Raw genomic sequence first — 44,691 nt, 5'->3', positions numbered from 1 at the left:
TCAAGACCACAACATCTTTCCATAACAACTTTGTTTTTTAGTTCATTATAAAGTTAATAAAGATCGATGAAGTGGTCTTAATTTTTATTGAACGCGATTATAATTCCTCACTTTTTATGTAAGTTTGTAATGAGAAAGAAATGTCCGGAAGAACGGCAGATAATAAATGTCTGCTGCTCTAAAGGAAAGCTTTGGCCTTTTCTATGCTAAATGACTAATATTAATCATAGGAGTATTTCCGCTGCTGTCGGGTTTAAATAACGAAGTTGGGTGGTTCTTGGCGATTTGCAACCCTTCATAGTAGCAAAATCTTTCCTATCTAAACGGGATAGAAGTGATATCCTTTTTTGTTGCACTTTGACAGGCTCAGTGACAATAACAAAAAAGATTTAACGGATAGCCCGACTAACATTAACCATCGCTACTACCATTGCTTTTCGAAAAACAATTACAAAATTATGCCGTTCTACTTTTAAACAAAATAGTAACTTTGCGCATTAATTTTGAATGAGTGAATTTTGAATGAATGAATTCGTAAAGCGTAATAAAACATTCAATCATTCTCTAATTCAATAATTCAATCATTTGAAGATATGAAGAAAGTAAATGTTGGCTTGGTACAAATGACTTGTACTAAAGATAAGCAGGAAAATTTAGATAAAGCGATTGCAAAAGTACGTGATGCAGCTGCAAAAGGCGCTCAGATAGTGTGTTTGCAAGAACTTTTTACATCGTTATATTTCTGCGATGTTGAAGATTATGCAAATTTCGATTTGGCTGAAGCTATTCCAGGTCCATCTACCGATGCTTTGCAGGCTGTGGCGAAGGAATTGGGCGTTGTAATTATTGCTTCTTTATTTGAGAAACGTACTGCTGGAATTTATCACAACACAACCGCGGTTTTAGATGCTGATGGTTCTTATTTGGGTAAATATCGCAAAATGCATATTCCTGACGACCCTGCTTTTTACGAGAAATTCTATTTCACACCAGGCGATTTAGGTTACAAGGTTTTCGATACGAAGTTTGCTAAAATCGGTATCTTAATTTGTTGGGATCAATGGTATCCTGAAGCTTCAAGAATTACGGCTTTAATGGGTGCTGAAATTATGTTTTATCCAACTGCAATTGGCTGGGATACTGCTCAAGATGAAGAAACCAATCAAGACCAATATAACGCTTGGCAAACCATTCAACGTTCACATTCGGTTGCAAATGGTGTTTCAGTTGTGAGTGTAAACCGTGTTGGTTTCGAGCAAGATGGCACAATGAAATTCTGGGGTGGAAGTTTCGCAACAAACGCACAAGGAAAATTACTGTATTTAGCTTCACATGATCAGGAAGAAACTGAAGTTGTGGAATTGGACTTAGACCAAAGCGACTTTATGCGTAAGCACTGGCCGTTTTTGAGAGATAGAAGGATTGATTCTTATCAGCCGATTACAAAAAGATTTATTGACGGGGACTAAGCTGAAAGGTTAAAGACCAAAGCTTAAAACTCCATTTGGGTGTCATATTGAGCTTGTCGAAGGACTAAACATTTCGACAAGCTCAATATGACACCTTTAAAATTATAAGACCGAACGAAATGTCAAATTTCCCTCCAAAAGAACGCTTAAATATAAATCAATTCGATTATTCTCCAAAACAACAAGGTTATGCTTTTCCTGCTGAGTGGGCAAAACACGAGGCAACCTGGTTAAGTTGGCCGCATAAAGAAGCAAGTTGGCCAGGTAAAATCGAAACGATTTATAAACCTTATTGTGAGTTTATAAAAATCGTTGCCGAAGGTGAAAAAGTTCGCATCAATATAAAAGACGAAGAAATGAAAGCTTTTGCTACTGGCGAATTGGAAAAAGTGGGTGCTGATTTAAGTCAGATTGAATTTTATTTCAACGAAACTAATGATGCCTGGTGCCGCGACCACGGACCTGCATTCGTTTTGAAAGGAAATGAAAAAGCAGTTATAGACTGGGGTTACAATGCCTGGGGTGGGAAATATCCGCCTTTTGATTTGGATGATGTAGTACCCACTAAAATTGCCAAGCATTTCGACTTACCTTTATTTACGCCTGATATTGTAATGGAAGGCGGTTCAGTAGAATTTAATGGTGCAGGGACGGTTTTAACCACAACAGCTTGTTTATTAAACGAAAACCGAAATCCACATTTAACAAAAGAGCAGATTGAAAATTATTTGCTTGAATATTACGGGCAAGAGCAGGTTTTATGGTTAGGCGATGGAATCGTAGGCGATGATACAGATGGACACATTGACGATATTACACGTTTCGTAAATGAAGATACTGTTTTAACGGTTGTGGAAAGTAATCCGCTGGATGAAAACCATATTTTATTGCAAGAAAATTTAGAGGCTTTAAAAGCCATGAAGCTGAAAGATGGCCGCTCAATTAAAATCGTTGAATTGCCGATGCCATCGCCAGTGATTTTTGATGATACCCGTTTACCTGCTTCTTATGCGAATTTTTATATTGCGAATGCAGCGGTTATTGTGCCTATTTTTGATGATGTAAATGACCAAAAAGCTTTAGATATTATTCAAGGCTGTTTCCCAGATCGAAAAGTTGTTGGGATTAATTCAGTTGATATTATCTGGGGATTGGGAAGTTTCCATTGTTTGAGTCAGCAGGAGCCAGCGATTTAAATTATACAATTATGCATCTAAGTAGAATCATTTTATTTGGTAAGAACATTAGTGCTCTGAAGGTATTTTATCAATCTATATTTAATTTGCCTTTAATAGAGGAAATTGAAGATGAATGGTTAGTATTTAATACTGGTGCAATCGAAATCGCGTTTCATAGAATTTCAGAATCATATAGAAATGAAATTTCTTTTAAAGCGGAAAGTAACACTAAATTGGTATTTAGTATTGATGAAGATATTCAAATTTTTAGAGAAAAACTTATAGAAAAAAGTGTTAAAATGATGGATGTTAAGTCTTTTGATGGTTTTGATTTTCTCTTTTGTGATGGTGAGGATATTGAAGGAAACATTTTTCAGCTTAGTCAGAAAAAAGCATAATCTTTTATTGCTTTATATTATAACTTTACACATTAAAATATTTCAACTTTACAACATTTCATAATGAAATTATTAGAAGGAAAAACAGCATTAATTACTGGCGCATCGAAGGGAATTGGTCGTAAAATAGCTGAAAAATTTGCTGAGCAAGGTGCTAATGTAGCATTTACATATTTATCATCGGTAGAAAAAGGTGAAGCTTTAGAGCAAGAATTACAAAGTTTTGGAACTAAAGTTAAAGGCTACCGTTCCGATGCCTCAAAATTTGATCAGGCTGAGCAATTGATAAATGATATTATTGCTGATTTTGGTACAATTGACATCGTTGTTAATAATGCTGGTATTACGAAAGATGGTTTGTTAATGCGCATGAGCGAAGAAAACTGGGATGATGTAATCAACATCAACTTAAAATCTATCTTCAATGTAACTAAAGCTGCATCTAAAGTGATGATGAAAGCCCGCAAAGGTGTCTTTATTAATATGAGTTCGGTTGTTGGTGTTACGGGTAACGCAGGTCAGGCAAATTATGCTGCATCTAAAGCTGGAATTATTGGTTTCACAAAATCTGTTGCTAAAGAATTAGGTTCTAGAAACATTCGTGCAAACGTTGTTGCTCCAGGTTTTATCCGTACCGAAATGACTGAGGTTTTAGACCCTGCCGTTGTTGCGGGTTGGGAAAAAGATATTCCACTTAAACGTGCTGGCGAAACAGAAGATATTGCTAATGTTTGTGTGTTCTTAGCATCAGATATGAGTGCTTATGTAACGGGACAAACACTTTCTGTTTGCGGCGGAATGCTGTAATTAGGGGTAAAAGGTAAGAGGTTTAAGGTGGAGGGCTTTCTTTCCATCGCCTTAAAATATTAAAGGCGTGAGGTGGATTTTAACCCTAAACCTTACGCCTTTTAGCTTTTACCTAACTAAGTAATTCCCCTTAACTTCTTTTATTTCAGCTAATTTTTTATTTTTCTCAAAAGCCAAGTATCCGGGTTGCAAGGTTTTCCAAAAGCTAAGCTGTGCAGGAAATTGAGTAACATATCTCTTCATATTTCCATCAGTCATTTTGAAAGGATAAATGTTAATAGGGATTTTATCCTGACCTGAATTTCTTGCCTCAACTCCTAAAACATAAACTTCTTTAATCTTTTCATCAGTTAATGGTATACAACCAACAGTTACACAATTGCCGTGAATGTAAATGTCACCTCCTGTTTTTCTATTTTTTCCTGTTCTGGCCAAGTCGACAGTATTTGGATAATTAACACCTAAAGATAGATGGAAATTACTCATCGGATTGAAAACATTAATGTAATAAAAACCTTCCGGAGTTTGTCCGTCGCCCTCTATCACTTTCGGACCAAGTGTGCCCGAGTGTGCACAGAAATCATAAGTTCTGAATAGCGAATAGTTTTTAGCTGTTTTAGATTTCAGCCAAATTTCTAATTTCCCCTCAGCTTTGTAAGCATTTATCAGCATCGAAAAATCATTACCATAACCGGCCGCCTTGATAAATTTCTGTAAAGTTTCCCATTTTTCAGCATAAGCTTTTTCTACTCGCTCGAATTTCATTTGAGTTGCCTTGAAATTATTTTGTGCATTCGCCATGATGCTAAGGGATAGTAAAAACGTTAAACAGATTAATTTCATAAAATTTGCTTTTGGTTAAAGCTAAATATTTAACAACAAAGAACACAGAGATTTTAAATTTATGCTAGGCACCGAGAACACTAAGTAAGGCTTTGAACATTCTCTGTGATACTATGTGTAGTTCTTCGTGTCCTTTGTGGTAAAAACCCTCAACTTTCTTTGCGGTTAAACACAAAATTAGCATCTTTATAAAATATGAACAGCTTTTTTGCCGGTACTTCTATATTGTATTTTTTGGGTTGCCTAGCTTTGGGTTTTTTATATGCATGGCTACTTTATTGCAATAATAAAAACCTCGATAAAAAACTACAATATGGTTTAACGGTTATCAGAATAATTGCTGTTACAGCCATTGCCTGGCTCATATTTGCCCCATTAATCAAAACGCTGAATTATACCTTAGATAAACCAATTATCATTATCGGCCAAGATAATTCCCTTTCAGTTGGTCAGGTTATAGCGACTGGTTTTGACCAGAAATTATACGAACAAAATCTTAAAATTATACAAGATAAACTTTCTGATAAGTACGAGGTAAAAACCTACAATTTTGGTGATTCCGTTGGTGATGGATTTGATTTTAAAAACCAAGGGAAATTAACCGATGCCGCTGCTTTTTTTCAAAAAGTAAGAGATGACTATACCAATAGAAACATTGGTGCAATCATTTTAGCAACCGATGGTATTTTCAATCACGGCGGAAACCCTCTGTACAGCATCAACCAAATCAATGCGCCAGTTTATGCCATTGCATTGGGCGACAGCATTCCAAAACGGGATGTTTTAATTTCAAATGTAAACTACAATAACATTGTTTACCTGGATGATGATTTTACCATTGAAGTTCAGGTTCAGGCCTTTCAAAGTGATCGAGAAAATGCGGCTTTAATTGTTAGTCAGAACGGTGCAAAAGTTGAGCAGCAAAACATTGCCATTGCAGGGAATTCATTTGTGAAAGCTATTCCGGTGAAATTACATGCAGGCAAAATCGGTGTTCAAAAATATACCGTCCAACTTAGTGTGTTGCCGAATGAAATTACCACGAAAAATAATTCACAGTCTTTTTATGTAGAGGTGATTGATGGCCGACAAAAAGTGTTGTTGGCAGCCGCTGCTCCGCATCCCGATTTAGGGGTTTTAAAAGAAGCAATTTCTTTGAATAAACATTATGAGGCTAAACTTGCATTGGCTGATGATTTAAACTCAACCGACCCGTCAAAATTTGATTTAATTGTTTTGTATCAGTTACCTGATGCACAAAATATCTCCACTTCATTTTTACAAAAAGTTTCAGTCTTAAAGAAACCCATTTGGTATATTTTGGGAGCGCAAAGTAACTTCGGAAGTTTCAATCGATTCCAGAATCAGGTAAATTTAAGTTCGGCCAATGGCTCTATTCAGGAAGTTTATCCCGATTTCGCCAACGGTTTTACTAGCTTTAATCTTTCAGAAGAAGATAAAAAGCAATTCTCTACATCCGACCCATTGCTCATGCCATTTGGAAGGTTAACTGTAAATGCCGGCGCCACACCAATTTTTAATCAACGTATTGGAAAGGTAAGCACCCAACAACCCTTGCTATTTTTTACAAATGAAAATGGTTTAAAAGCTGGCTATTTAATGGGAGAGGGCTTATGGCGGTGGAAGTTATCAGCCGCTGAAAATGAAAGTGAACAATCCGGTTTAAACGATTTAATTTCTAAAACGGTTCAATATCTTTCGGTTAAAGATGACAAAAGAAGATTTAAAGTTTTTACATTAAAATCCGCTTATGATGAAAATGAATCAATTCACTTCAATGGAACACTTTATAATGAGAGTTACCAACCTGTAAACGAATCGGAAGTAAAGTTGCAAGTTAAAAACGAGGCAGGAAAATTTTTCAACTATGTATTCTCGAAAACTGAAAACGGTTATCAGCTCGATGCTGGAGCAATGCCAGCGGGAAATTATTCTTATGTAGCAAATACTTCTTTAGGTGGCCAAAAATTTACAGCCAATGGTAGTTTCTATGTTAATGCGCTAATTGCAGAGTATCAACAAACAACTGCCAATCACCAATTGCTTAATACCATTTCAAAACAAAGCAATGGAAAATTATTTATGCCAGCCGATTTGCTTAAAATTGCTGATGAAATCCTGAAGAATGAAAATGTTAAAACCATTAGCTACGAAGACCGTAAATACGACGAGCTTATCAATATGAAATGGTTGTTCGGATTGATTTTGATTTTATTGGGCACAGAATGGTTTTTACGTAAACGCAATGGAGAATTATAATATTTCTACATCTGAAGTTATTGAGGTTTTAGGAACCATTGCCTTTGCAATTTCGGGAACTTTCACTGCAATGCAACGTAAGCTAGATCCATTTGGTGTGCTGATTATAGCATTTGTAACTGCAATTGGTGGCGGAACAGTTAGAGATTTACTAATTGGCGATACACCTGTTGCATGGATGCGAGACATGCAAATTTGTTTAATTGTTTTGTTTACTGCATTAGCAACCATGTTATTCAAAACACATGTGCAGAAATTTAAGATTACCTTATTCTTATTTGATAGTCTTGGATTGGGATTATTTACAATGGTTGGAATATTAAAAGGCATCGCCTTTGGTTTAAATCCTGGTATTTGTATAGCGTTAGGAACAATTACGGGTTGTTTCGGAGGGATTATTAGAGATACGTTACTTAATACGATTCCACTGGTATTTAGAAGAGAAATTTACGCCACTGCATGTATCTTGGGCGGATTACTTTACTATTTGCTCATTCAAATAAATATAGAAGCTGTTTTTGCAAAACTTGCTGTGGTTGCTTTTATTTTTGTGTTGAGAATAGTAGCGGTAAAGTTCAAGCTTTCTCTTCCCAAATTTGATTATTAAGGAAATATTGAGAGTTCTATCTTGAGTGTATCAATTCTGCCAAACTTAATTATTGGCATAGGCATGAATCAAAATTTTCGCTTGATCTTAAAATCCTTTAATCCTAAAAATCTGCTCCAATACCTGATTAATCTTTCTTCTCCTCACGAATAATCACAAAAACATCTTCATTGTCTTTTTTCATGAAATACTTTTCACGGGCGAATTTTTCAGCAGTACTTAGATTTGTATTGAGTTCGTTTAAATCATTTTTAACCTGGGCGGTTTCCTTCTCGAAATATTCCTTTTCTTCTTGCAATTTATTGGCCTGACTGCGGTATTCGTATTGCGACATCATATCATTTTTATCGAAAAACAGCATCCAAACAGCAAATGCGGCCGTTGCCAGGAAATATTTGTTGCGGAAAAGGTCTATTAAACGTTTCATAATTTTTTGAAAAATCGTCATTGCGAGGCAGGAAGCAATCTAATTGATGAGATTGCTTCCTGCCTCGCAATGACGTAAATGTATAAAAAAACATCCGAAGATTTAAAATCTCCGGATGTTCTCCAAATAAGTTTTTCAACTTCTTAACAATTCATTTTGATTGTCATGTTGAACCTTATCGAACATCTCTAGAAAGTTCCTCGATAAGCTCAGAATGACATACTGCTTATTTTTTAGCGTATTTGAATTTCGAACCGATAAAACGAGCGTTTTCACCCAATTCTTCTTCAATACGTAATAACTGATTGTATTTTGCAATCCTGTCTGAACGAGAAGCCGAACCAGTTTTAATCTGTCCACAGTTTAATGCAACAGCTAAATCAGCAATGGTAACATCTTCAGTTTCGCCAGAACGGTGACTCATTACCGAAGTATAGCCACTATTTTGAGCTAAAGTAACTGCATTAATGGTTTCCGTTAAAGAACCGATTTGATTTACTTTTACCAGGATTGAGTTTGCTGTATCTTCATCAATACCACGTTGTAAACGCGTAACATTGGTAACAAATAAATCATCACCAACCAATTGAACGTGATCGCCGATTTTATCTGTTAAGCTTTTCCAGCCCGTCCAGTCATTCTCATCCATACCATCTTCAATAGAGATAATTGGATATTTTGCAGAAAGATCAGCTAAATATTGAGCTTGTTCTTCGCTAGAACGGATTACGCCTGTAGCACCTTCAAATTTGGTATAATCATATTTACCATCTTTGTAGAACTCAGATGAAGCACAATCTAATGCCAAACAAATTTGAGAACCTGGTTTGTAACCAGCAGTTTCAATTGCTTTTAAAACGGTTTCAATTGCATCTTCTGTACCATCGAAAGTAGGAGCAAAGCCACCCTCATCACCTACAGCAGTAGATAAACCTCTATCGTGAAGAATTTTCTTTAGGCTATGGAAAACTTCAGTTCCCCAACGTAAAGCCTCAGAGAAAGAAGGTGCACCAACTGGCATAATCATAAACTCCTGGAATGCGATAGGCGCATCAGAGTGAGAACCACCGTTGATGATGTTCATCATTGGAATTGGCAAAGTATTCGCGTTAACGCCACCAATATAACGGTATAAAGGCTGACCGATTTCATCAGCAGCAGCTTTAGCAACAGCTAAAGAAACGCCTAAAATTGCATTGGCACCTAAATTACCTTTGTTTTCAGTACCATCAAGTTCCAACATTAATTTATCAATAGCGTTTTGCTCAAAAACATCTACACCTCTTAAAGCGGTAGCAATTTTAGTATTTACATTTTCAACAGCTTTTAAAACACCTTTACCTAAATAGGTAGATTTATCTCCGTCACGTAATTCAACAGCTTCATATTGCCCGGTAGATGCACCGCTTGGTACAGCTGCACGGCCAAAAGCGCCTGCTTCTGTAACTACTTCAACTTCTACTGTTGGATTGCCTCTCGAATCGAGGATTTGTCTGGCATGGACATTAACAATTATGCTCATTTCTATTTGATTTTTTGTTGATTTTTTAACCTGCTTAGTGTACAAAGTACAATTACTAAGCTTAAAATCAAAGTTAGTATATTTTTTAAATAAATAAAGCGTTTCAGGCGTTAATGTTACGATACCTTTTCAGGCGATTTCACCCTTAATATTTAAGGGTTCATACAAAAGAAAAAGCTCCAAAGAATGATACTTTGGAGCTTAAAAAATATGTTGGTGAATTAAAATTTATAAGAAAGCGTAGTTAAAAACTGACGTGGAGCAATTGGATTAACACTATAATTCTCATGAACAAAATAGTTCAACTCATTGGATATGTTTGAAACTTTGGCCAAAAGCGAGAATTTTTTCCAGGTATATCCAGCAGAGAAATCAAATGTGGTGAATGCACTTAAAGGAATTAACCTAAGCGTAGCTGCGTTTTTTGCATCATTCCAGCCACCATTACGTTTTCCGGTATAAAATGCCGATGTTCCTAATTTTAAACCTTTAACAGCGCCACTCTGAAAGGTGTAGAATAATGTGGCATTCGCTGTGTTTTTTGTTGTTCCAACTAAACGGACATCTTCAATCATTCCGGTTACATCAGCTGTGTTGGTGTAACGCATATAATTGTAGCTATATCCCATTAAGAAATTTAATCCTTTAGCCAAGTTACCTGTAATATCGGCTTCAAAACCATCACTTGTTGTTTCACCATTTAATTGTCTAAAAACAGAATTAGTCGTTCCATCAGGTAAAATGGCAGCTTGTGAAATATTTCCGTTAATGATTTTATAATAAGTTAAGTTAGCTGTTAGCTTGCCGCCGAAGAAATCATTTTTTACGCCAGCCTCATATTGATCAACCATTGATGGTGGTAGTGCCTGACTGTTTACATCAATACCAGAATTTGCAATAAAGTTATTGGCGTAACTTACATATAATGATGTAGTTTTTAAGGGCTGATAAATCAAACCAAATTTAGGTGAGAATGCATCATCAAATTTAGTAGCACCACCCACAACAACACCTGTTTCTAAATTTAAAGCTTGTGAACTTGCTGTTTTTTGATCAGTATAACGCACACCAGCTAATACTTTGAACTGATCTGTTACCTCAATTAAATCTTGTACGAAAGCGCCATATCTATAAACCGGAGCCAGCGTTTGGGTAATTGCAAATGCTTCTGGCATGATGCCTGAACCAAAATAAGTATTTGGATCGAATAGATTAACATTGCCATAATTAAGCGTGGTAATGTTTGTTCCGTTTGCATTTTTTCCATAAGCAAAAGCATTACTTGTAACTCTTGATTGATCAGCATCAACGCCTACTAAAAGGGTATGTTTAATTTTTCCTGTGTTGAAACTGCCGTTTAAATTAATTTGCTGGTTATAAGTATATTCCTGGCTGATGGCTCTCGCTAAATTTCTTGAAGCCACACCTGCAGCATTTGCCTGAATACGCTCTGAACCGTAATAATTTCTGTTGTAAGACTGGAATGAGCCTAATGCATTTAATTTCCAATTCTCACTAAATTTATGGGTAACATTTGCTTGTGCAGTTGCTGTATTGGTTTTATTGTAGGCCCAAGGCGTGTTAATGAACTTTTCTCTTCCATAATCAACAATTTGGCTATTAACTGATCCAACTCCAAAATCTGGTGTGTAATCACTTTTTAAATAATCACCCTGAACCAACACTTCAGTATTTTCGCTGATTTTATATAGTAGCGATGGATTAACATAGAAACGTTTTGATTTAACGAAATCTCTAAAACTTCCCGCATCTTCAAATGTACCAATTGCTCTGAAAGCTAACTTTTTCGAAATAGGACCATAAAGATCTACTGTTGGTTTGTATTGGCTGTAACTTCCAGTTCTCATTAATACTTCACCACCATATTCAAATTTTGGTTTTTTGGTAACCATATTTACCACGGCACCTCCACTTACACCACCATAAAGTAATGCAGCACTTCCTTTTAAAACCTCAACAGATTCTAATGTACTGGCTTCTGGGCTACCGCCGATTGTGGTTCTTGCACCGTTTTTAAAAACATTGTTCGATCCTAAACTATACCCTCTGGCATAAAAATTTTCACCAACGGAACCTCTATTGGCGCCTAATGCTACTCCATTAATATTTTTCATAACATCGCCCAGGCTATTCACTTGTTGATCTGCAATAACTTGCGTACCAATAATTTGAACAGCTTGAGGTAAATCCCTTGGTGCAATCGCAATTTTACCTAAGTTAATGGGTTTGGTATTTGGCGTTTTATATCCATTAATTGCTACCTCATCCAATTGTGATAATGATTCGGCAATTGAAAAATCAATTTTAGTAGACTGGCCTGCGGTAACAATAACTTGTTTTTCTTGTGAGGATACCCCAATTGACGAAACTTTTAAAATATAATTTCCTGGAGAAACATTTTTGATTTCGAAATTTCCTTTTTCGTCACTCTGAGTGGTCTTCGAGGTGTTTTTTAAGCCAACACTAACAAAAGGAGCTGGATTTCCATCACTTGTTTTCACCGATCCTGATACAGATCCGTTTTTTGATTGCGCTAATGCTGTTCCTGTTAAAACAAGAAAAAACATCACTACATTAAAAAAAAGAGTAAATTTTTTACACATCTTATTTAGATTAATTCTTAGTTGGCGCAAAAGAAAGAAATTAAAATGAGATTAGAAAATTATTTTTAATTATTCTAAATAAGAATTGATGATTTGGTTAGGATAGTTATTACACTTAACTCTAGAATTGTAATTAGCAGATTTTGGTAATGATGAACAGATTTACGCACAGTTTGATTTGGCTAACAATTGTGGAATGATGACTTTTCCGCAAACAATGTTTATGTATATCACATTAAAGAAAAGAGTATTAAGATTTTAAATTAAAGCTTATTTAAATTTTCTAAAACATATTTTGCTCTTAATAAAGTATTTGCTTTTGTATCTGCAGGCATTTTGTCCCAGGTTCTGTAAACCATAGATAATCGCTGGTTGTGTTGAAGTTTTTCCCTGTGGCGATCGTGGAAGTTCCAATAAAGACTATTGAAAGGACAGGAGTTGTCACCAATTTTATCTTTTCTGTCGTACTTACAATTATCACAGTAATTGCTCATTTTATGAATGTAATTCGCCGAAGCCGTGTAAGGCTTTGAACCTATAATTCCGCCATCAGCGTACTGACTCATTCCCCTCGTATTGGTAATTTCTACCCATTGAATAGCATCTATATAAATTCCCAAGTACCAAAAATCTACCTCGTCAGGGTTTATACCAGCCAATAGGGCAAAGTTCCCGGTTATCATTAGCCTTTGAATGTGATGCGCATAGGCAAAATTTAACGATTGTTCTATGGAATGCTTTAAGCAATTCATTTCCGTTTTACCCGTCCAATACCAATCTGGCAATTTCTCCCGATGATCAAAGAAATTTAACTGTTCAAATTCTGGCATTTCCATCCAATAAACACCCCTCATGTATTCTCTCCATCCAAGTATTTGCCTTACAAAACCCTCAACCTGATTAATCTGAATAGATTTTTTGTTACCTTCCCAATGTTGTATAGCAGCGTTAACTACTTCTGCCGGACTAATCATTTTAGTGTTAAGACTAAAAGATAATCGGGAATGATAAATAGACCATTCATTAGTATGCATCGCATCTTGAAAAGTTCCAAATAAAGGCAGGCAGTTTTCGCAAAAGAATTTTAGCAGTATTAATGATTGATCTCTATTAATTGGCCATTGTAAATATTGCGGATTTATATTGCCAATGGTTTTTACGTTTGCATTAATCAGTCTGTTATGATGTGGTCTTACATCATTATCAAACAATAAGGGATTTATTGGTTTATGTGTAGCTGGAAGTTTCTTCCTGTTTTCTGCATCAAAATTCCATTTGTTTCCTTCGGGATCATTATCGTGAGTGAGGATATGATGTTTCACTCGCATGGCCCGATAAAATGTTTCCATTAATAACCCTTTCTTATTGGCAAAAAATTCTGAAAGTTCGTTTCTGGTGGTGTAGAAATGTTCCGTATCGATCACACTCCATTTGATTTCGAGTATAGAACAAAAATTTTTTAATTCTTGATCTAGCCTATATTCATCAGGCAATTGATACTGAAATTCTTTTATGTTGAACTTTTTAATTAATTGGAGGATGTTATCGGAAAAACTTTGTTGGTTATGTTCATCGTCAAGTCGGATATGGAGAACAGAAAAACCATCTTTATTTAATGTTTCTGCAAAATTTTCCATTGCTGCAAAAAAGGCACAAGCTTTTTGAATGTGATGCCAAACATAATCTGTTTCGGAAGCCACTTCCATAATTACATACAAAATGGATGGATCTTTTTTTGAAAACCACGAATGCTGGATATTAAGCTGATCGCCAAGAATTAATCTAAGGGTTTTATAGCTTTGTTTCATGTTTACTGGTTTTGCATTTTAAGCTACAATAAACAACACTATCCCAATTATTTTTCCATTTCTTTCTCCACACAAATGGACGCATGCATGTAGGGCAAATTTTTTCAGGGAAGTTTTCTTTTTTCAAAGGATGCATATATTTCTATATCAAACGCTCACTGATGTCTTTTGTTTAGCTGTTTAATTAATGTTCAACTTTCTAACTAAAATTTTTCTATGGTCAATTGGTCTTTGAGAATAGAAAGACCAAAAAATGACAATTAAACATCTGATGTTTAATAACAACATCGTATGTTTGTGAATGAATTCCGCAGCAGTAAAAAAAGAAAAGCTATTTGAAACCATTAAACAAGCTTTAATAAAGGATATAAAAGATGGCAATTTTCCAATTGGCGAAAAAATACCTGCTGAACCTGAGTTGATGTCGAGGTTTGAGGTTGGACGATCTACAATTCGGGAAGCAATTAAATCCTTAACAGAATCGGGCATCTTAACTGTGAGACAAGGTTATGGTACCGTAGTCAATAAGATATCAGATACTTCAATAGAGTCGCGGTTAAGAAATAGTGATTTTGCAGAAATTAACCAAGTGAGGGGAATTCTCGAAAAAGAAATAGTTGGTTTAGCAGTCATTAATCACACAGTAGATGATATAAACACCATTGAGCATGCCTTGGCTGATAGGCTCTCGGCAATCGAGATTGGTAATATTGATGCTTGCATTGATGCGGATATCAAATTTCACATGGCTGTCGCGATGGCTGCAGGTAATAGCGTACTTACTGATCTATACGAAAATTTTACCCGAATTATTCGAGATTTCTTTTCGAGAAGAGAGCCCAACGGCGTAACTAAATTTGCCATGAGCCATTATTTGCATGAGCAATTGGCCGCTAATATTAAAGAAAAGAATTTGGAAGATGCCCAGTTAACCATTGCCAAAATATTAAATAATAACCATTAATTTTTAATCATGTCAATTTTAACATTTACAATAATTTTAATCCTCGGCGCCTACGTTGCTGGCTTGGTTGGTTCGTTAACCGGCTTGGGTGGAGGCGTTGTAGTTATTCCTTTGCTCACACTTGTTTTCAATGTAGATATTAGGTATGCAATTGGTGCAGCACTTTTGGCTTCCATTGCAAATTCATCAGGAGCTGCAAGCGCTTACATAAAAGAAGGAATTACCAATATCAGGCTGGGAATGTTTTTGGAAATCGCTACAACTGTAGGTGCGGTTTTGGGGGCACTTATTGCGGTTTATACGCCTACAAACACCATAGCAATTTTATTTGGTGTTGTACTCCTTTTCTCTGCAGCGATGACTTTAAGGAAAAAAAATCAAGAGGTACTCACTCAGGGAAGCAAATTAGCAGAAGTATTGAAACTCAATAATAGTTATCCAACTGCGAATGGAATAGTGGAATATAAATTAAAAAACGTAGGTGGAGGATTTTCGATTATGACGATTGCTGGAGTAATGTCGGGCTTGTTGGGAATTGGTTCTGGGGCATTAAAAGTTTTAGCTATGGATACGGCTATGAAAATCCCATTTAAGGTGAGTACTACTACCAGTAATTTTATGATCGGTGTTACTGCCGCAGCCAGTGCTGTAGTTTATCTTCAACGAGGTTATATGGATCCAGGGATTGCTTTTCCCGTTGTTTTGGGGGTATTGGGAGGTGCATTTACAGGCGCAAAACTATTAACGCGAATTAATCCTACAACCCTGCGATGGATTTTCTGTATTGCCATCACATTTGTGGCATTAGAAATGATTTATAATGGCTATCAACATAAATTTTAATAAATGAAAAAGGAAATAAATGCTTCGTTAGAACAGGATAGAGACGTAGAAAAAACCGTAGGTAAATTGCTAAGGGCAGGTGTGATTTTAGCAAGTCTGGTTGTATTTATCGGTGGTTTAAGCTATGTATTTAGCTTTGGTTCATTAGTTCGGCCAGACTATCATTCTTTTAAGGGCGAAGAATCAAATCTGATCACCTTCGCTGGGATCTTTAAAGGTTTCTTCTCTGGAGAAGCTAAGGGAATTATACAATTTGGTGTTCTGTTATTAATTCTTACGCCAATTCTAAGAATAATATTTTCGCTCTTCGCTTTTGCAATAGAAAGGGATAAGTTATATGTTTTTATCACATTGATTGTTCTGGGAATAATTCTCGCAAGTACTTTTGGAGGATTAAATATTTAGAAGGATTAATTGATAGTTTAAAAGAAGCTCAGCAATAAGGCTATTTAATTTAAGGGCAAAGAGGAGATGAGCTCTTGAATTGCGATGATTTTTTTAAGCATTAAATTAACATGCAAAGAGCTTGTAGTATTGTAAATGAAAAAAGCCTGAAAATTTTAAATTTTCAGGCTTTTTAAGTTGTATTAATGTGTGCGGAGAGCGAGGGATTCGAACCCCCGGACCTGTTACAGTCAACAGTTTTCAAGACTGCCGCATTCGACCACTCTGCCAGCTCTCCGCCGCAAAAGTACGAACTTGGCGCTAATCTGCAAATGATTTTTTCTTTAATATTCAATTTTAAATATTACCTATTGCTAATCATTTAGTTAGCTCTGATTTTATTTTTTAACGATTGTACAAATTCTCTTATCCAATCGCCTTTTCACGCTCAACCGACAATATTCCGTTGCCTTCGATGATGAAACAAACCAATCCAATTAATACTATAAATGAAAACCAGAATTCTGAATACGGTTTGAAGATTCCTCCAGGTATATTCACGAATAAAACTGCACCGATTAGAATTGGTAGATTAAGTAAACAGAATAACCTGGTGTGTGTTCCAAGTGCAATAGCAATGCCACCTAATATGTGGATCACAATAATAAGGTGTGCCAATATACTGATGCTAACAGCCGTTCCTAACACGGCACCTCGCATCAGATGACTAAATGCATCCATATCTGTGTAGAAGGATATGCCCTTCCATACCAATATTAACCCCAGCAATATTCTAAAATAATCTAACCATTTTGGATGATGCTGATCACCCCAAATTTGAATTTTCTTAAGCAAGTTCATAACTTCTATATTTTGGTTAATACAATTTACAGAAAATATAACAGTGCTGCAAAAATTTAACATTAGCTAAACTGCATGAGGATATTTCATTCGAAATAGGGGAAGAAGCGATTATTAAATTTTGGAATGCATAAAAAAAGCCACTGGGATTGTGGCTCTAAAAAAGCAATGTATATTATTTATTTTTTGATGATAATATCTTCCATTACCAACATATCCATTTTGGTTCTTAGAAAACAATCTAAAGCTTCTTCTGGAGTATTCACTATTGGTTCGTTCTCGTTAAAGGATGTATTTAATAATATCGGAGTTCCAGTTGCCTTATAGAAAGAATTGATGAGCGAATAGAAACGCTCGTCTGTTTTTTTATGAACTGTTTGCAATCTTCCCGTTCCATCAAGGTGAGTAACTGCTGGAATCTCATCTCGCTTTTCAGGTTTAATTTTGAAAACCTTTTCCATAAAAGGAACATCATCAATCTGTTCAAAATATTCAGCAGCGAATTCAGAAAGAATAGATGGTGCAAATGGACGGAAAGATTCTCTACGTTTTATTTTGGTGTTAAGAATTTCCTTTGCATTTGAGTTTCTGGGATCAGCAAGGATAGAACGATGTCCAAGTGCCCTAGGACCAAATTCTGCTCGACCTTGAAACCAGCCAACCACGCCTTCACTAGCCAAACAATTGGTAATCTCTTGATAGAAATCAGTTTGGTTTGGTCTAGAATATTTGATGTTTCTAGCCCTTAATAAATTTTCGATATAGCTATTGTCAAACTTACTTCCGAAATAGCCATGTAGCATTGGTGCCGTTCGCGGTGCTCTCTGTATTTGGTTGTAAACCCATAATGCAGCGCCAATAGCGGTTCCCGCATCGTGACCAGCAGGAGGAATATAGATTTTTGTGAAAGGTGTGTTAAGCTTAATTTTTCCGTTGGCAACAGAATTTTGGGCAACACCGCCAGCAATGCATATTGCCTCTAATCCAGTTTTTTTTTGCAATGATTTCAGAATGTAAAAGATAACCTCTTCAGTTACCTGTTGCACTGAAGCTGCTAAATCGTGATGGTATGTTGTCAAATCATCGTTAGGATTTCTCGGATTTCCTAACAACTTAATCAGCTCTTCAGTATAAAGGCTGGACATACTTGGAATTCCACCTTCCCAAACCATATTGACACCACTTTTAGTATGGTTAAAATATTTAAGATTCAGCTCGAAAAGTCCATCAGACTTAATCGTAATAAGCTCCCTTACTTGCTCTACATAATTTGCAGTTCCATAAGGTGCTAAACCCATTACTTTATATTCATCTCCATAATGTGGGAAACCCAAGAATTGAGTAAGTGTGGTATAAAAAACTCCTAAAGAGTGCGGATAGGATACCGTATCCAACACTTCAATGTGGTTTCCCTTTCCTTTGGCAATCATGGTGCTGCTAAAATCTCCAAAACCATCAATGGAAAGAATGGCCGCTTCGTCAAAGGGAGATGCAAAAAAGGCACTTGCCAAATGACTTCGATGATGTTCTACATAAACAAATTTGGCTTTTAATGATCCTTTTTGCAAATTGAAATGCTGATAAATTTCATCTTCAATACTATTTGCTTTTTTTAAGTTTTGTGCCCTATTGATGATGTTTTTTATACTTAATCTATTTTTAATGGCTTGAAAAACCTTTTTAGTAAAGTTTGCTTTTGGATCTCGGGAAACTGCAATATAATGAACATCCTCAATCGTTATTTCGGCTTCACTCAAACAAAATTCGATAGCCATGGTAGGGAAACCAGCCCAATGTTTAATTCTGCGGAAACGTTCTTCTTCAGATGCCGCAATAATTTCTCCATCTTTATAAATGCAGGCGGATGAATCCCCATGGTAAGCATTTAATCCTAAAATATACATGTACTAATTTTACGTTTATGAGATTGCGGTTGGATTTTCATTTATTGTTTCACCTTGTTTCGTCTCAGGCTTAACATTTTTCTCAACCTCATTATTAACCCTCGTATTTCTCCTGATCCAAATATAAAGCATGATGAAAATAACAATGTATACCAGAACATTAAATATTTCATGATGGTATTCAAAATAGTTTCGCTGGCTTTGGAAAAAGCCGAAGAGTAAACCGAGTCCTGCAATTCTGGCTATATTTAAAAGATAAATCGATATAAGTCCAATAATGAGCATTTTAAATGTCGATTTCCAGGATGCAGGAAAAGCCAATACAAAGGCCGCAAGAAAACTCATTACACCCAAGCCTAGGCAGGAATAATTAATCCGTAGATAAGGACCATTTACAACCATGACATCCATTTCGTTATGAATGGCGTAAAAACCGAAAAGCTTGATTATCCAAACAGCAGGTTTGATCAAGGCTGTTTTCAATCCTTGGATGTAATCAAAATGATCTGCAATATTAGGGTTGTAAAAACGACCAGTTGGCGTCATTACACTATTCATGAAAATATTCCCCTGACTAAAAAATATATAAAGTACAAATAATGCAACTACAAATTTAATTGCTTTTTTATCTCCTTGTTTCTTGGCTGTTCTAATCTGTATTTCGTCCATAAATAAAATGTGATTGGGTTAAAAATGAGGTTGAGGTTAAGGTTGATGTTGGGAATAAGGTTGGTGGTTTAATTCAAAGTTAAATATTAATGATTGGTGTTAGTACTAGTCTTGATATCAGCTTTTATCTTATCCTTAATTTTGCGATCAACTAGTTTTCTAAACCATAACCCCTGCAGATAATGAAAATGACGGGCCGTTTTATTATCTAAAAATCCAAATTGAAAAATCATTCGGTAGCCGTAATATAGATATGGTCTGATTCCTAAAGGCAACTTCCACCATAAGCGTTTGAGCCATGCTTTTTTTTCATCAGGATTTCCAAGAAGGTTTGGTTTTAGCGATTGAACCCTCAGATTTTGCATCCTTTCTAGCTCTTCCTGAGCAGTTAAATCGCTATAGCGTTCATGCTTTTTAAGCCAGAAATCAATTTCGTTTTCTTTAAGATTTTCTTCTAAAATATGGCCTGTTTTCCAAACAACAGTTTTCCCAGAAACAATGAAACGATGGTCCATATTTTCATTGAGATCACAATAACCAATGCCAGTGCGAAACAATTTTAAAAGATATATAGGGTAGTAGCCGCCATAGCGAATCCAATTCCCTTGAAAGAAATTCTTTCGATTAAAGTATATGCCATTAATGTTCTTATATCTCTGATCGTCGAAACTTTCGAGCATTTGATAAAGTTCTGGTGTTACGATTTGATCAGCATCCAAACCAATTGTCCAGGGAGTTTTAACCTCAAAATTTTTAAGTGCAAAATCCCATTGTTGTGGGTGATTAATAAACTGATTTATCTTAACCTCAGCATTGTATTGATTGGCTATGGAAATGGTTTTATCAATGCTACCGCTATCCAATATATAGATTGGCGCATTTAATCCCTTAATCGATTCCAATAATCTGGGTAAATGAATTTCTTCGTTGAAAGTAAGGATGATGAAGCTGAAGTTTTTATTCACCATTTTTGTTTAAAACATTTTCATACAAATCCAAGTATTTTTTGACCAATGCATCATCGATAAAGTCTTTCCTAATAGTTGATGGTGCTGAATTTCTAATGCTCTGCCTTTTTTGAGAATCTTCAAATGCTTTCAGTAAATTATTTTGAATACTTTCAGAAGTTAAGCTACAAATCCAACCAAGCTCATTATTATTTACATAATCAGCAAGGCCAACTTTATTAGAAACCAACACAGCAGTACCAACACTTAAACTTTCAATAATCACATTCGCAAAATTCTCATTGTAAGAAGTCAGTACAAGCAAATCATGATTAGCAATTAAATTAAATTTATCTTCATTGCTAACTTGTCCAACCCAATTAATGCGATCACCAAGCTTCAGACTTGCTGCCTTTTGCTTTAAGCTTCTTACATAGCTTTCTTCGCCACTACCTGCAATCGTTAGCATCAAAGGGATTTCAATCAAAGCTAAAGACTCAAACAACAGCTCCAATCCTTTCTTTTCTTCAATGCGAGACAAGAAGATTAACTTAAAAAAATCTGCTTCGTTTGGCGCTTTTAGCACTCTGCCACCTGCAACATTTACCAAATTCGGAATCACAGAAATACTTTTAGGCTTAACAATTTCCAAAATCTCCTTCTGCTCCTGATTACTCGTGGCATGGATGTGGCAGTATCGCAGCAGTCGTTTTCCAATTAATTTATGAATGATTTTTTTAGCAATGGAATTTCTATTTGTTTGAGTATAAGAAGTTAACATACCTCTTGGAGATAATACCACAGGAACATTATACCATTTTGCCACTAAACAACTTATAATTGATACTAAATTCCACCAGGCATGGATGTGAATGATTAGTTTTTCAGGCAAAACATCCTGTCCTTCGGGGAGAATTAAGTTAGCTGTTGCAACAGCAGATGGAAGATTTTTAAATCGCCGGATTTCTTCTCTTAAGTGCCATAACAATTCTGATGAAAAATGACTATGATCTTTAGTCCAACGTGTAAAATAGGTTACAGGTACACCATCAACAATTTCCGGTATTCCACTTTCTACATTTAATTCCTCCTCACCGTTTGCTGTTGTGGTAAAAACTTGGGTAATGTCTTTGTTCTTTGCTCCTTTCTCCTTACATTTTGCTCTTTGCTCATTATACTCGCAAATTGCTTCGCAAAGAAGTCCAATTGATTGTGTAGTACCACCGTAAATATATGCAGGTTTGTAGGAAGGGGTGATGTGGAGGATTTTCAATTTTATAAATATGAATTTGGCTCAATTATATTTAGCCGTTTGAAAATATGTCCTGTAATGTAAATCAATATGAATCCATAGAAAGTAGTATTAAATAAATTTTCGAAACAGCCGCCCTTACTTAGAACAGAAAATAGGCTATAAAATAATATTGATACACCTAGATCATAACCAAATTTTTTTTCTAATAAGAAATAGAAATAATGAACTAAGTAACCATAAACCAGAAAGGTTAGAAATATTGAAATATATCCAAAACTCATGTAAGCATCAGCTATGGTTTGTGGCTTAGCTGAGGTAAAGTCATTCGGCGAATTTAGTACCAATGCACCATTTTCTATTGCACGTTGCTGGGCAGTAACATCCGGACTTTGCTTTGAAGGCCATAAAAACCTTGGTACTAGGCTTTGTATGCCATACTTATAAATCTCAAATCCATAATAAGGTCTTCTTATTGGAACAGATTCGATATAGCGATTTAGCATAGAGATTTCTGAAAGCCTTGTTGTTAAAAAAGCCCAGTTATTGCTTTTAATTCTATCAGTTTCATAAATTTTTGCGTCTTTTAACTCATCTAAAATGTCTACCGCTCCTTTGTTTTCATACCATGCTGCATTTCTAACAACGCCATTAATAGTCGGAATGAAATAAAAATAGGCTAAAATTATTGGTATAAATACTAAGCTTGTTCTTTTTACCCCATATTTGTCATAAAGAATTACACCCAGATAGATTAGTGGAAATAATGTGCTTTCTTTCATGCCGGACAAGAAACCTATGACCATTATCGACAAGAAATAAAGAAAAGCCTTATAAAACACTCGCCGGTTTTCAAGAGAATAGCCTAAATATTTTACAGCACAAATGGTGGAAAAAATATTGAGATAACTACTTAATTGCGCAAATGGTGTTTTTAAAAATATTAGCGCAAAAATTGTGGCACCTAATGATAGTTTTAGATAAGTGTTTGTTCCAATACTCAGTTTATATTCCTGACTTGTAATTTCCTTTTTCTGAAATAGAAAATATCCGAATAAATAGCAAGCGTGTGAAAAAACAATATACTTTTGAGTATTTGCAAGCGCTTCAATCTCAAAATTATTGGGATAGGAAAATTTTTCAAAGAACTGATAACCTTGTTGGTCAATGAAATAAAAAATAGATGTGATCGCCGTATACCCATAAAATAATCCTTGGGATAGAATTAATGGATTAAAAAATCTGAGTTTGCTATTTTTACTGTCTAAATATATACTGAAAACTATTAAATAAATGCTGCCAAACCAGGATATTAAATATGATGTGGTCGGATCTTTGGTTATATAGGTGATTACAAAGGGTAAGAAAAAGAGTAAAAAATGCATTTAGCTTAAAATGTAAGGTAATAATTTTGAAAAATATCTTTCAAAATTTAGTTCATTCTGGAAATCATCCTTCGCAACTGCACTAATTTGATCTCTATTCAAATAAATGTAATTCAACAATTCATCAAGTGATTGATTTGTCAGGTTTGTGAAAAATGCCCACCCCTTTGTGCCCAAAATTTTTTCATATGTGGAGTTGTTAATCATAATTACAGGCAAACCACAAGATATATATTCATAAATTTTATTAGAGGAAGTTGCAGCTGTTTTAAAAGCTATATTTATCGGTTGGTGAATAGCTAAACCAATATCATGCTCAGCAGTAAATTTCATTAATTCACTGTGATTTACTGGCGCTAGTATTTCAACAAACTCTCCTAGGTCAAGGCTTGAGATTAAATCATAAAGTTGTTTAATATACTCCTCAGATGAAAAACCAATAATATTTAATTTAAGGTCTAACCCCGTTTTTTGAACTTTTAAATAATTAATAATTTCGACCAAACCATGCCCTTCTCCGATATGTCCCTGATAAATTAACTTTATAGTTTTATCTTTTTTTGGTACTGAAGGTATAATATTTTTTTTAACAGGGTAATTAGGTAAAAAAAAGAATTTCCCATTCAAAATATTCATTGGGAAGTGTTTCTGTCTTTCTAAAGATGGAAGCGTAAATACTTCTAATTTGTTAAAATTCTTTTGTTCATTTCTGTAAGCGAACCAAGAGATTGAATATTTTTTTAAACGATTCTTCTCCAATACATCGTGATTATGATACCAAATTTTTGGCCTTTTTCTGATGAAATAGGTGACTATTTTGAAGGAAAGTAATGGAATAGGATCATATGCAATAAACCACTTGGGTTTTGAGCTTTTAAGCATCTTGTAAAGTGCATAGCTGAATATGAAAAACGATTTAAGTTTCAGTAAATAAGATGCTTGTTCAGTTTCACGTATTGATTTAAAAGACCCGCTTAGACGTATAGATATATTTTTATTATATACTCCAACATTTTTAGGCTTAACATTTCTGGCTAAAACAATAACTTCATCAACATGCTGAGATAAACTATTAATTGCATTAATGGTTGGAGGGTAGTAATCAGGATGGCTATAAACCGCTGCTAGAATTTTCAATCAATATTTGTTTTATAAATTCAACATTTCTTTTACCAAAATCGTCCCAAGTAAATCCATCTTCGGTAATTCCTCTGCTATATCTTCCCATTTGAGTAATTTTGTCCTTATTTTTGGAGAACCAATTAATAGCATTTTCTAATGCTATATTGTCCATAGCAGATATTAGAATGCCATTTTCGAAGCCTTTTATTAGATCAGCTCCTCCTGAATTTCTAGTGGAAATTAATGGGCAGCCACTTGACATTGCCTGCAGTTGAACCATTGCCATGCCTTCCTGAACACTATTAATGACAAAAACATCAATTTTCTGATACACTTGATATAATTGGCTTTGGTCAACTTTACCAAAGTAGGTTATAAATTCCTCATTTAATAAATTTTTATCGAAAGTACTTTCTTCAATTGGTCCAGCTAAGACTAATTTATATATAGGTGTTTTCTTATTTAATTTTTTTATAACATTTATTACATCTTCTACATTCTTTTGCTTACTTAACGTACCAACGTTACCAAAAGTTATCGCCTTTTCTGGAATGCGCTTTTCAAAGAAAGGAAATTGTTCTAGACTTACACCAAGAAGATTTAGAAATAATTTTTCTTTTCTTATGCCACAAGAAATGAAACTCTCCATAGCAAAAGTGCTTGGAACACTGATGTAATCTGCCAGCTGATATTCTTTTAATTCTTTTTCAACTATCCTGATATTGATTTGCTGTTTTGAAGTATTATTAACTTGTCTTAAAAGAGATTCATGAGTGTTAATATGGGTCGAACCTCTAACTAAGATTATCTTTGCGATAGGATTTTTTGCTCTGATTTTACGGATAGTTTTCTCTCCATAACTTGACCAGATAAAATACACATCACTATCATATTTAATAACTTTTGACGCTAAAAAGTCAAATGCCTCGCATGCTAAAAAATCAAGGGGATATCCAATACCTATAAAATTTGTAGTTCTATTTATAATTTCATTGATATATAATGATTTTATGTATTGCTTTTTTATTCCAAATGGCAATACATATCTCATAGGATAACCTGTGACCAGTTGATTTAATACTCCAATATTTTGAAAGTATATGGCCATATCAAAACCATGCAATCTGCCTGGAACTAAAACACTAATCTTCACGATTTAGCAATACTATATAAATATTTTTTTAACCTTTCAAATAAGAATATGGGGATGCTAAGACCTAATAGAGTGCTGAAAGTATAATAACCTCTTAGCTTTAATTTGTCTTTACTGCTAAGCATTTTATAGTTTTTGAAATGTTTTAATTTTAATCCCTCTTTTAAACCCTTGGCTGCTATCAGCGCCGAATTTTTACGATAATCAATTAACCAAAATGGATAGGTAAATTGATATATCCTTTTTATAATTTTATAATAGTATTTTGTTCCATTTAATCCGGCATCTTTAAATGCCATAGCGCAAGCATTTGCATATGATGGTAAACCAGCATCCAATACTTTGTAGTCGCTTTTTGTTTTGGGTAAAGTATCTAAATATGAATTCGCAATTTCATTGTTAATGCGAATATCTTTTAAAACCATAGGTTCTTTTATGGTAAACAAACAGCCACCTCTTATAATAATTAATGTTGCTAAATAAATTTGAACATAAATACTTCCATCTAATTTTGAGGTATTGACAGAATCAAAGGCACTTTTTTTAAAAATTATGCCCGCTACAAAACTGAAACTTGAGTAATATTTTAATGCAATTTCTGTACCTGATCCAATATTGCTAGTTTGCTGAGCCCTTAATTGAATATTATTTACATCTAAATAATCAGCGCTATTGCAAAAACCAACATCAGGAAAGTTTTTGTTTTTAAGAAAAAGTGTCAATCTATTAATTACAAAATCATCAGCCACAGTATCATCATTTCCTAAAACAAAGCAATAATCTCCAGAAGCTAATTCCAGGCTTTTCCTCAAATTCCTATCGTAACCCACATTTTTCTCAAATTTGTGGTATATCAAAGGATAGCGATAGGATTTTTGTAATATGGCAATCTCTATAGCTGTATTGTCGGTGCTCGCATCATCAGAAATAATCACTTCTAGGTTGGCATCTTTTTGAAGAGCGATTCTTTCAAGATTGATTTTTAGGTATTCAATCCTATTATACTGAGGGATACAAATTGAAATTTTTATCATTAAAAGGAAATAGGAAAAGAATTTTTTATGTAATCTTCAAAAGAATCAATGCTCCCCTTAAAGTATTCATAGCTTGATCTTATTTTACTATGCATGTGTTCTGGATGTCTTATAATTGGTGATTCGGATAAGAAGCCAGCCCATTCACTAAACGAACTGTGATCGGATGTAATTATTATTTTACTTCGGCTTAAATTTATCAAATCAACAACATCTATACTACATTCAGATAATGTTATATTTTCTAAATTCAAAATTTCTTCTAGCTCTTCTTTGTAACCATCACTGAATATAGTGGCTTTTGGAGATACTTTTAAGAGTCCTGTTATTTTTTGAACACAATCAATAAAATAATTCAATGGTGTCCTAGTAGCACCAAACAACTTAAAATCAGCCCCCGTTGGTAAAGTCTTAAAATCTCCCATCCTTATATGGATGCCAACTTCAATATTTGAATAATTTTGATTTACTTGTTCTTTTACTTTTTCTGATAAAATCTCAAAAAATGCCTCTTTTATCATTAGTCTATACGACCAAATGCTTTCAAAATAGTTTTTACATGAAGGAATTTGATTAAATAAGTATCTACTATTAGTTTGAACTGCTGTCGATTCAATATCAGGTTCTGCAACAATTGAAGTATTTGCTAACATATGTTGTAAATACATCATTTTTAATGAAAAAGAGTTTCTTTTAAATTGCCCGAAATAAAATCTCTTAGCTTTTTCTCTTCTCAGAAATGGACCGATATGAATTCTTTTAAATCCAATAATGTAGAGAGGCAGGTTATTTTTTTTTGCAAACACTAAAGCCCTAGCCCAAACAAATAATTTATTTCCTAATCCTGCTCTTGGCAATCTTGCAATAAATAGACTATTCAAGGTACTTATTTATGTAACTGATCATAAGTTTGGTTCTATTTTGATAGCCATAACCAGATTTTATACTTCGGTAATTTCCATTAGCTTTAATTTTGGAAACTAAGCCCTCATGCACTTTATAAAATTGTAACTTGTCTTTTAGCTCTTCAATGGAATCAAAGTAAATTGCTTCTTTATCTTCTTCAAAAAAGCCTAATTGCTCTTCTGTGCGTTCAGATATCAATAGCCCACTATAGCCTGGAACTTCAAATGTCCGCATATTATGAGATTGCTCAATAATATTCTGTGGGCGTAAAAAATTCAATATCCCCCTTGCACTTAAGCAGGCGTCAGCATAATCTTGTGTATATAACAGCTTATCATGGTATTTTATATTCTTCAATCTCATTAGTTTTCTATTCCAAACAGTAGGGCCAAAAACTTGTAAATTAAATTTAGTTAAATTCTTAATTTTTTGCTCCCTGTCTTTGTCCCATGCGCCAATAAATAAAACCTGCTCGAGCAAGTGTGAAGATTTACTTTTTATTGGTTTTATAGTTTCATCATAACCAAACGGAATACAATTGCTAGTTACATTGTAATCCGCTTTTAGCTGCTTGCAAATTGAATTTGAATAGGAAAAATAAATATCAAAAAGGCTTAAACTATCAGCAACGTTTGAATTTCCCGCACCTTTACTATAAAATTTGAAAGGATGATCGGGATTATAGTTGCATAAAAGACTGCAGTTGCTTTTCAATACTTTAATTGTTTCAGGCTTTAATTCCATGCCTTTAAATATTAAAATTACCTGCGGTCTTAAACTTACTGCCGTTTCTAATACTTTTTGATTAATGTTTTTATAATAATATTTAGGAGACAAATTGAATAATATTTTATGCCCAACATTTTTATTCTTTAATTCATTCGCATCAATCTGTATATCTAAACAAACTACTTTCCATCCATTAAATTTCAAGCCTCTTACATATTGATGTTCTAATGCACCTATGCTAAATGAACCAAGAATTAAGATGGAATTTTTATTTGAAATCAATTTCTCTTTTTTTTAAACGAATACTTGGTTTGTGGGTGAAACCCAAAGTTTTTGTTAAATAAAATGTCATCATTAAGGATAATTTTAATCTTGAAAAGTCTAGATTTATTAATGAACGTACATTTCTCTTGAATAGTTGTAAATTGAATTTAGTGTAAAAAGCCAACATCTGCTTTTTGCTAAATATCTCTGAGTAATACAATATTAAGTTAGCGTGTTCAAAAATATCTCGGTGGGTTTTAAATGAATTGGAAGATACACTATTTGAAGTCTGCCTGTATAATGTAAGGCATTTAGGTATATAAATAATATTAAAGCCTAAACCAAAAACTTGTAATATCCATTCCATATCTCCATATTGAGGCATTTCTTCATTAAAACCATTGGTGGCATAAAATGACGATAATTTAATTGCACAACCTGAGATATGCCACCATGTTCCATTTTGTAGAGTATTTTTAATGGCGTTTTTATTCCCTTTGATAATTATACTTTTTTCTTTTTCCTCTCCCGGCTCTATTTCTCCGTTTTCCCAGAATACATCATAGCTGCTGGATATGCTCGCTATTGTTTCGTCGCTTTCATCAATAGCGTAACACATTTCTTTTAGCCAATTTGCCTTAGCTAAATCATCAGCGTGAAGAATTAGTATCCAGTCGTAATCATTTTTAATCGATTTAATAATCCTGTTGAGATTTCCTCTTTCACCTCGATTAAGGTCAGACTTTACAATTCTAATATTTGTTTTTCTATCTGTCCAAACTTTTGTGCTTACTTCAATCGTTTCATCAGTAGAAAAATCGTCAGCAATGAAAACTTCTGAAATATTATACAATGAAGGATTGTTTTCTTGAATTGATATTAATGTTTCTTCAATAGTATTTGCAGCATTATATGTAGGTACAACAATTGTTTTCCTAAGCATAAAATGTTGATTTTGTAATTAAATTTTCAAAATGTTCAGTGAAAGAGCTAACCTTATGCTTGGTTGTATTTGAGCTTTTTTTTGAACCAATAATTTTTCTACTTAAATCAATTGAATTTCCTGCTATAAAAAGACCTTCAGTCATATTATAATGATTTAAAAGCTCCTTGCAACCCCCAATGTTCGAGGCTATAATCTGACACCCACATGCAATAGCTTCATGAATAACTAGTGGGCCTATTTCATAACATTCAGACGGAACGATAACAAAATCAGCTTTACAATAAATTTCTGCTAATTGAGCTTGATTTACTTCTCTAAGCCACTTAATGTCATTACGTAATTTTGTTTGATCTATCAATTCCTGAATTTTTTTGTCATTAGAGATAGGGGAAGCTGTTAGCCATAACTCTGATTGGTTATCTTCCTTTAATAAAAGCCAGGCTTTAAGCAGGGTTTTTATGCCCTTGATCGCAACTGGTCTTCCACTAAAAAGATGAATTTTTTTTGTATTATGAATACGTTCTTTTTGAAAAAAAATTGGTGTTATACCATGCCTTTCTTTCTTAATTATCGTTTCTTTGACGCCTAAATCTAAGAGATGATTTTTAATACCATCAGAATACACCCACCATTCATCTGTTAAATCAACTAATTTTTCAAAGCTTTCTATACTATGCTTAACCAGATACTTCATGTTAAATATAGCTGGTAGTTTTTTTAAATAGGTATTAGGTAGAAGTGCAGCAAAGGACTTAATCACCCCGTAAGGTAACTTAAATCTATAACTTAATACATCTGCTGTATGATTGGTGTACTGTGGCTTTTCCATTAAAGTATTTCCAAAGGTCAATGTTTCTTTTGGGTCTGAAATGGCGGTATGATAAGATGTAATTAATTTTAAATTTGGATTCAGAGTTTTTAATGCAAAGATAATGTCTAAACCAATTGTAATGGTAAATCCATTAAGATGTAATAAATCATAATCTTTGAACTTAAAAAAGTCCACATAACTATCAGCATACTCTTTAGAATTTCTGGAATAAATATGTGGAGTTTGCACAGATTTAGTAAAAACCCCATAAATGCTGATTCCTTCATAGAGATATTGACAAATCAAAATATTGGCGTCATTATAAATCATGTCATTTGACTGCACATGAACTTCATCAAGCGCAGAAATTATCTGAACATGATGCCCTAAACCTAAAAGATGTTTGGCTAAATGTAAAACATAAACTTCGGTGCCACCTTGGTAGTATGGATAAAAGTTATGTGTCGCTAGCAAAATATTCATCTTTTTATTAGGATGCTTTTAATTTTTCTATATAATGAAGTAAGCTTGAACAGTCCATTAAATCCAATTAGTTTGCCCATAATTGCATATCGGGGTAAATAATGAATTGATTGTTCTTTAAGAATATTTATGCCCTTTTGATATAATGCTTGGTTTACAGAAACATCTTGATTTAAAATATTGAAAATTCCAGAATAGGTTACCTCGCAATCTGCATCAGTTACTAACAAATTATTATCAATACAGTAAAAAAAATTTAAAAGACAGCCTTCAAGAAATAAAGCCTGATTACGATTTGACAATGAATATTCGTTAGTATTCATTTTCCAAAATAACCCAAATGACGAGTTTTTATCTACTTTAAACTTTGCCTTATTGCTAAACAATCTAAGGTATAGATTAACATCTTCAATAAGCCATCTATCTTCATCAAAGCCATTAACAGCCATTAGTGCATCCTTTCTAAATAATGCAGCGCCAATTTGAAAAAAACCATTTGTTTCTAGCAATTGCCCGCAATGATTGATTTCATCGAAATTTGGGTATGTTATTTTTGATGTTATTTTTTTTGGCAACTTTGTTAAACTCCAGTCTGTTCTTTGAGTTCCACCTACTACCACATCTATCTTTGGGTTTTTGATTAAAAATTCTGCTTGAGTGCTTAATTTTTCATAAGTAATTAAATCATCATCATCAATAAATTGTATGAATGTCCCTTTAGCTAAGTTTAGTCCAATATTCCTAGAATGAGATGGGCCTAAATTTTCTGTAAGAAACTGAAAGTTAACCCAAGGATAAGCTGTATTCAGCTTATCTTGTGAAACAATATCGTTTGTAGAATTATCAATTACGATAAATTCTAAAATTTCTTTCAGTTCGTGCCAAGGTTTATATTGGTCTAACTGATAGCGTAAATAGTTTGATCTATTATGGTGAATAATAACTATGCTGACTTTGTTCAAAGCGATGTTATGAAAGATTTAGTCTGTTCTTTATCTTTCGTAATATTCGAATTTGTATTTTATTTTTAAACCACTGGTGCTGCACCTTATTAAGCCTAAAGTTTGCTTTTATAGTATTTTCAGGATTGAAAATAAAATCATACCATTTTATATCATACTCGTTTGGAGCTTGCTTAGGCAAACCAATTATTTTCCATGGTTTATGTTCACCAGTACAATGTATAAATGCATTTGGTCTAAAATTTCCAATTTGGAAGAATGGATTAAGCTGAGTAGATATTCCTAACCAATCGCTAGGTGAAAAAGATACAATGTCTGCCGTAGCGACATTTTGTAATAAACAATTATATATATCCTGGTCAGCCATTGGAAAGTCATCATTTTCAAACAAAAATTTTGTTGGATCTAAAGTAGTTTCAATCATGTTCAACCAATTCATTAGAAAATCAAAATGTAATGTAGAATTTCCAGCAAAAAAACCAGCATTGTAATACCATGGAGAAGGAATTTCTATATCACTGGGTGACACTGTTCTCCAAAGATGGCGCCTATGGTCATTATGCGGAACTATTCCATCAATTACTGTACAAAATTTACCTTGTTCTATATATTTCTCAACAATCCTAACAAATTTCGCACTACTAACAATTATATCTGCATCAAAAAATATAAAGCTATTTGCTGGGTTATCTAGAATTAATTTGCCCTTTAGATTTGTAGGATTCCAGTCTGAATCAATTATAATTTGCTTAATATTTTTATGCCCAGTTAATTCAATAATTTCCTTATCAGTACCAACAATAATTTCATTTTCTATTCCGCAGAAACGTAGAGAGTTAATCAAAGCAATAACGCCATATTTATAGTTGCCTTTAGTAATTGTGTATATTGTGGAGGCTATCATTGAATTATTACACTTATTATTTTAATTTACATTTATACAATATGAACGCTCGATTGGAATCTGAATTAACGAGTGTTCTGCTCTCATTGATCAACTATTATAGATATTTAGTCTCACAACTATTTTTTTTATAATTTTTCTAATCTTGCGCTTTATTTTAACAAAAAATGGAGTATTATAATCCACAACTTCTTCTAAAATATCACTGTAACCTTTTTGTTGAGTTGCGACATTATCACTGAACCCATATACTAAAAGGCTAGAATGGAGGTCTGCTATAGCACAATCGACCCAACGTTTGTCTGTTTCAATTTTTTGGATTAATTCCGCTATGCATCGATAATTAACTGCGTAACAGTGAGTTGTTAATGTACGCGTGATTCTCGTAATATTTTTATCAATTTGAATTGGAGGCAGGTTATGTGTTCCTCCAAAATAAATCATGTCCCAATCATAATTAATAGTTTTCAAGAGATATTTTAATTTGCTATTGAAGTTTTTTTTAATAATGGCGTCATCTTCAATGATTAGTATTCTGGAAAACTTCTTCTCTTCTGCATCTTTAAGAATTTTCAAATGGCTCAATCTACATCCCAAAGCTCCTTTTGAGTATGACCAATCAATATTTTTAATAATTGCTTTTCCATCTACTGCTTCAAATACCTTAATATCATTTTTACTAAAAATCTCTTTATTTTTTATAAAAAAGCTCTCTAATCTATCAGGTCTCCTTTTTAAGTTTACAAGATAAATTTGATCAAAATATTGCCTGTAATTAATGTATGGTGTTAAATCATAATCCATGTGTCAAGACAAATTTTTGAATCATTATGTACAAACCATTCCCTTGGTGCTATTACTAACTTTTCGTTATTTTGATTTAGCCAAGCACTCCACCAGCTATAGCTACTATTAGCAATAATATTATGTTTACAAATGCTCATCAAGTACATATCAGTCCATACTGGCTCAGACTGAGTGAGCATAAAATAAACAGAATTATTATTATTGAAATTTTCTTTACACCAATTAATATCATCCGAAAAAACAAAAAATTTGGGGTTTTTTGTTTTTTTTGCAATTAACTCTATAGCATAATTATAATATGATATTGGTAAAATACCATGAACCGCGATATTTTGACTTTTTAAATAATCACCCCTTCTTACATGAATGGATACTGCATTTACTGATATAATTTCGTTCTTTAGAAATGATATACTCTCCGATACTTCAGGGAATTTAAATTTATCAATTAATGTAGGCCGTATATGATTGAAGTATTTTGGGTCTTGAAAATAGCCTGATACTAAACAAATTTTCTCTTTTATGTCATTCTGGTAATAGTTGGAGGCATTTTCATCAGTCAGGTTTAATATTTTTATTAAAAAATTGGGAAACAAGGGCCTTAATTTGAATATTTTTCTACTGGTAATAAGTCTAATGATTATTACTGGAATCTTTTTAGTTTTTATATTGGTGAAAATCTCAAGCTCGTAATTTCTTGAAGTTATGAAGTTAGACTTATTACTAGAATTCAAGTAGGAGGTCAAATCAAATGCAATCTTATGCTTGTTCGCTATGGCTCTTGCAAACGCATATTGGAACATTTGATTTCCAAGCCCCCCCATCAACTTAGCTATTATCATGTATTTTTTATAAACCAAAAACATCCACAGCCATAAGTTTGAGTCTTTCCAAGGCTAAGTGGTGCTCCATTAATAAATTGCCCATCATCTGTAATTAATGAGAATTCTTTCAAAGAATATCCAGAAAAAAAATCTATTATCATAATTGGGTCGTAAATCCTATGTGCGTTAAACATAATTTTTGGATTACCTACTGGCACAACAAATAGAATTGAGCCTCCTTTTTTAACGACTCTTTTTATTTCATTTATAGCCTTGATATCCCCATCAGGATCTATTTGATCGCCATAACGCCCTAAGCCAATATGCTCTATTGTATGCATACAGGATAAAGATTCAATACTATTATCTTCGAAAAATAAATTGGTCAGATCAATTTTCTCTGATTTTAGACCACTTAAGCTCACCTCTGCTGGCCTGTAATCATAAAATTTAACTGGTAAAAATGCAGATAAAATTGTACTGAAATATAATATTGATGATATATCTGTATGTTCAGTTGGATTCAATGACTTAATAATTCTAGCCGCCCAAGCTGGATGATATATATAATGAGCGTCAAATTCTGTAATATTGGTATTATCGTTTAGGCAGGGATATATATCTGCTCTTTCACATGACAATTTGCAATTTATATCATTTCTTTTGAAAGTCTCAAACTGATCATTAAAAATCTGTTTCTTGCTATAATTATTCTTATATCTATTGAACCTTGAAATAAGCCTGTTAATCATAAAGTTTCTTTATTAAATCTTTTTATCCAAATATCTTTCAGAACGAAAATTGTATTTATATAGGTATCTGAATATAAAAAATACCCGTTTGAACACAGGAAGTTAATTAAATTATGATTTTTAATTTCATTGCCCGAGGTAGAAAACGTTAATGTTTCAATACAAATAACCTTAGGAGGATTTTCTAAATAGTTTATTGATCTCACAATCTTTTCATCAAAACCTTCAACATCAATGTTCAATAAGTCAGGAAATATCCCACCATTATATTTATTCAATATATCCTTAATCGTCACTACCTTCGTTTTTATAATTTGCTTAATGGGAAAATTTTCCTCATTTTGATAGCGTTCAGCTTCAGTTTTAGAAAATGTATTTAGTGTTCGGCTAGACATTATATAAAAATCTTCTATAGAATTTGATAGACCAACCCCAATATTGAGATTTGTATCCTTTTTCCTTTTCTTGAGGAAAATGGGAAAAAGGGTACTATCTGGCTCTACATTTATTCCTCTTGAACCTGTTTCATAGAACAAAAAGGTATTGCTTAGAAAATATGGGTGGTGTGCCCCAATGTCAAGATATGATGGTTTCGATATTCCAATGTTATCGAAAATATATTTTATGATAAGGTCTTCACCACATTGAGAATACGATTTTCTCCTATATTTATTTTTGAAAAACATTAATTAATTTTCTTAAAGTAAGTAAAAAGATTATTGGAAGTGGTGGTCTAAAGTTTATGTTTAAAGCTTTGAGATCAGATTTTGATTGTATATTATAAATTTTAAATATAGACCTAAAGAAAAGAAGGAATCGCAGATTAAATATCAATTTCCAATAGTAATTTTTTCTATATAAATATAAATATTCCTTGACTTCAACTTCTTTATTGTTAATGCAATTATTTGTAACATTATGTTTCGCGCCGGATATACTAGTAATAAGAGGTTCTTGATTATACTGAAATAGTTTGTTCGCTTTTAAGAATCTAATATAAAAATCTATGTCGACTAACCACTTTAAATTTTCATCGTAATTAAAACTACTTTCTCGTTTATAAATAGTTGAACTTGGTGGACCTATGATATTACCAAAAAACAAAATAAGTGGATTTGATACAAGTTGATTAATTACTTTTGTACTAGGTTTGTGTATCCAGTTATGCCCAAATTCTACATTTCTAGCATTAGCACTGCTAAATCCAAAGTCAGATTCCGGATGATCGTCTAGCATTTTTACAAATTTGCTTAAACTAGTCCTGTGTGAAAAATAATCATCATGATGAAGAATCTTGATATAATCACCTTTTGCTAGAGATATAGCTTTATTCCAGTTCTTTGGCGAGCCTAATGTTTCTTTATTTTTGTGATAGGTAAGCCTTCCTTTAAAATTAAAAGTCTTGATCAAGTCCAATACAGAACTGTCAGGGGTATCATCTGTTATAATTATTTCATAATCTACAAAATCCTGTGCTTTAATTGAATTTAGTGTCAACTCCAAAAAATTTAATTGTTGGTATGTTGGTATACAGATTGAAACCTTAGGCATTTGGTTTTTGAGCAATGCAAATAATAAAATCCTTATTTTCCAAATCTTCTTCTATCTCATGTGTTTGATAGTTTTGAAATTTGAAGCTATTATTTACAAATCCCGCATTTAATAGCCAATTATTGATGAGATATTGGTCTATAAAATATGTTTTATGATGGCCCAATATTTTTGCAACTTCGGTATCCTTTTGCATATATGGTGTAGAAAATATCAAAATCCCTCCAGGTTTTAATGCCAGGCAGAATTTTTTTAGCAATCTGCATATGTCATGTTCATCAAAATGTTCGATTGTTTCAAATGATATTATTTTGTCAAATAGTTCTACGTAATTAATAGTCAAAATATCCTTTTCAATAAAGGTTACTTTCTTATTAGAGGAATATCTTCTGCTAATTTTATCTATTACATTTTGGTTGATATCAAGCCCTATTATTTTACTGGCAATTACGGATAACATAACGCTACCATAACCTGTGCCGCATGCGAAATCACCGCAAATATCAGATTGAGTAAGAAGATTTGAAGCATATTGATAGCGCCTGTAGTGACTTTTTTGATACATATCAAATCCATCAAAGTTTATGAGTCTATTATAATGGATTTCTATTCTTTCTCCGTTGTCTTCCAACAGCCTTTTATTGTAGAAAAACCTATGAATTCTCATCATGATTTTTTTTAGAAACTTTATCATTATTCGTTATAAATGTTATTAATATCTATAAAATTGAAGTTGCCAATGTGTATACTATGTCCAATTGAGAAGTGGTCTTATAATTCCCGGGAAATTACCTGATGTTAAACCTCTAGATGTTACAATATCTGTTCGAAGTGAATCTAAAGTTTCAAATGATACAACATCTTTTACATGAAGGTGAAGCTCGTGTTGTTTATGATTGAATATTGCAACACTTATAATTATTCGGCTTTCGTTGAAGAAATTAGCAGGTATCCAAGCAACTGTTTTAAAAGTTCCAAGCGGGTGTGGAACATTATACCATTTAGAATTTACACTATGCGAATCAAAGAGATGTTGATTTTCACCTGAGTAAAAATTTATCCCATGCCATAATATATGATTTGATTCTAATACTTTATATTCTAGCTCAATTCCTATTTTTTCTGTTACATCAAAACTTTCTTTTATTTTGCTGTTTTCATCTATTATACTGACAGCAATAAGCTTAACAATATGATTTCCTGGCAAATTTTCATTTAACCATCGAAAGTTGGAGGATATATTATAGTTTATTTCCTTGTATTTATTTATTGAAAAATCTGTTAGACCATCTGAGATAATCTCTCCATTCTTAAGTAAAATAGATCTCTTACAAAATGCTCTTACGCTATCCATATTATGGCTCACAAACAACACTGTTCTTCCTTCACCTTTACTCACTTCACCCATCTTGCCTAAACATTTCTTTTGAAATTCTGCGTCACCTACTGCCAAGACCTCATCCACAATTAGAATTTCAGATTCTAAGTGAGCAGCAACAGCAAAAGCTAGGCGAACATACATACCTGATGAATAGCGTTTAACTGGAGTATCTAGATAACGTTCAATTCCGGCAAAATCTACAATTTCCTCTAGTTTACGCTGTATTTCTTTCTTACGCATCCCTAAAATGGCACCATTCAGAAAAATATTTTCACGTCCGGATAATTCAGGATGAAATCCAGTACCTACTTCGAGTAAACTTGCAATTCTACCTTTACCAGATATTTTACCTGTAGTAGGAGCGGTGACTTTACTCAATATTTTTAATAACGTACTTTTGCCGGCACCATTTCTTCCAATAATACCTACCGCATCACCCTGTTCAATTTCGAAATTTATGTCTTTCAAACTCCATACTACGTCACTCTCGCTTTTGGTATTTTGGTTATTGCTTTCACCGATTCGTAAAAATGGATCTTCCTTACCACGCATGCGGGCATACCAACGCTCTAGATCCCGACTTATGGTACCTGTTCCAATTTGCCCAAGTTGGTAAGCTTTGGAGAGGTTTTCTACTTTTATTGCGATACTCATCATTGTTCGTTGTTCGTTTGTCGTTTCTCGTTCTTAATTGAAAGACGATGGATGAATGGCGGCTTATCCTAAAGACTTGATTAGCTTAGCTAACATCATTATTATACTAATGATTTGGCTGTCAATAAACAGATAATTTTCTTCATTTATATATGCTAAACTTTTAGCCAAATATAAGTGATAGTGTGTTTCCGCTAAGGACCCCTTTGCAATAAATAAAAACTGCTTAAATTCTTTAATATGTTGCCTAGCTTGCCCTTCAACTATATTCGTTGGTACACTAGCTGCACTTCTTCTAATTTGGGAAGGTAACCCAAATAATTCTTCCTTAGGAAATTGCTTGGTCAACAAATAAATTGATAATGTGAGATCGTGAGCTTTTTTCCATACTTCTAATTTGTTTTCGATAATGATGGTTTTATAGTAAGAAATTGAAGGATAATTGAATTAATATATTGTTTTTTTTTCGTTGCTCGTTGGACGAAAAACGGTAGACGAAAAACGTTCTAAACCGTATCCACAAAATTCCGTTCTACCTTATTAAAAACCACAACCCCAGTGAAAAGCAATGCAATGGTCACAATACAGGCGTATCCCACACTTCCCCAGCTAAAACTACCTTCACCCAAAAATCCATATCTAAATGTTTCGATAATCGGTGTCATTGGGTTGTATTCTATAATCCAGGCGTAAGCTGGGTATTTATTAAAAGCTTCGGATAGGGGATAGATCACCGTTGTAGCATACATTAAAAGTTGCACACCAAAGGTTACCAAGAAAGCCAAATCACGGTATTTTGTGGTCATCGCGGAAATTATCATTCCAGTGCCTAGGCCCATTAGAGCCATTAACATAACGATTAAAGGGAATAGTAAGATGGCCGAAGTAATGTGAAAGGCTGCTCCATTGAAGTAATAATAAGCCATCATTAAAAGAAATAATAGCATTTGTACACCAAAACGAACCAAATTACTCACCACGATGCTTAATGGCATGATGAGTCTTGGAAAGTATACTTTACCAAAAATAGCAGCATTGTCTTTGAAAACAGTAGAGGTTTTAGTCAGGCAATCTGCAAAATAATTCCAAGCCGTAATACCCGCCATGTAAAACAAAGGTTTTGGGAGGCCATCAGTAGATATTCCGGCTAAGTTGCCGAATATAAAAGTGAAGATAATGGTTGTGAAAAGAGGCTGTATAAAAAACCAAAGCGGACCTAGGATGGTCTGTTTGTAGAAAGACACAAAATCTCTTCTCACCAAAAGCCATAATAAATCTCGGTATGCCCAAACTTCATTTAGTTTAAGGTCAAATAACGAAGCTTTTGCTTCTATGGTCCAACTGTATTCCTCTTTATGATCCATTTATTTTTGTAATACAGGAGGGTGAGGCTAGCAGTCTTTCCACTTTCTCCACATACCTTTCAAAGCCAAAATTTGCTTCAGCCATTTGCTGTCTTCGAACAATCTCATCTTCAGTAATGGGTTGTTGCAATAGCTGAATTAATCCCTGATAAATTGCATCTCTGTCTTCAGGATCAGCAAGCAAACCGAGTTTTCCATTTAGTAAAGCATCTTTGCTTCCATCGGCATTGCCTGCTAAAACGCTGCATCCATTGGCAACTGCTTCCAGATAAACCAATCCGAAACCTTCACCTTTACTTGGCATGGCAAAAATATCAGCCAATTGATAAAGTTCCTTTAATTTATCCTCATCTAAATACCCTATCAAAGTTACATGAGCTTCCAGTTTACAATCTTGAATGAGCTGTAAAACCCGTTCTCGCTCCATATCATCAGCCTTACCGGCAATGATGTATTTAACGTTTGGATAGATTTTGATAACATCTTTTAAGGCCAACAACACCAGGTCATAACCTTTATATTGTTCGGATGATGATAACCTACAAACCGTAAGTATAAGTTTTTCACCTGCAGCAATCTGATATTGATCAAGTAAGCTTGCCTCTGAATTTGTCTTTATAGAATATGAATAGTTTCTTGATAAACTATTATTCAAAACGCTGATGTTTTGATGTTCAACATGATTACTTTTCTGAAGCACTTCGGCTGTATAATTACTAACCGCCCATATTTCAATTCCATTTAAGAATTCTTGTTTCCACTTTGCCAGAGGCTTCCATACTTCGATGCCGTGGGCAAACAAAATAATCCGCTTTTTAGGACTCAATTTTCTAATCAGCTTCGCAAAAGGTAGGATGTGAATGTGACTGAGTATGATAGTATCGGCAGTAAAGGCATTTTTTAATACGGCCAGTAGATACAAAAATTTGTTGCTTCTGAAGCCTTTATGATCTATAAAATTTTGTAAATCGTGCAGTGATAAAGTAACATGATTTTTAATTTTATGAGCATTTTCTAGTTCCTTGAATACTTCAATAATGGTTTGGCCTACCTTTTCAATGCCACCTGTTAAACTATACGTATACAATGTTAAAAAAAGAATCTTTTCGCTTCTCAATTATTGTTGCTGTTGGCTATCTGGTATAATGCAAAAGCTTTCGACCAATGCAATTTCCCCGCTTTGAATTTCTTAATCAATTGCAAGGCATATCCATCATAATGTTTTTCATTGATGATCTTTTCGTTCTTTAGAAGCCATTGTTGCAAAGGAAAAGTAAAACCCATCTTAGCTCGGTTCCAAATCGATTCGGGGATAATATTTTTAAAAGCGTCGATCAATAAGCCTTTTGGCCGGGTTGGGAACCTTTTTTGGTTGGCTATGCTTTGGGTAGCGGCCACAAAATTTTGATCCAAAAATGGAACCCGCACTTCAACGCCGTGACTCATGCTCATAAAATCGGTGTCTTTTAAAAGCTGGTTCTGCATAAAAAGATTCGTCTCCATCCACGCAACTCTTTCTTCTCCTTCTAACGTATCGATTAACTTTTCAATCGGAAAATTTTCCAATAAGTGATCAACATGTTTTTTGTCGATGCTTAATATTTTGGAAATGGCGTCAGGTGTGAAAAATCCCCTTAAAAAAAGATATTCACCTACTGGATTTTTATAGCTTAAATAGGAAATCCGTTTTAGTTTATCGTGAGGAATGTATGCCGATAACTTCAACAGAAAACGGGGTGTATGTTTTAATTTTTTAATCAATTTTATTCTTTTGAAAGATGGATATCCTCCCAAAAGTTCATCCGCACCAATGCCCGATAATACCGCTTTTAAACCATCAGCTTTCGCATATTGAGTTACAAACCACGAATTAATGCCATCATTTGTGGGTTGATCCATCGCATCAATAATTTGATCGAAATTTGCTGTTAAATCAGATTCTTTAACCAAATAATTATGGTGTATTCCATTAATCCGATCAGCAATTATTTTTTGAAACCTTTCTTCCGAATAGGTTTTTTCCTGAAAATTGATAGACAAGCTTTTCAAGTTTTTTCCAATGCTTTTATTGGCCAACAGTGTGATGATACTCGAATCAATTCCTCCACTCAAAAATACACCGATTGAAGCATCAGTAATCAAATGTTGTTTTACCGCTTGTTTAAGTTTTGCGGCAATTAAATCGCTCCCTTCCTGCTGATCAAAAACAGTTTTAGGCTTCAGCTCTTCCTTAAAAGAAAAGATTGCGAATTTACTTTCCTGATGATCCCACTTTAAGAAATGGCCAGGATGCAATGAATACACATCTTGAAGCGTGGTGAAAGGATGTGGGATATGCCCAAATGCAAGGAAGTAAATTTTCCAATCGCGGTTTTCTTGATATTGATATGAAGTTGCCTTAAAAGATTTAATTTCTGATCCAAAAACCAGCCGATTGTTATTTGTATTGTAGTAAAGGGGTTTTATACCCATTTGATCCCTAACCAGAAAAGTAACTTGTTTCGCTTGATCAAAAATGGCAAAGGCAAACATACCTGTAAACTTTGTAAAGCATTCTTCTCCCCAAAATCTATAGGCTGCTAAAATCACCTCTGTATCGCTTTGTGTAGTAAAAATCAATCCCTTGGCTGATAATTCTTCTTTTAATTCGAGATAATTATAAATTTCCCCATTAAATGTGATGGTTAAATTTTTATCGTGGTAGCTCATTGGCTGTTTACCCGAGGGAGAAAGATCGATTAAGGCCAACCTTCTATGTCCAAATTGCAAACCGAGTGCCGATTCCGAATAAAAACCTTCGCCATCGGGTCCACCATGCTTCATGCTATCGCACATGGCTGTAACATCTTTAAGAAGTTGTTCAGGGTTTTGGTTTTTATCAATTATACCTGCTATTCGGCACATTAAATTACGATATACGAATTACGATTTTAGATTGGGTGTTGTGCTTTCCATTTTCCATTCTTACTGGACACAGCTTCGCCCCTTCAGTCACATTTTTTTTAAAAAAATGACTAATCACTCACCAGCATCCTGGCACTAGTTATTCACTATATTAGTCATCCTTTGAATATAGCATACTACCAGTATTCATCCGATGACTCAATTAACAATCCAATTACAGAGGCTCTACAAAAGCCATCGATGTATTAATTTCAATCGAATACCCGATATTATCTAAACGTAAAATAATACGTTGTTTATTGTGTATTGAAACCATCTCTGCAATCATATCTTTAAAAGGTCCGGCCTTAATAAGCACTTTCTGACCAGGTTTGATATCATAATCAAATACTGCCAACTCTTCGTCGGTAGCCAATAATAATTTAAGATGATCGATCTGCTGATCAGGCATGGAAGCTATTTTTCCGGAGAAATATAAAAATCTGGCGATGCCATTTGTCATTAAAACTTCTGCATGCTCTTTAGTGGAAATATATACAAAGAGGTAAGATTTTATCAGTGGCTCTTCAACAATTTTTTTCCGATCACTCCATTGTTTCAGTGTTTTTTTGAGTGGCAAATATGCCGTAATTCCCTTTCGCAACAATTCATCATAAGCTTTTTTTTCTGCCCTTGATCGCGTATAAACAGGAAACCATTTATAGTGTTGATCAATCATAATAGATATGTAGATTAGGAAGTCTATTTATTGGCGCTGTTTGAGCATTTGAGCTAATGCATCTTTTATAAAAGAAGGAAAAAGTCGAAGTTAGTTCTTGAAAAATGCCATTTAGACTTTTCAAGTAAACATTATAAGAAAAATGTAACCAACCAGGACTGTCAATCATCAACTAGATTGTGATTTATATAAATTAATTCGTTAGGAGCAATGTAACATCAAAACTACTTAATTCTATTATTAAAACCACTTTTTTTCAAAGTTAATTATTGCGAAATATCAATTTTATTTTCGTGGTTTTTTAAATAGTTTTAGATCGATAAGACACCAATTTTTGGCCAATTCTTCAACTTTTAACATTTAACCCTCAACTTTTAACCTTTAACTTTTAACTTTAAAGTGTTACTATTTCTTTTTCCAAAACATCCACCACTTCCTATTTTCATCATCATAATAACCCGATCCAGAATATCCAGAATAATCAGAATAATAGTAAGTGCTGTTTCCGCCACCGCGAGAATAATCTGTTGTGTAATAATTAGAATAAAGGGCATCGTCGCCAAAAGCATTCAAAATGATGGCCAAATTGCTTAATCCGTATTCTCTTGATAAACGTTCGGGAATGTTTGCTGCCCTTTGTTGCGAAACACCGGAACGGATAACAAACAGGTTAATATCTGAAGAACGGATCAATGGGATCGCATCTGATACCAAGCCAACAGGCGCAGTATCCACCAAAACATAATCGTAGTCGGCTTCCAATTGCTTTAACAATTCTTTCATGGCTGCGGTATGTAGCAATTCAGACGGATTAGGGGGCACAGGTCCGGATGGAATGAAATCGATGTGATGAACATCATCATGGATCATAACCTGCTCAAAAGTAGCCTGTCCGGAAAGTAATGAACTCAATCCTTTTTTATTATCACTGCCAAATGCTTTATGCAATTTCGATTTACGTAAATCCGCAGCAATAAGAATCACTCGCTTTTCAATTAATGCCAAAGTGCTTGCCAGATTAATGGTAACAAATGATTTTCCTTCTCCCGATATTTCTGAAGTAATACAAATTACCTTGCTGGCTTTGTGACTGGCCAAAAAGCTTAAATTTGTTCTTACCGATCGAACGGATTCGGCAAAAACCGATTTTGGTTTAGCCAATGATAGGGCTTGTCGGCTGTCCTGATCAATAAAATCAGGAAATTTTCTAATTACACCAATAATTGGCGTATGGGTTAATCCTTCAACAG

At 33.9% G+C, this 44,691-nt stretch carries 43 protein-coding genes and 1 tRNA gene (1 of these 44 cut by a window edge); 9 read left to right on the top strand and 35 right to left on the bottom strand.

The genetic code is table 11. The features are described from left to right. The first annotated feature begins 593 nt into the window (after positions 1-593). The 4 genes from LUA91_RS16055 (at position 594) to fabG (ending at position 3,852) form a co-directional block, all read left to right on the top strand. On the top strand, positions 594-1,469 hold the full coding sequence (locus tag LUA91_RS16055; RefSeq protein ID WP_231427131.1) for a carbon-nitrogen hydrolase: 876 nt from the start codon (positions 594-596) through the stop codon (positions 1,467-1,469). Positions 1,470-1,588: 119 nt separating this feature from the next. Further along, the gene (locus LUA91_RS16050) at positions 1,589-2,665 is read left to right on the top strand and encodes an agmatine/peptidylarginine deiminase (RefSeq protein WP_231427130.1); all 1,077 of its coding nucleotides are present in this window, start codon (positions 1,589-1,591) and stop codon (positions 2,663-2,665) included. Positions 2,666-2,676: 11 nt separating this feature from the next. After that, complete coding sequence (locus LUA91_RS16045; protein WP_231427129.1) at positions 2,677-3,045, top strand: hypothetical protein; 369 nt, start codon at positions 2,677-2,679, stop codon at positions 3,043-3,045. Positions 3,046-3,108: 63 nt separating this feature from the next. Beyond that, positions 3,109-3,852, top strand: a complete 744-nt coding sequence (gene fabG / locus LUA91_RS16040; RefSeq protein ID WP_231427128.1) for a 3-oxoacyl-[acyl-carrier-protein] reductase — start codon at positions 3,109-3,111, stop codon at positions 3,850-3,852. A gap of 108 nt (positions 3,853-3,960) precedes the next feature. Here fabG and LUA91_RS16035 read toward each other — a convergent pair whose 3' ends face one another. Then, on the bottom strand, positions 3,961-4,695 hold the full coding sequence (locus LUA91_RS16035) for a murein L,D-transpeptidase family protein (RefSeq protein ID WP_231427127.1): 735 nt from the start codon (positions 4,693-4,695) through the stop codon (positions 3,961-3,963). Between the two features lie 195 nt (positions 4,696-4,890). On the opposite strand from LUA91_RS16035, the gene LUA91_RS16030 reads away from it, so the two are divergent. Both LUA91_RS16030 and LUA91_RS16025 read left to right on the top strand, forming a co-directional pair. After that, the gene (locus LUA91_RS16030) at positions 4,891-6,975 is read left to right on the top strand and encodes a hypothetical protein (protein WP_231427126.1); all 2,085 of its coding nucleotides are present in this window, start codon (positions 4,891-4,893) and stop codon (positions 6,973-6,975) included. Continuing rightward, positions 6,962-7,582 carry a trimeric intracellular cation channel family protein gene (locus tag LUA91_RS16025; RefSeq protein WP_231427125.1) on the top strand — a complete coding sequence of 207 codons (621 nt, stop codon included), beginning with the start codon at positions 6,962-6,964 and terminating at the stop codon, positions 7,580-7,582. Before LUA91_RS16030 ends, LUA91_RS16025 begins: the two co-directional genes overlap by 14 nt. 127 nt (positions 7,583-7,709) lie before the next feature. Here LUA91_RS16025 and LUA91_RS16020 read toward each other — a convergent pair whose 3' ends face one another. From LUA91_RS16020 to LUA91_RS16000, 5 genes are all read right to left on the bottom strand, one after another. Beyond that, complete coding sequence (locus tag LUA91_RS16020) at positions 7,710-8,009, bottom strand: septum formation initiator family protein (protein WP_231427124.1); 300 nt, start codon at positions 8,007-8,009, stop codon at positions 7,710-7,712. Positions 8,010-8,235: 226 nt separating this feature from the next. Continuing rightward, entirely contained in the window at positions 8,236-9,531 is a 1,296-nt protein-coding gene (gene eno / locus LUA91_RS16015; RefSeq protein ID WP_231427123.1) for a phosphopyruvate hydratase, read from the bottom strand. Positions 9,532-9,752: 221 nt separating this feature from the next. After that, complete coding sequence (locus LUA91_RS16010; protein WP_231427122.1) at positions 9,753-12,155, bottom strand: TonB-dependent receptor; 2,403 nt, start codon at positions 12,153-12,155, stop codon at positions 9,753-9,755. Positions 12,156-12,418: 263 nt separating this feature from the next. Next, positions 12,419-13,963: a cryptochrome/photolyase family protein gene (locus LUA91_RS16005; protein WP_231427121.1), complete on the bottom strand. Its 1,545-nt coding sequence runs from the start codon at positions 13,961-13,963 to the stop codon at positions 12,419-12,421. Then, positions 13,947-14,099 (bottom strand): DUF2256 domain-containing protein, encoded by a 153-nt coding sequence (locus tag LUA91_RS16000; protein WP_255717820.1) that lies wholly within the window; start codon positions 14,097-14,099, stop codon positions 13,947-13,949. The genes LUA91_RS16005 and LUA91_RS16000 overlap by 17 nt, the downstream gene beginning before the upstream one ends. 165 nt (positions 14,100-14,264) lie before the next feature. Between LUA91_RS16000 and LUA91_RS15995 the strand changes: the two genes are divergently transcribed. The 3 genes from LUA91_RS15995 to LUA91_RS15985 are packed head-to-tail and all read left to right on the top strand — an operon-like array spanning position 14,265 to position 16,175. Further along, positions 14,265-14,927 (top strand): FadR/GntR family transcriptional regulator, encoded by a 663-nt coding sequence (locus LUA91_RS15995; protein WP_231427120.1) that lies wholly within the window; start codon positions 14,265-14,267, stop codon positions 14,925-14,927. Positions 14,928-14,936: 9 nt separating this feature from the next. After that, a complete protein-coding gene (locus LUA91_RS15990; protein WP_231427119.1) occupies positions 14,937-15,770 on the top strand; it encodes a sulfite exporter TauE/SafE family protein in 834 nt (277 codons plus the stop codon). Positions 15,771-15,773: 3 nt separating this feature from the next. Next, the gene (locus LUA91_RS15985) at positions 15,774-16,175 is read left to right on the top strand and encodes a DUF1634 domain-containing protein (RefSeq protein ID WP_231427118.1); all 402 of its coding nucleotides are present in this window, start codon (positions 15,774-15,776) and stop codon (positions 16,173-16,175) included. A gap of 192 nt (positions 16,176-16,367) precedes the next feature. Here LUA91_RS15985 and LUA91_RS15980 read toward each other — a convergent pair. From LUA91_RS15980 to LUA91_RS15840, 29 genes are all read right to left on the bottom strand, one after another. After that, positions 16,368-16,452, bottom strand: a tRNA-Ser gene (locus LUA91_RS15980). Positions 16,453-16,580: 128 nt separating this feature from the next. Next, positions 16,581-17,015: a DoxX family protein gene (locus LUA91_RS15975; protein WP_231427117.1), complete on the bottom strand. Its 435-nt coding sequence runs from the start codon at positions 17,013-17,015 to the stop codon at positions 16,581-16,583. A 179-nt stretch (positions 17,016-17,194) separates the two neighbouring features. Next, positions 17,195-18,919 (bottom strand): carbamoyltransferase C-terminal domain-containing protein, encoded by a 1,725-nt coding sequence (locus LUA91_RS15970; RefSeq protein ID WP_231427116.1) that lies wholly within the window; start codon positions 18,917-18,919, stop codon positions 17,195-17,197. 15 nt (positions 18,920-18,934) lie between these two features. Then, on the bottom strand, positions 18,935-19,588 hold the full coding sequence (gene xrtY / locus LUA91_RS15965; RefSeq protein ID WP_231427115.1) for an exosortase Y: 654 nt from the start codon (positions 19,586-19,588) through the stop codon (positions 18,935-18,937). A gap of 86 nt (positions 19,589-19,674) precedes the next feature. Further along, positions 19,675-20,556 carry a glycosyltransferase family 2 protein gene (locus LUA91_RS15960; protein WP_231427114.1) on the bottom strand — a complete coding sequence of 294 codons (882 nt, stop codon included), beginning with the start codon at positions 20,554-20,556 and terminating at the stop codon, positions 19,675-19,677. Further along, positions 20,546-21,808 (bottom strand): XrtY-associated glycosyltransferase XYAG1, encoded by a 1,263-nt coding sequence (locus tag LUA91_RS15955; protein ID WP_231427113.1) that lies wholly within the window; start codon positions 21,806-21,808, stop codon positions 20,546-20,548. The genes LUA91_RS15960 and LUA91_RS15955 overlap by 11 nt, the downstream gene beginning before the upstream one ends. 2 nt (positions 21,809-21,810) lie before the next feature. Then, the gene (locus LUA91_RS15950) at positions 21,811-23,172 is read right to left on the bottom strand and encodes a hypothetical protein (protein ID WP_231427112.1); all 1,362 of its coding nucleotides are present in this window, start codon (positions 23,170-23,172) and stop codon (positions 21,811-21,813) included. Further along, positions 23,173-24,309: a glycosyltransferase gene (locus LUA91_RS15945; protein WP_231427111.1), complete on the bottom strand. Its 1,137-nt coding sequence runs from the start codon at positions 24,307-24,309 to the stop codon at positions 23,173-23,175. It lies immediately after the preceding gene. Further along, a complete protein-coding gene (locus LUA91_RS15940) occupies positions 24,284-25,447 on the bottom strand; it encodes a glycosyltransferase family 4 protein (RefSeq protein ID WP_231427110.1) in 1,164 nt (387 codons plus the stop codon). The genes LUA91_RS15945 and LUA91_RS15940 overlap by 26 nt, the downstream gene beginning before the upstream one ends. After that, positions 25,444-26,481, bottom strand: a complete 1,038-nt coding sequence (locus LUA91_RS15935) for a glycosyltransferase family 2 protein (protein ID WP_231427109.1) — start codon at positions 26,479-26,481, stop codon at positions 25,444-25,446. The genes LUA91_RS15940 and LUA91_RS15935 overlap by 4 nt, the downstream gene beginning before the upstream one ends. Beyond that, complete coding sequence (locus LUA91_RS15930) at positions 26,481-27,362, bottom strand: alpha-1,2-fucosyltransferase (protein WP_231427108.1); 882 nt, start codon at positions 27,360-27,362, stop codon at positions 26,481-26,483. The genes LUA91_RS15935 and LUA91_RS15930 overlap by 1 nt, the downstream gene beginning before the upstream one ends. Then, positions 27,355-28,398: a glycosyltransferase gene (locus tag LUA91_RS15925; RefSeq protein ID WP_231427107.1), complete on the bottom strand. Its 1,044-nt coding sequence runs from the start codon at positions 28,396-28,398 to the stop codon at positions 27,355-27,357. The genes LUA91_RS15930 and LUA91_RS15925 overlap by 8 nt, the downstream gene beginning before the upstream one ends. Continuing rightward, a complete protein-coding gene (locus LUA91_RS15920; protein WP_231427106.1) occupies positions 28,385-29,323 on the bottom strand; it encodes a glycosyltransferase family 2 protein in 939 nt (312 codons plus the stop codon). Before LUA91_RS15920 ends, LUA91_RS15925 begins: the two co-directional genes overlap by 14 nt. Next, a complete protein-coding gene (locus LUA91_RS15915; protein ID WP_231427105.1) occupies positions 29,316-30,620 on the bottom strand; it encodes a glycosyltransferase family 4 protein in 1,305 nt (434 codons plus the stop codon). The genes LUA91_RS15920 and LUA91_RS15915 overlap by 8 nt, the downstream gene beginning before the upstream one ends. Beyond that, complete coding sequence (locus LUA91_RS15910) at positions 30,617-31,582, bottom strand: glycosyltransferase family 2 protein (RefSeq protein WP_231427104.1); 966 nt, start codon at positions 31,580-31,582, stop codon at positions 30,617-30,619. The genes LUA91_RS15915 and LUA91_RS15910 overlap by 4 nt, the downstream gene beginning before the upstream one ends. 7 nt (positions 31,583-31,589) lie before the next feature. After that, positions 31,590-32,486: a hypothetical protein gene (locus LUA91_RS15905; protein WP_231427103.1), complete on the bottom strand. Its 897-nt coding sequence runs from the start codon at positions 32,484-32,486 to the stop codon at positions 31,590-31,592. Between the two features lie 90 nt (positions 32,487-32,576). Continuing rightward, complete coding sequence (locus tag LUA91_RS15900; RefSeq protein ID WP_231427102.1) at positions 32,577-33,290, bottom strand: glycosyltransferase family 25 protein; 714 nt, start codon at positions 33,288-33,290, stop codon at positions 32,577-32,579. Beyond that, complete coding sequence (locus LUA91_RS15895; protein ID WP_231427101.1) at positions 33,275-34,135, bottom strand: alpha-1,2-fucosyltransferase; 861 nt, start codon at positions 34,133-34,135, stop codon at positions 33,275-33,277. The genes LUA91_RS15900 and LUA91_RS15895 overlap by 16 nt, the downstream gene beginning before the upstream one ends. Further along, on the bottom strand, positions 34,132-34,869 hold the full coding sequence (locus LUA91_RS15890; RefSeq protein WP_231427100.1) for a DUF268 domain-containing protein: 738 nt from the start codon (positions 34,867-34,869) through the stop codon (positions 34,132-34,134). Before LUA91_RS15890 ends, LUA91_RS15895 begins: the two co-directional genes overlap by 4 nt. Next, complete coding sequence (locus tag LUA91_RS15885; RefSeq protein ID WP_231427099.1) at positions 34,866-35,555, bottom strand: FkbM family methyltransferase; 690 nt, start codon at positions 35,553-35,555, stop codon at positions 34,866-34,868. The genes LUA91_RS15890 and LUA91_RS15885 overlap by 4 nt, the downstream gene beginning before the upstream one ends. Further along, the gene (locus LUA91_RS15880) at positions 35,539-36,420 is read right to left on the bottom strand and encodes a glycosyltransferase (RefSeq protein ID WP_231427098.1); all 882 of its coding nucleotides are present in this window, start codon (positions 36,418-36,420) and stop codon (positions 35,539-35,541) included. Before LUA91_RS15880 ends, LUA91_RS15885 begins: the two co-directional genes overlap by 17 nt. After that, entirely contained in the window at positions 36,413-37,090 is a 678-nt protein-coding gene (locus LUA91_RS15875) for a bifunctional 2-polyprenyl-6-hydroxyphenol methylase/3-demethylubiquinol 3-O-methyltransferase UbiG (RefSeq protein WP_231427097.1), read from the bottom strand. Before LUA91_RS15875 ends, LUA91_RS15880 begins: the two co-directional genes overlap by 8 nt. Before the next feature lie 78 nt (positions 37,091-37,168). Further along, positions 37,169-38,458, bottom strand: a complete 1,290-nt coding sequence (locus tag LUA91_RS15870; RefSeq protein WP_231427096.1) for an ABC transporter ATP-binding protein — start codon at positions 38,456-38,458, stop codon at positions 37,169-37,171. 60 nt (positions 38,459-38,518) lie between these two features. Next, a complete protein-coding gene (locus LUA91_RS15865; protein ID WP_255717821.1) occupies positions 38,519-38,863 on the bottom strand; it encodes a four helix bundle protein in 345 nt (114 codons plus the stop codon). 98 nt (positions 38,864-38,961) lie between these two features. After that, positions 38,962-39,819 (bottom strand): ABC transporter permease, encoded by an 858-nt coding sequence (locus LUA91_RS15860; RefSeq protein ID WP_231427094.1) that lies wholly within the window; start codon positions 39,817-39,819, stop codon positions 38,962-38,964. Next, the gene (locus LUA91_RS15855) at positions 39,809-40,936 is read right to left on the bottom strand and encodes a glycosyltransferase family 4 protein (RefSeq protein WP_231427093.1); all 1,128 of its coding nucleotides are present in this window, start codon (positions 40,934-40,936) and stop codon (positions 39,809-39,811) included. The genes LUA91_RS15860 and LUA91_RS15855 overlap by 11 nt, the downstream gene beginning before the upstream one ends. Further along, positions 40,933-42,723, bottom strand: a complete 1,791-nt coding sequence (gene asnB, locus LUA91_RS15850) for an asparagine synthase (glutamine-hydrolyzing) (RefSeq protein ID WP_231427092.1) — start codon at positions 42,721-42,723, stop codon at positions 40,933-40,935. The genes LUA91_RS15855 and asnB overlap by 4 nt, the downstream gene beginning before the upstream one ends. Positions 42,724-42,937: 214 nt before the next feature. Next, a complete protein-coding gene (locus LUA91_RS15845) occupies positions 42,938-43,441 on the bottom strand; it encodes a UpxY family transcription antiterminator (protein ID WP_231427091.1) in 504 nt (167 codons plus the stop codon). A gap of 405 nt (positions 43,442-43,846) precedes the next feature. After that, positions 43,847-44,691, bottom strand: partial view of a tyrosine-protein kinase gene (locus tag LUA91_RS15840; protein WP_231427090.1) — the 3' portion only. Its footprint extends 1,555 nt past the window's final position; only the last 845 of its 2,400 coding nucleotides appear in the window; the start codon falls outside the window, past its right edge; it ends in the stop codon at positions 43,847-43,849.

Origin of the sequence: Pedobacter sp. Leaf250, from assembly GCF_920984735.1 — a bacterium.
Taxonomy (GTDB): Bacteria; Bacteroidota; Bacteroidia; order Sphingobacteriales; family Sphingobacteriaceae; genus Pedobacter.
The sequence above is the reverse complement of the archived record's forward strand: the minus strand, read 5'-3'. Positions and strand labels throughout refer to the sequence as shown.

Coding starts and splice junctions, on each gene's coding strand:
- LUA91_RS16055 (WP_231427131.1), top strand. CDS start 594: ATGAAGAAAGTAAATGTTGGCTTGGTACAAATGACTTGTACTAAAGAT.
- LUA91_RS16050 (WP_231427130.1), top strand. CDS start 1,589: ATGTCAAATTTCCCTCCAAAAGAACGCTTAAATATAAATCAATTCGAT.
- LUA91_RS16045 (WP_231427129.1), top strand. CDS start 2,677: ATGCATCTAAGTAGAATCATTTTATTTGGTAAGAACATTAGTGCTCTG.
- fabG (WP_231427128.1), top strand. CDS start 3,109: ATGAAATTATTAGAAGGAAAAACAGCATTAATTACTGGCGCATCGAAG.
- LUA91_RS16035 (WP_231427127.1), bottom strand. CDS start 4,695: ATGAAATTAATCTGTTTAACGTTTTTACTATCCCTTAGCATCATGGCG.
- LUA91_RS16030 (WP_231427126.1), top strand. CDS start 4,891: ATGAACAGCTTTTTTGCCGGTACTTCTATATTGTATTTTTTGGGTTGC.
- LUA91_RS16025 (WP_231427125.1), top strand. CDS start 6,962: ATGGAGAATTATAATATTTCTACATCTGAAGTTATTGAGGTTTTAGGA.
- LUA91_RS16020 (WP_231427124.1), bottom strand. CDS start 8,009: ATGAAACGTTTAATAGACCTTTTCCGCAACAAATATTTCCTGGCAACG.
- eno (WP_231427123.1), bottom strand. CDS start 9,531: ATGAGCATAATTGTTAATGTCCATGCCAGACAAATCCTCGATTCGAGA.
- LUA91_RS16010 (WP_231427122.1), bottom strand. CDS start 12,155: ATGTGTAAAAAATTTACTCTTTTTTTTAATGTAGTGATGTTTTTTCTT.
- LUA91_RS16005 (WP_231427121.1), bottom strand. CDS start 13,963: ATGAAACAAAGCTATAAAACCCTTAGATTAATTCTTGGCGATCAGCTT.
- LUA91_RS16000 (WP_255717820.1), bottom strand. CDS start 14,099: ATGCATCCTTTGAAAAAAGAAAACTTCCCTGAAAAAATTTGCCCTACA.
- LUA91_RS15995 (WP_231427120.1), top strand. CDS start 14,265: ATGAATTCCGCAGCAGTAAAAAAAGAAAAGCTATTTGAAACCATTAAA.
- LUA91_RS15990 (WP_231427119.1), top strand. CDS start 14,937: ATGTCAATTTTAACATTTACAATAATTTTAATCCTCGGCGCCTACGTT.
- LUA91_RS15985 (WP_231427118.1), top strand. CDS start 15,774: ATGAAAAAGGAAATAAATGCTTCGTTAGAACAGGATAGAGACGTAGAA.
- LUA91_RS15975 (WP_231427117.1), bottom strand. CDS start 17,015: ATGAACTTGCTTAAGAAAATTCAAATTTGGGGTGATCAGCATCATCCA.
- LUA91_RS15970 (WP_231427116.1), bottom strand. CDS start 18,919: ATGTATATTTTAGGATTAAATGCTTACCATGGGGATTCATCCGCCTGC.
- xrtY (WP_231427115.1), bottom strand. CDS start 19,588: ATGGACGAAATACAGATTAGAACAGCCAAGAAACAAGGAGATAAAAAA.
- LUA91_RS15960 (WP_231427114.1), bottom strand. CDS start 20,556: ATGGTGAATAAAAACTTCAGCTTCATCATCCTTACTTTCAACGAAGAA.
- LUA91_RS15950 (WP_231427112.1), bottom strand. CDS start 23,172: ATGCATTTTTTACTCTTTTTCTTACCCTTTGTAATCACCTATATAACC.
- LUA91_RS15935 (WP_231427109.1), bottom strand. CDS start 26,481: ATGATAAAAATTTCAATTTGTATCCCTCAGTATAATAGGATTGAATAC.
- LUA91_RS15920 (WP_231427106.1), bottom strand. CDS start 29,323: ATGCTTAGGAAAACAATTGTTGTACCTACATATAATGCTGCAAATACT.
- LUA91_RS15915 (WP_231427105.1), bottom strand. CDS start 30,620: ATGAATATTTTGCTAGCGACACATAACTTTTATCCATACTACCAAGGT.
- LUA91_RS15905 (WP_231427103.1), bottom strand. CDS start 32,486: ATGATAGCCTCCACAATATACACAATTACTAAAGGCAACTATAAATAT.
- LUA91_RS15900 (WP_231427102.1), bottom strand. CDS start 33,290: ATGGATTATGATTTAACACCATACATTAATTACAGGCAATATTTTGAT.
- LUA91_RS15895 (WP_231427101.1), bottom strand. CDS start 34,135: ATGATAATAGCTAAGTTGATGGGGGGGCTTGGAAATCAAATGTTCCAA.
- LUA91_RS15890 (WP_231427100.1), bottom strand. CDS start 34,869: ATGATTAACAGGCTTATTTCAAGGTTCAATAGATATAAGAATAATTAT.
- LUA91_RS15885 (WP_231427099.1), bottom strand. CDS start 35,555: ATGTTTTTCAAAAATAAATATAGGAGAAAATCGTATTCTCAATGTGGT.
- LUA91_RS15880 (WP_231427098.1), bottom strand. CDS start 36,420: ATGCCTAAGGTTTCAATCTGTATACCAACATACCAACAATTAAATTTT.
- LUA91_RS15875 (WP_231427097.1), bottom strand. CDS start 37,090: ATGATGAGAATTCATAGGTTTTTCTACAATAAAAGGCTGTTGGAAGAC.
- LUA91_RS15870 (WP_231427096.1), bottom strand. CDS start 38,458: ATGATGAGTATCGCAATAAAAGTAGAAAACCTCTCCAAAGCTTACCAA.
- LUA91_RS15860 (WP_231427094.1), bottom strand. CDS start 39,819: ATGGATCATAAAGAGGAATACAGTTGGACCATAGAAGCAAAAGCTTCG.
- asnB (WP_231427092.1), bottom strand. CDS start 42,723: ATGTGCCGAATAGCAGGTATAATTGATAAAAACCAAAACCCTGAACAA.
- LUA91_RS15845 (WP_231427091.1), bottom strand. CDS start 43,441: ATGATTGATCAACACTATAAATGGTTTCCTGTTTATACGCGATCAAGG.